The sequence below is a fragment of the Sanguibacter sp. Leaf3 genome (genome assembly GCF_001425965.1).
GTDB classification, from domain to species: Bacteria; Actinomycetota; Actinomycetes; order Actinomycetales; family Cellulomonadaceae; genus Sanguibacter; species Sanguibacter inulinus.
Genome location: NZ_LMRH01000003.1, coordinates 454,695 through 511,515, shown reverse-complemented (window position 1 = coordinate 511,515; position 56,821 = coordinate 454,695). Strand labels below are relative to the sequence as shown.

The following is a 56,821-nucleotide window of genomic DNA, read 5'->3' as shown; positions in this document are numbered from 1 at the left end:
GGTCCGCACCGCGGACGGCGGAGCGTGGGCCGAGGGTGACGGACCGGCGTGGGTGCACGCCGACCCTCCCGCAGACGGGCAACCCGCCGAACCTGCTGCGGGGAGCCATGTCAGACCGGCCGGCCTGGAGGCTGCGCAGGCCGACGTGCTCGTCGCACCGGGCCGGGTGCTGACTCCTCCGCAGGTGGGCCTGGCCGCGATGGCGGGCAACGACGGGCTGACGGTGCACCGCCCGGTGACCGCGGCCCTCCTGGTCATGGGGGACGAGGTGCGCCACGACGGCCTGCCCGGCGAGGGCGAGGTCCGCGACGCCTTCGCCCCTCAGCTGCCGCACCTCGCACGGATGCTCGGCCTGGTGACAGGTCCGGCGACCTTCGTCGCCGACACCCTCGACGCGGCTGTCGAGGCGATCCGCGCCTGCGAGGCCGACGTGGTGCTCACGACGGGTGGCACGGCGGCGGGCCCGGCGGACTACCTGCACAGGGCGCTGACGGTCCTCGGTGCCGAGCTGGTGGTCGACACCGTCGCCATGCGTCCGGGGCACCCCGTGCTGCTGGCGCGGCTGCAGGACGGGCGGTCCCTGGTCGGCCTCCCCGGCAACCCGCTCTCGGCCATGGCCGGTGTGCTCACGATCGTCCGGCCGCTCGCCCTCGGTCTGCGCGGTCTGCCGCCCGTGGTCCTCGGCCGCGCGGTCACCGCCGGGGCTGTGGGGGCTCCAGCCCACGACAGCCGGCTGGTGCCGTACGTGCGGGTCCCGGACGTCGACGGTCTCGGCGGGCTCCTCGAGCGCGACGTGGCCGCAGGGACCACCCGCGGTGTCTTGGCCCGGCCGACGGCGTGGCTCGGCTCGGGCATGCTCCGCGGGCTGGCGGGGGCGGACGGCGTCCTGGTCGTCCCTCCGGGCGGCGTCCAGGCCGGGGCCGTGGTCCCGGACCTGCCCCTGCCCTGGTAGGTCGTCGGCAGTCATCGGCCGGCACTGCTCCGTGGCCGGGACGACCTGTCCCGGCTCTGCTCGCGCGGGGGGCGGGCGACCGCGGTGCGCCGCCTGTAGACGACATAGGGGCGCCCGAGGTACGCGATCGGCACGGACCACACGTGGACGAGCCGGGTGAAGGGCCAGACCGCGAGGATCAGGCAGGCGATCACCGCGTGCCACGCGTAGACGGCCGGCGCCGAGGTGATGAGCGCCGGGTCGGGCTGCAGCACGAAGAGCTGGCGGAACCACACCGAGACGGTCCCCCGGTACTCGTAGCCCTCACCGAAGACGTTGATCGCGACGGTCTGCCACATGCCCACCGCGATCTCGACTGTCAGCAGCGCGTAGAGCACCCGGTCCATCCCTGTGGTCACCACCCGCACGCGCACGGAGAAGACGAACCTGCGGAGCAGCAGGATGACCAGCCCCGTGCACAGGACGACGCCGGCGACCGTCCCGGCGACCACGGCCACGAGGTGGTACGCGTGGTCCGAGATGCCCAGAGCCTGCGTCCACGAGGTCGGGACGAGCAGGCCTGCAGCGTGGCCGAGGATGGCCATGAGCGCCCCGACGTGGAAGAGCGGGGAGCCCCAGGCCAACCATCTCTTCTCGAAGAGCTGGCTGGTCCGGGAGGTCCAGCCGAACTGGTCGGCACGGTAGCGCCACACGTGCCCGACGACGAAGACCGCCAGGCAGACGTAGGGCAGGACGATGAACAGGGCGACGTCCACGGGTCAGACCTCTCTCGGGTCGCAGGGGTTCTCGGGCGGTCCCACGACCGCTGTCACGGCTGCCGCCCTGCCGGGGCGCAGGTGTACTCGGGCGGGCCGAAGGGTGTCCCCGGGCTGCCTGTCCAGCCGGAGCCGTAGGGCATGGCCGCGATCTCGAGCCCGGCGTCGTCGCTCGGTGGTCCTGAGGACGCCAGCTGGTCGGCCTCGGTCCGGTGCCTGTCGGAGACGGGTCCGAGCAGGACCGAGACGGCCTCGAGGATCTCCTGGTACCAGGAGCCACGGTCGGCGAGGGAGCGCCGGATGAGCTCGATGCCGGGGCGGTGCGCACGCAGCACGCCTTCTCCGGCACCGGTCCCGGCCCGCGACGCGAACTCGAGGACCATGGGCAGGTAGTCGGGCAGCTCGCCCTCCTCGGGGGTGAAGCCGCAAGCCCTGTAGCGCTGCTTGAGCGAGAGCAGCGCCATGCCGCGCTGGCGGGTGTCCCCGTGCAGGTAGTAGCTGAGGAACAACGACGACCTGCGGCGCAGGTCGAAGGTCTCGACGTAGTGTGCGCGTGCCTGCGCCGGGGTCTGGTCCGTGAAGGCACGCCAGAACACCGCCAGGTGCGCTGCCGGGACTGATGCCGGCAGCGCGGCCACAGCCTCTCCCAGCAGGTCGAGGTCGGCGTAGAGCGCCTCGTCGGGGTACCCGAGGAGGACGCTGCACAGGGCCAGGACGTCCGCCCGGGCAGGGACCTCGACGAGGTCCCTGCGGCGCGAGCGCCGCAGCAGCGGGATCGAGATCTTCCTGCGGGGAGCACGGCCCTGCCCGGTGGCCGAGGTGCCGCCAGGTGCCGGCGCAGCGCGCCCCGGTGCCGAGAGCGCAGGTGAGGTGGCCGGCGACAGCGCTGCCGAGGCGGAGGTCGGCGTCGTCATGACGGCCGCCGCACCTGGAGCGATACGGCCACGGGTCCTCCGCGGGTCGACGCTGCGCTCATCCCTGGCCCGCCCGGGGAGTCGAGGGAGCAGCCGGAGGCCCACGACGCCATCTCGGCGGCGTCTTCACGGTGGGCAGACGGGATGACGTAGCGGTCTTCCATCTTGGCGATCGCCAGCAGCCTGTAGAGCTCTTCGACCTCCTCGGCCGTCAGCCCGACCCTCTCGAGCAGAGCCGTGTCGACCTCGCCGTCGAGGGTCCGCTGGCGCATGTGGGTGCGCATCGCGGCCAGCCGCATGAGCACCCCGGCCACGACGTCGACGTCCCCCGCGGAGAACAGGCTCGCGAGGTACTCGAGCGGGATGCGCAGCGACGCGATCGTGTGGAACACGTCGTCGGCGTCGCCGTCGTCCTTGCCGAGCTCGGTCGTCACGTCGAGCACGGGCGAGAGCGGCGGGACGTACCAGACCATCGGCATGGTCCTGTACTCGGGGTGCAGCGGGAGGGCGACCTTGAACTTCTGGATGAGCTTCCAGATGGGTGAGTCCTGCGCAGCCTTGATCCAGTCCTCGGCGATCCCCTCGGCCCGCGCCGCCGCGATCACCTCGGGGTCGGTCGGGTCGAGGAAGACGTCGCGCTGGGCGTCCAGCAGGTCCTTGGGGTCCTCGACCGAGGCTGCGGCCTCGACGGCGTCGGCGTCGTACAGGACCAGCCCGATGTACCGCAGCCGGCCCACGCAGGTCTCGGCGCACACCGTCGGCTGGCCGACCTCGATCCGCGGGAAGCAGAAGGTGCACTTCTCGGCCTTGCCGGTCTGGTGGTTGATGTAGACCTTCTTGTACGGGCACGCCGAGACGCACATGCGCCAGCCGCGGCACGCGTCCTGGTCGACCAGCACGATCCCGTCCTCGACGCGCTTGTACATCGCCGACGACGGGCACGCCGAGACGCACGCGGGGTTGAGGCAGTGCTCGCAGATGCGCGGCAGGTGGAACATGAAGGTCTGCTCGAAGGACAGCTGGACCTTGTCGACCATCGAGGCGAGGTTCGGGTCCTTGGAGGCGATCTCGGGCGAGCCGGCGAGGTCGTCGTCCCAGTTGGAGCCCCAGGTGATCTTCATGTCCTTGCCCGTAATCGCGCTCTTGGGGCGGGCGACCGGGACGTGCTGGCCGGCAGGCGCCGAGACCAGCTGGTCGAAGTCGTAGGTGGCGGGCTCGTAGTAGTCGTCGAGACCGGGCATGTCCGGGTTGGAGAAGATGTGCGCCAGACGGCGCAGCCGTCCGCCCGAGCGCAGCCGCAGCCGGCCCTTGCGGTCGAGCTCCCAGCCCCCGCGCCAGCGGTCCTGGTCTTCGTACCCACGCGGGTACCCCGTGCCGGGCTTCGTCTCGACGTTGTTGAACCAGACGTACTCGACCCCGTCGCGGTTGGTCCACGTCTGCTTGCAGGTCACCGAGCAGGTGTGGCACCCGATGCACTTGTCGAGGTTCATGACCATCGCGACCTGTGACATGACACGCATCAGTACTCGACCTCCTGGTTGCGGCGGCGGATGACCGTGAGCTCGTCGCGCTGGTTCCCGGTCGGTCCGTAGTAGTTGAAGGCATAGGTGAGCTGGCCGTATCCACCGAGGAGGTGGGTCGGCTTCATCATGATCATCGTGAGCGCGTTGTGGATGCCCCCGCGCTTCCCCGAGGCCTCTGCCTTGGGGACGTCGATGTTGCGGTCCTTGGAGTGGTACATGAAGACGGTCCCCGTCGGCATGCGGTGCGAGACCACGGCGCGGGCCACGACCACACCGTTGCGGTTGACCGCCTCGATCCAGTCGTTGTCCGCGATCCCCGCCGTCGCGGCGTCGGCCTCGGAGACCCAGATGGTGGGGCCCCCGCGGGAGAGCGCGAGCATGTAGGGGTTGTCCTGGAACTGCGAGTGGATCGACCACTTGGAGTGCGGGGTGAGGTACCGCACGGTGACCTCGGTCGACCCCGGCTCGGAGAAGCCCTGGTGCCCGAAGTGCCGGGCCATGTCGAGCGGCGGCCTGTACACGGGGAGCTGCTCCCCGAGCTCGGTCATCCAGTCGTGGTCGACGAAGAAGTGCTGGCGCCCGGTGAGGGTGTGCCAGGGCTTGTGCCGCTCGACGTTGATGACGAAGGGCGAGTAGCGCCGACCGCCCTTCTCCGAGCCGGACCACTCGTAGCTCGTGAAGACGGGTTGTGGGCCGGTGAGCGTCTGGGCGAAGGTCACCTGCCGCTCGTGGTTCTCCTCGGCGAGGTCGGCGAGAGGCTTGCCGACCCGCTTCTCCAGGGCGGTGAACCCGGCGAGCGAGACTCCCCCGTGGGTCGTGCCGGACAGCGCGAGGATGGCCTCGCACATGTGCGCCGCGGTCTCGAGCGACGGTCGGCCCTTCGCGACCCCGTCCGGGCGCACGCCGTTGGCCTGGGCGAGGAAGGCGACCGAGGACTCGGGGACGACGGTCACGCCCTTGGTCGTCGTGCCGAGGGTCGAGACGAGCGGGCCGACGGCCCGCATCTTCTCGCCGATCTGCGTGTAGTCACGCTCCACGACGACGAACCGCGGCATCGTCACGCCGGGGACAGCCTCGCACTCGCCCTTCGACCAGTCACGGACGACGCCCCCGGGCTGGGCCATCTCGTCGGGGGTGTCGTGCGTCAGGGGTGCGGCGATGACGTCGGTGCGTGTCCCGAGGTGGACGGCTGAGAGCTCAGAGACCTTGTCGGCCAGGCCGAGGAACGCGTCGTAGTCGGTCCGCGCCTGCCACGGCGGCGCGATGGCCGCGTCGAGCGCGTGCACGAAGGGGTGCATGTCGGTCGTCGAGATGTCCTGCTTCTCGTACCAGGTCGCGGCTGGCAGGACGATGTCGGCGAACAGCGAGGTCGACGTCATGCGGAAGTCGATGTTGGTCAGCAGGTCGAGCTTGCCCTCGGGCGCGTGCTCCCGCCAGACGACGTCGCGGGGGCGGCGGTCGGGTGGTGTCTCGGTCGCGCGCAGCGAGGAGTCTGCGCCGAGCAGGTGCTTGAGGAAGTACTCGTTGCCCTTGGCCGAGTTGCCGATGAGGTTGGCCCGCCACACCGTGAGGACCCGGGGGAAGTTCTGCGGGTCGTCAGGGTCCTCGACGGCGAACTTGAGGGTGCCGTTCTTCAGCTCGGAGACGATGTGCTCGGCGACGGGGACCCCTACCTCGGCGGCCTCGTCGCACAGGTCGAGCGGGTTCTTGTCGAATCCTGGGTGGGAGGGCGACCAGCCGAGGCGGGCGGCCTGCGTGAGGCAGTCCATCATCGACCGCTGCGTGAGCCTGCCGGGTCCGGCCGGCGAGACCAGCTCGTCGGCGCCGAAGCCCTCGTAGCGCCACTGGTCTGTCGCGGCGTACCAGAACGAGGTGCTCGTCATGTGGCGGGTCGGTCGCTGCCAGTCGAGCGCGAAGGACATGTGCTGCTGGCCGGTGAGCGGGCGGGCCTTCTCCTGCCCGACGTAGTGCGCCCATCCGCCTCCGTTGACTCCCTGGCAGCCTGTGAGGGTGAGCAGGGCGATGAAGGTCCTGTAGATCGTGTCGGAGTGGAACCAGTGGTTGGTCCCCGCGCCCATGATGATCATGGACCTCCCCTCGCTCACCTCGGCGTTGCGCGTGAACTCGCGGGCGATGCGCACGCACTGCTCGGCGGGCACACCGGTGAGGTCGGCCTGCCAGGCCGGGGTCCCGGGCGACTCGACGTCGTCGTAGCCCGTGGGCCACGTCCCCGGCAGACCGTCGCGACCCACGCCGTACTGCGCCATGAGCAGGTCGAAGACCGTCGTGACGAGGACCGTGCCCACCCGGAGCGCCGGGACCCCGCGCACGATCGTCCCTCCGCCCTCGGTCACGCCGACGTCGAAGCGCGGCAGGGTCACCTCGACGCCCTGGGCGGTCTGGCCCTGGTGGGTCAGGCCGAGCAGGCTCAGTGCCGGGTCGTTCTCCTCGAGGTCGAGGTTCCACCGGCCGACGCCGTCGTCGGTCCACCTGTCGGCGAGCGTCCCGTTCGGGACCGTGAGGGCGTCGGCTGCGGTGTCGAGGAAGACCGGGCGGAACTCAGGCCGTGCCCCGGTGGCCCCGGCGACCGGCACGCCGGCTGCGGTCGCGGCGGCCGAGGTGAGGAACTTCGACGGGTGGAACGTCGCCTCCGGTCCGTCGCCGTGCTGCTCGAGCGTGACGAGGAAGGGCGCGTCGGTGAAGGTCCGCGAGTAGGCCTCGAAGTACGGGACCTGCCTGTCCCTGTAGAACTCCGTGAGCAGGACGTGGCCCATCGCCTGGGCGAGCGCACCGTCGGTCCCCGGCGCCGGCGCCATCCAGTCGTCGGCGAACTTCACGCTGTCCGCGTAGTCAGGGCTCACCGCCACGACCTTGGTGCCCTTGTAGCGCGCCTCGGTGAGGAAGTGCGCGTCGGGGGTCCGGGTCACGGGGACGTTCGAGCCCCACATGATGATGTAGCTCGAGTTCCACCAGTCCCCGGACTCGGGGACGTCGGTCTGGTCGCCCCAGACCTGCGGGCTCGCCGGCGGGAGGTCGGCGTACCAGTCGTAGAAGGACAGGAGCGTCCCGCCGATCATCGACAGGAAGCGCGTGCCGACACCGAAGCTCGCCATCGACATGGCCGGGATCGGTGTGAAGCCGACGCAGCGGTCGGGGCCGTAGGTCTTGATCGTGTAGACGTGGGCGGCGGCCATGATCTCGGTCGCGAGCTCCCAGTCGGCGCGGACCAGGCCGCCCTTGCCACGGGCACGCTTGTAGAGCGTCGCCTTGAGCGGGCTCTCGACGACCTCGGCCCAGGCCGCGACGGGGTCTCCGAGCCTGCACCGGGCGTCCAGGTACATCTCGAGCAGGACCCCACGGACGTAGGGGTAGCGCACCCGCGAGGGTGAGTAGGTGTACCAGGAGAAGGAGGCACCGCGCGGGCAGCCGCGCGGCTCGTACTCCGGGCTGTCGGGTCCTGTGGTCGGGTAGTCGGTCCCCTGGTGCTCCCAGGTGATGAGGCCGTCCTTGACGTAGACGTCCCACGCGCACGACCCCGTGCAGTTGACGCCGTGGGTCGAGCGGACCACCTTGTCGTGCGCCCACCGGTCACGGTAGAAGGAGTCCCACTCCGAGGGGTCGGTCTCGATAATCGCGTGGGCGGAGTCGAGCACCTCGGTCCCCGGGAAGTGGCTACGGGTCGTCAACAGCTTCTTGAGCAGGGGCGACATCGGGGCGAGATCAGGCTGAGGCACTGGAGAGCTCCTTCGGGCACGAGGACGCTGGGGCTTGAGGACGCTGGGCTTGAGTGTGCGGTCGCCAGGGCCCACTCCGGCCGGGGACCTTTGTGCTTGAATCGGGGGAAGCGGGTGTTTCGCGGCACCTGCGCACGTTGTCCGTGCAGGGCTCCCTGCAGGAGCACGAGGAGGAACGGTGACCAGACGTCAGGGCCAGGTCGGCTACGACGGGACGACCGGACGCACCGACCACGGGGGTCGGCGGACGCACATCATCCAGATCCTGCGTGACTCCAGAGAGCCCCTGTCGGTCTCTGACGTCGCCCGGGAGGTCGGCGTCCGCGCCGCGGCAGCGCGTTCCCACCTCGAGTCGCTCGTGGACGCCGGGCTCGCCGAGCGCACCCACCAGACCCGGTCGACACCAGGCCGGCCGCGGGTCCTGTACGTGGGCACCCTGCCCAACCAGACGCACGAGCGGGCTCAGGGCTACAGGGTGCTCGCCGAGGCCCTGACCTCGACTGTCGCCGCACACGTCCCGGACGCGCACGGCGTCGTCTACGGCGTCGGGCGCGCATGGGGCCGCCAGCTCACCGACCCACCGAGCCTGCTCGGCACCGTCGACGAAGCCTCCGTCACCGAGCACCTCGTGGCGAAGATGGACGCCCTGTGGTTCGCACCGTCGCTCGACGGTGCCGAGCCCGTCGTCCCCTCGACGAGCGCGGGGCTCCTCGTGCTGCACAACTGCCCCTTCACCGTGACGTCGCGGTGCGACCCGCAGGTCGTGTGCTCGCTGCACGCCGGGCTCGTCAACGGGACGCTCTCCGAGCTCGGGTCGAACCGGCGGGTCGTCGCGCTGCACCCGTTGGTCGGCCCGCACCGCTGCGAGGCCCACCTCGAGGAGGTCGACCGGACCACCCACGACGAGGCCGCGCCGGTACCGATCGTGCTGACGGGTCGGCCGTCGCCGACGGTCGCAGGCGCTGTCGTCGTCGACCGAGGGGCGGGTGCTGCGGCAGTCTCGGGGGCGCATCAGCTCTTCGCCTCGGCGCCGGGGCGGGCGTAGTAGTACCAGGCGATCGCGGCGCACACGAGGGCGTAGACGATGATCCCGGAGAACACGACGGTCCGGGACAGGTAGTTGAAGAGCATGGAGAACACGAAGGGGCCGAAGGCGGCGATCGCCGCGGTCCACCCGATGACCCCGCCCGCCTGGCGGGCCGGGAAGATCATCGGCATCTGCTTGAAGGTCGCGGCGTTGCCGATCCCCGAGAAGAAGAAGACGCAGATCATGCCCGTCATGAACATCGTCAGCGACGGCGCACCGTCCGCCGGGACGGCGAGCTGGCCGTAGAGCACCAGGCCTGACGACAGCGCGACGCCGACTCCTGAGACGACGGTCCAGACCCCACCGCCGAAGCGGTCGCACAGCGGGCCCCAGCAGATGCGCGCCAGCGAGCCGACGAGGGCCCCGAGGAACACGAGCCTGAGGTGGCCGGGGCCGAACTGCGCCTTGAGCAGCATGCCGAAGGTACCCGCCAGCCCGGAGAAGATGCCGAAGGTCAGGGCGTACTCGGCGGTCATGAGCCATGTGTGCTTGGTCGAGAAGATGTCGAACTGCTGGCGGACGTTCGCCTTCACGGGGATCGACCTGAGCGTCGTCCACGAGAGGACCACCGCGACGACAGCGAAGGGCAGGAAGATCAGACCCGGGTTCTGCAGCCACACCTGCGTGGGTTCCTCGCCCTCGGGCCGGGCCAGCTGGCCCGCCATGCCGAGCATGCCGAAGCCGATCGCCCACGGCACCACGAGCTGCACCACGGAGACGCCGAAGTTGCCGATGCCGGCCTGGAGACCGAGCGCCGTGCCCTGCTTGCTCTTGGGGAAGAAGTACGACGTCGAGGGCATGTAGCCCGAGAACGCCCCGCCGCCGATACCGGCCGCGAGCGCGAGCGCGACGAGCAGCGCGTAGGACGGCTGGCTGGGGAGCATGACGACCCAGGTCCACCCGACGAGCGGGATGATCATGAGCAGAGCCGAGAGCGTCATCATCCTGCGGGTGCCCAGGAGCGGCGGCAGCGTCATCCAGACGATGCGCAGGAGTCCCCCGCTCAGGCCCGGCATGGCGAGGAGCCAGTACGACTGGCCCTCGGTGAGGTCCCAGCCCGTGACGGTGCCGAGCGTGGGGACGAGCGCCCCGGGCAGGTACCAGACGACGAAGGCCAGCACGAGGTTGAAGGTGGTGACCCACAGGGTGGACCAGGCGACCCGCGGGTCCCACCTCTCGGGGTCGTTCGGGTCCCAGTCGAGGAGGTCCCGCCGGGCGTCGTCGGTCACGGCGTGGGTGGGGTGCGCATCGGCGTCGGCTGCGGCCACGGGGCTCCGTCCTGAGGTGGGGCGAGGTGTTGATGGCCGACCGTACGGATCCAGGCGCCGGGGCAGGTGAGACCTTCGTCCTGTTGTGCTCTGTTTGAGTAGACATGTCTATGGGCTCGAGGTAGCGCCCTCCTCGGGAGGTCCTGTATTGCTGCGCATCAACGGGGAGGCGTGACGCCTGCGGGCCGGGTGGAGAGTCGGCGCAGGGGTTGGCTCGATCTCAGGAGGCGACAGCCCCTCGCAGACCTGGGGGGCGACGGGCCCTCGCAGGCCTCCTGGCGACGGGCCCTCGCAGACCGGCCGCACGGGGAGCGCCGCGAGACCCTCACCACCACCTCGGCACCGGCATTGCGTCGGAACAAAGAGACGACCCCCAGGTGCCGCTGAGTCCCCGTCCTCGAAGGTCACGATCGTGTGAAGATCGCCCGTCTCCGGAAGGGCACCTAGACCTAGGTGCCGGCCACCCCCGGGACGACGCGGACCGCGCGCCCGAGCATCCAGCGGGCGTCCGTGCGCACAGCGGACGCCCGTCGGGACGCCCAGCGCCCCCGCCGGTCGGCACGAGTAGATAAGGTTCGAGCATGACGCCCGACCCGGTCTCCTTCGACGTGCTCGACCGCGCCTCCGGAGTCCTGCTCGGGCAGGCGTGCGGAGACGCGCTCGGCGTCCCCTACGAGTTCGACTACCCGCCCGAGGGCGAGGCGGAGATGCGTGGCGGCGGCCTCGGCCCCTACGCGCCGGGTGAGTGGAGCGACGACACCCAGATGGCGATCTGCGTGGCGCGCGTGAGCGAGCGCGGCGGCGCCCTCGACACCGAGGCGGAGCTCGACGAGATCGCCGCGGCCTTCGAAGAGTGGTTCGCGCGTGGCGCGACAGACGTCGGCGCCCAGACCCGCACGGTCCTCGGCGACGCCGCGCGGATGCAGGGGTCGCCGTCGGCGCGGCTCGTGGCCGCCTCGGAGCAGCTGCACACCCGGACGGGCAAGACCGCCGGCAACGGTGCGCTCATGCGCACGGGCGTCGTCGGGCTCGTCGCGCTGACCGACCGCGAGGCCACGGCCCGGGCGGCAACCGCCGTCGCGCGCCTCACGCACGCAGACCCGCTCGCGGCCGAGTCGTGCGTCCTGTGGTCCGAGGCGATCCGGGTCGCCGTCACCGAGGAGCGCCTCGACCTGCGGTCCGGGCTCGACCTGCTGCCCGAGGACAGGCGCGACCGCTGGGCCGCGTGGATCACGGACGCCGAGTCCGAGCGTCCCGTCGCCGACCTGCAGAACAACGGGTTCACGGTCACGGCCTTCCAGGCGGCGTGGCACGCGATCTTCCGCTCGCCGTTCTTCTCGGCAGGCCAGATCACCGAGTACGACCACATGGTGTCCCACCTGCCCGACGCCCTGCACCGTGCCGTGCGCATCGGCGGGGACACGGACACCGTCGCGGCGATCGCCGGGGCGCTGCTCGGCGCGCGGCACGGCACGCGGTACATCCCGCGCGAGTGGGCCTTCGCCGTGCACGGCTGGCCCGGGGTCCGCGGCATCGACGTGTCTCGCATGGGCCGCCGCACGGCCCAGCACGGGCTGTTCGAGGCGGCGTCGACGGAGACCGAGACCGCCGAGGTGGCCCTCACGACCCCGGAGACCGGCCAGACGTGCCCGGTGTGCGGGACGGTCAACCGGCAGCTCGAGCGCTACCCCGACCAGGTGTGCCTGTGGTGCGTGGCGTGGGCGACCGACGAGACCGGGCGCGGCGTGCTGCTGTTCAACGCGAGCTTCTCGGGCGGCCTCGACGCCCAGTACGACGACGGCACCCCCGCGACCCCCGCGGCACGGTCGGGCCGCATCCTCATCGGCGGGCGTCGCTACTACGCCCAGGAGGCCCGCTTCGGCGGGATCGTGGTGCTGCCGGCGGACTGAGCAGGGCTCTGCGCAGACGAGTCTTCCGTCCACGCTCGGACGAGCGGGGCCCGTCGAGTGCGGGCCCCGTCGAGCGGGGGCCCCTCGAGTGCGCTCCCCTGCAGCCCGCCCAGCGGGCATCCATGCCCCACGCGCCTGCGCCCTCTCGACCGCACCCCGGGTCGAGGGACGCTTATCGGCAGGTCAGGGCACCCCCATGAGGGTTCCATCAGAGTTTCACCCGGGTTAACCCTGGGTCCACAGCCAACGCACAGGGTTGTCGGTGTCCGCTCCTGATGAGTACCTCACCAAGGAAGAGTCCATGACTTCACGCGTTCCCTCCGCCTGGCTGAAGGTCGCCGGCACCGGCGCCCTCGCCGGATCCCTCGCGCTCGGGGCATCGACGCCCGCGCTCGCCACCGACAGTGCCCCCACAGGCCCGAAGAACATCATCGTCCTGATCGGCGACGGGATGGGCTACAACCACATCGACGCCACGAGCCTGTACCAGCACGGCACCACCAACCACCAGGTCGCTGTCGACCCCGCCGCCGGGACCGTCGAGCACGTCCCGGGCACGCCGTCGCAGGTGTTCCAGTCCTTCCCCGTGCAGGTCGCCATGTCGACGCACTCCGCCAACGGCCGCGCCGAGTACGACCCGACCAAGGCGTGGGCCGACTTCACGTGGATCGCCGAGGGCGCGACCGACTCGGCCGCCGCCGGGACCGCGCTGGCGACAGGCGTCAAGACCAACAACGGGATCCTCGGCGTCGACCCCGCGGGCAACGTCGTCAAGAACGTCGCCGAGCGCGCCGCGGAGCTCGACAAGGCGACGGGCGTGGTCACCTCGGTCCCCTTCAACCACGCGACCCCGGCCGCCTGGGGCGCGCACAACGCGAGCCGCAACGACTCGACGGGCATCTCGACCGAGATGATCGACGGCCCCCTCGACGTCATCATGGGCGCCGGGCACCCGGGCTACGACGACGACCACCAGCCCCGCGACTCCGACTACTCGCTCATCAGCGAGAGCGACTTCCAGCGCCTGCAGGACGGCCAGACCGCCCGCACCTTCATCGAGGACCGCGCAGACTTCGAGGCCCTCGCGACGACCGAGGGCGGACCGACCCAGGTGTTCGGCCTCGCGCAGGTCGCCAACACCCTCCAGCAGGGCCGCTCGGGCGACTCCGAGGGCCAGCTGCCCTTCGCCGTCGCGCAGAACGACGTCCCCTCGCTCGAGACGATGACCAAGGGTGCGCTCAACGCCCTCGAGCAGGACGAGGACGGCCTGTTCCTCATGGTCGAGGGCGGCGCGATCGACTGGACCGGCCACGCCAACGAGACCACCCGCAACATCGAGGAGACCGTCGACTTCAACGCCTCCGTCGAGGCCGTCGTCGAGTGGGTCGAGACCGAGTCCAGCTGGGACGAGACCCTCGTGATCGTCACGGCCGACCACGAGACCGGATACCTCGACGGGTCGTCCTCGGACCCGACGTGGACGCCGATCACCGGTGATAAGGGCCAGCTGCCCGACCAGAAGTGGTTCTCCGGCAACCACACCAACCAGCTCGTGCCGCTCTTCGCCAAGGGCGTCGGCTCCGACCTCCTCGGCTCCTACGCGGTCGGCTCGGACCCGGTCCGCGGTGCGTACCTCGACAACGTCGACGTCGCCCGGGTGGCCTTCGAGTCCTGGGGCCGGGAGGACGCCCCCGAGCAGGAGGGCATCGAGATCCAGGCGAACGTCCCCGAGATCGGCGAGGCCGAGGGCAACCTCACCCTCACGGTCGCGGACGGTGTCGTCGCGCTCGACGGCGGCAAGAACATCGGTGACAGGCTCCGGTTCCTCGGTCAGCTGCCGACGGTCTCGGTGACCGACTCCCGCTCGAACGCCGTCGCGGGGACGGGTGGCTGGACGGTCTCCGGGCAGGCCACCGACCTGAGCTCGCAGGGCCAGACCATCCGCGCCCAGCACCTCGGCTGGACCCCGAGCACCGCCGCCGCGAAGCCCGGCGTCACGCTCGGCTCCCCGGTGCGCACGGTCATGGGCGAGGGCACCGGCCTCGGCGCCCCCGCGACGCTCGCGACAGCGAGCACGGAGGGACGCCTCGGCACGACGGACCTGGGGGCCGAGATCGGCCTCGAGGTCCCCGTCGACACCCGCGCCGGCGAGTACACGGGCGCGCTGAGCGTCTCGCTCTTCCCGGTCGACTGACCCAGGCGAGGTGCCGGTCGGTCCGCGCGACCGGCCGGCACCTCGCGTCGTCGGGGCGCTGCCCTGACCCCTCGATCCCCTCGCCCGTGGCGCGTCGGACGACGCAGCCCGGCCCTCACCCTCGGACATGCCCATGACCTCTCGGCTCTCCCGCGCCACCCACCTGCTGGTCTCGACCGCTGTCGCGGCAGTCGTCGTCACCGGAGCCGTCGCGCTGCCCGCGGCGGGCGCGACACCCGCCGGACCGGCGCTCTCGACTCTCCCCGCGACGGCGCTCCCCGCGGTACCCGCCGGGTCTACGCTCTCGGCTCTCGCAGCCGCGTCGCTCCCCTCGACGACCGACGACGCTGCCGGCTCGACCACCTGGACAGTCGAACCCGCGACGGCCGACGGCCCGGACGGGCGCGTCTCGCACCGCATCGACGCGGAGCCTGGACAGACCGTCGCCGACCACGTCGCCGTCACCAACTTCTCGGCGCACCCCGCGACCTTCGAGCTGTACGCGAGCGACGGGCTGGTCACCGCTGACGGCCAGTTCGACCTGCTGCCCGCCGGGACCACCCCGACAGACTCGGGCGCCTGGGTCGCGATCGGCGAGGGCGGGGTCCCCGCCGCCGAGGGCTCGACGCCTCTGCGCGTCGAGGTCGGTCCCGAGGCGACGGTGACCGTCCCCTTCACGCTCACGGTCCCCGCCGACGCGTCACCCGGCGACCACCCCGCCGGGATCGTCGCAGCGCTCGTGCCGGCCGCGGGCGAGCAGCAGGTCAGCTTCGACGCGCGCGTCGGCGTGCGCCTGCACCTGCGGGTCGCGGGGGACGTCGTGCCAACGCTCTCGGTGACCGACGTCCAGGCGACGTACGCGTCCTCGTGGAACCCCTTCGCCGCCGGTGCGGTCGAGGTCGACTACACGGTGACGAACGAGGGCAACGTGCGGCTCGGCGCCGGGACAGCCGTCGAGGCATCGGGCCCCTTCGGCTGGGGTGAGGCCTCAGCCGAGGGCACCCCGCAGCGCGAGCTGCTGCCCGGCCAGAGCGCCACGTCGACCGTGGTGCTCGACGGGACGTGGCCGCTCGGCCGGATGTCTGGTGACGTCACGGTGATCCCGGTGGTCGTCGGGGACGACGTGGTCGAGGTCGAGGTGCAGCAGGTCTCCGCGGGCTGGTCCACCTGGGCGGTGCCGTGGGCGCAGCTCGCGCTGCTGGCCCTCGCGATCACCCTGGTGCTGCTCGCCCGACGGTCCCGCCGCCGCCGCGAGGCCGCGACCCAGCGCCGCATCGACGCAGCCGTCGCCGCCCGCGAGCGCGAGACGGTCGACGCCTGACGGTCTTCAGAAATTCAGCGCGTAGACCTTTCCATCTTTCCTGCTCACACGAATAGAGTGACGTCCGGCAGCTGCCACACACTTTCCTGCAGGGGGAATAATGATTGAAGACGAAACGACATCGGCCAGCTTTTCTGACGGTCTTGTCAGCCGACGTTCCGCGCTCCGTGGCGCTGGCGTGATCGCTGCCGCGCTCGCGCTCGGGACAGCATCGACGCAGGCCGCGGTGGCCGCGGTGCCCGCCCGTGCGGAGCAGTTCGTCGCGCTCTGCGAGTCGCAGAAGGGGAAGGAGTACGTCTGGGGCGCGGCAGGACCGAATTCCTTCGACTGCTCTGGCCTCATCTACTGGGCGCTCGCCCAGATGGGGATTCCGTCCGTCCACCAGTCCGCGTCACTCATCAACGCGACCTCGAGGATCACGACAGCGCAGGGCGCCACCACCCGAGGTGCGCTCCTCTACCGTCCGGGCCACATCGCCGTCTCGCTCGGTGACGGGCGGACCATCGAAGCCATGAACCCCGCCAACGGCGTGAGGTATGGCTCCGCGACCCCCTCGTCGTGGACAGCAGCCGGCATCATCCCGCAGCTCGCGGCCGCTCCCGCCCCGAACCCGCCCGCCGTCCCTCCCCGGATCGCCGTGCTGGGCGGGGACGGGCAGGCTGTGGTCAAGGAGGGCAACCTCTGGGAGTCCTGGCAGAACATGGGCATCGCGGGCAAGCAGGTGGTCGTCGAGGGCTGGCGGACCGGTGTCCTGACTACCGACGGCGTCCTCTACGTCAAGGAGGGTGCTCTCAACGCGCAGTGGTCTGTCCTCTTCCGCGGCGCCACCTCCTTCACGATGTCCGGCCAGCGGGTCGGCGTGATCGATACCGCCGGGACCGCCTGGGTCAAAGAGGGTGCTCTCAACGCAGGGTGGACCAACATGTCCGGGGCGGTCACCCAGATCGCTCTCGACGGCGACAGGGTCGCGATCCTCGGCTCGAACGGCGTCGCCTCCATCAAGGAGGGGAACCTGCTCGCCGACTGGGTCGCGCAGTACAACGCCGCGAAGAGCATCGCCCTGGGCGGGACTCGCATCGGCGTCATCACGAGCACCAACGCCGCTCTCGTCAAGGAGGGCAACCTCTGGGAGTCGTGGACCGAGGTGGCAGGCGATGTCGCCGTGCTGACTCTCACGCCGGACCGGGTCGGGATCGTCGGACGGAACGGCGTCGCCTCGATCAAGGAGGGTGGCCTGAGCACGGGCTGGCTGGGGCAGACCCCCGGCAACACCACCGACATCAGGCTCGTCCGGAACCGGATCGGCGTACGGCTGACCGACGGGAGCATCTTCGTCAAGGAGGGCACTCCCTACGAGGCGTGGGTGGGACAGCTCGCAGGCAAGTCCGTCAGCCTGAGCTGAGGCCCGGACGTCCGAGACGACGATGCCCTACCCCTCAGGTCGAGGGGCAGGACGTCGTCGTCCGGCGCGGAGTCACCGATCACCCGGTGCACGAACCGAGGTCGTACGTCGACCGCCGAGGTCGTACGGACACGCCAGAAGAGCCCCGCGTTCGAGGTCATCTGGCGTGTTCGTGCGACCTCGTGGCAAGGGGTGCGACCTCGGGCCAGGACGTGCGACCTCGTTCCCCGGGGTGCGACCTCGTCGTCGGGCGCGCAGCGCGGGACGGGGTCGGTCAGGCCCTGTAGCGGCCGGGGCGGTGGTTCATGGCGAGGATGACGTTGAGGACCACCACGCCGAGCACAGAGGCGAGGACCGTCGGGACGTCGGCGACGAAGAGCGCGCAGAGGACGATCACGGCGTCGAAGCACAGCTGGACGACGCCGGCGCTGACCCCGAAGCGGTCTTGCAGGTAGAACACGAAGATGCCGAGCCCGCCCGCGCTCGCCCCGTGGCGGAAGAGTGCGAGGAAGGCGAGCCCCATGAACATGCCGCCGAGCGCGCAGGCGTAGAACGGCGTGATGTGCTCGATGGTGATGTTCGCGGCGTGGAAGCTGGTGAGCACGGAGATGAGCCCGACGACGGCGAAGGTCTTGATGGTGAAGGGCCAGCCCATCCTGACGATCGCGAGGGCGTAGAACGGCAGGTTGATGAGGAAGAACACGAGGCCGAAGGGCCAGCCCGTCGAGTAGTTGACGAGGAAGGCGATCCCCGCGATCCCGCCCGACACCCCGCCGACGTCCTTGAGCAGCATGAGCCCGAAGGACAGCGCCAGGGAGCCGATGAGCAGGGCGACGACGTCTTCGACCAGGCGGTGCGGCCGGGTGACGAGGTCCGCGACGGGGTCGGGGACGGGTGCGCCGTCGTGGACGGGGGCGGCGGCCCCGTCGAGAACGGCAGGCCCGTCGGGAACGGCGGGTGCTCCGGGACCGGGGGCTGAGGCTGCGGAGAGCGGCGTGTCTCCCGTCGTCGGTCTCGGTGTGGGCGCGGCGGCGGAGGGCGTGCTCTCGTCTGTCACGGGTGCAGCGTGCGCGCCCCCGGCCGCGCGCGCCACCCCGTGCACGCCTGCTGGTCGATCTGTGCTCGCGATGCGGACAGACCGTCACCTCCCGTGGGCGGCAGCGGCTCGGAGCATCGCACTCCGTCTCGCCCACGAGGCTGACGGCGGTGCAGGGCCTGGACGGCTGCCTTCCGTGGTCCGTACCGACGTTTCACCCGCGCAGACCTCTCACGTGATGCCGGTGACACTCTGTCATGTCGAGTTCGCAGGGTGTCCGGAGGCGTCGTAGCGTAAGAGACGACGCCCGCCGCAGCGGGACGCCTCGACCCCCCGGAGGAGAGCTCGTGCCGCAGACCACCCAGGCCCCGCACGTCGTCGTGGTCGGAGGTGGCTTCGCCGGCATCGCCGCCGTCAGGGCGTTCGCCGGCGCGAACGTCCGAGTCACCCTGCTCGACCGTCGCGTCTACAACACCTTCCAGCCGCTGCTCTACCAGGTGGCCACCGGCGGCCTGAACCCCGGGGACGTCACCTACTTCCTCCGCGGTCTGCGCCTGGGTCAGAAGAACGTCCGGGTGGTCCACGAGCACCTGGCGAGCATCGACCACGCGAACAAGCGGATCCGTCTGCTCAACGACGAGTACATGGACTTCGACTACCTGGTGCTCGCCAACGGCGTGACGACCAACTTCTTCGGCACCCCCGGTGCGAAGGAGAACGCCTTCCCCATGTACTCGCGCAGCCAGGCCGTCAAGATCCGCGACGCGCTGTTCGTCCGCCTCGAAGAGGCCGCGCACACCCCGGGCACGGACGACGGGCTCCGCGTGGTCGTCGTCGGCGGCGGTGCGACGGGGGTCGAGGTCGCCGGGGCCTTCGCCGAGCTGCGCAACGCAGGTCTGCGGCCTGCCTACCCGGAGATCCGCGGCGACGCCTTCGAGGTGACGATCGTCCAGCGCGGCACCGAGGTGCTCAAGTCGTTCCCGAAGCGTCTGCGGGAGTACACGGTCTCCGAGCTCGAGCGTCGCAACGTCAAGCTCCACCTGGGCGCAGGGGTCGCCGAGGTCCACCCCGACGGGGTCGTGCTCACCGACGGCACCAAGCTCCACTCGGACCTGACCATCTGGTCGACGGGCGTGCGCCCGCACGAGGAGGTCGACGCCTGGGACCTCCCGCGCGGCGCTGGTGACCGCGTGGTCGTGGGCCGCGATCTCCAGGTGGACGGACGCCCCGGGGTCTTCGCCGTGGGCGACATCGCGATCACGCCCGACGACCTGCCGCAGCTCGCGCAGCCCGCCATCCAGTCCGGGACGCAGGCCGCCAAGAACATCCTCGCGCTCATCGACGGCAGGCCGATGAAGCACCTGAGGTACTTCGACAAGGGCACGATGGCCGTGATCGGGCGCCGCGCCGCGATCGCCGACATCCTCGGCAAGGTGCAGCTGACCCGCGGGACCGCATGGCTCGCGTGGCTGTTCGTGCACATCATGGGCCTCATCGGGCCGCGCAACCGCCTCACGACCCTCGCCGGGATCGTCACGCGGTACGGGTTCCCCTTCCACCGCAAGCAGATCCCGATCGTCGGCGACGTGCCGACCATCCGCCCCTCGCGCGAGGACCGCGAGAGCACGGGCCGAGGCGAGCCCTCCGAGGAGCGCGAGACGCCGCCGGCCGAGCCGTCGCGAGACTGAGGCACCGGGAGAGCTGAGCGGTCGGGAGACCTGAGCCGCTCGACTCCCTGTGGAGAAGGGGACTCGTCCACAGGTTGACGCGCCACCACCTGTGGAGGGAGCCGCCCGTCCCCAGACGGAGGCGTCGCCAGACCGTGGCGACGTTCCTGTGGAGAAGGCCACCTGTGCTCAGGCCGAGGCGTCGCCAGACCGTCGTCAGGTCGCCGTGGCATACTCGGCAGCCGGACGAGGCTGCCACGCGGAGGAGCACCCCAGGTGAGACACCAGAAGACCCGTGAGCGCACAGCGCCCGGCGAGCGCAGCCGCGGTGGCGTCGGTTCCGCGATCCTCGGCGGCGTCGGCGAGCTCCTCATCACCGCTGGCCTGGTCATCGGGCTCTTCGTCGTGTGGCAGCTGTGGTGGACGAGCGTCGAGGCGAACAACGAGGCCGCCCAGCTGGTCGAAGAGTTCCAGGACACGCTGCCGCCCGCTCCCGAGGTCGTCGCCGAGCTACGGACCGACGACCCTCCGGTGCCCGCCAAGGCGGCCTACGGGGAGACGACAGGGGTGCTGATCGTCCCCAGCTGGTACGGCAAGACGAACAACACCATGCCGATCGTCGAGGGGACCTCGCTCGACCTCCTCGACCGTGCGACGGCTGGTCACTACGAGCACACGCAGCAGGTCGGCGAGGTGGGCAACTTCGCGCTCGCCGGGCACCGCCGGACCTATGGCAACTCCTTCAGGTACGTCAACGAGCTGGTCGAGGGTGACCAGGTGATCGTCGAGACCGCCGAGGCCTGGTACGTCTACGAGGTGACGTCCCACGAGATCGTGCTGCCGAGCGCCATCGAGGTCACCGCGCCTGTGCCGAACCAGCCGGGCGTTGCGCCGACCGAGCGGATGCTCACGCTGACCACCTGCCACTCACTCTCGCTCGGCGAGTACGGGAACGACCACCGCTGGATCACCTACGCAAAGTTCGTCGGCTGGATGCCTCGCGCCGACGGCATGCCCGAGCAGGTCCTCGAGAACCCAGGAGTCGTCTGATGTACCCGTGGATCTTCCGGCACCTGCCCGGACCGCTGCCCGTACGGATCCTGCTCGCGCTCGTGCTCGTCACGGCCGTCGTCACCGCGCTGTTCGTCTGGGTCTTCCCCTGGGCCGCCGAGAACATCGACTTCCTGTCCCGCGACCCCGGCATCAGCTGACCCCGAGGTCGCCCCGAACCCTCCGCGCTCCGAGGTCGCACCCGCTGCGCCGAAGTCGCACCCCTTGCGCCGAGGTCGCACGGACACGCCAGAATCACCCGCCAGACGCCCGTCGCTGGCGTGTCTGTACGACCTCGCGGCAGCGGGTACGACCTCGTTTGGGCAGGGGCGACCTCGTCGGACCGGGGGGTGGGTCAGAGGCCGTGGCGGCGGTCTCCGGCTACAGCCAGGGCCACCTCGGACTCCATCGCTGCGGAGAACGGGGCGCGGCGCTCGGCGACAGCGCGGGCGAGGTCGGCTACGGCGAGGTCGCCGTTGACGGCAGCCCCCGCCATCACGCCCGAGGCTGCGGCGGCCGCGACCATCGCCATGAGGTCGCCCGAGTTGCCGGCGACCCACACACCGGGGACAGCCGTCGCGCCGCGCGGGTCGGCGACGATCTGCTCGCCGAAGGGTGAGAGCGTCTTCTCCCCGCCGAGCGCCTCGTAGAGCTCGGTCCGGGCGACGAACCTCGGTCCGACCGCCACGGCGTCGACAGGGAAAGACCGTCCGCCCTCGACCTCGACGGCGCGCACCTGCGTCCCGTCGACCACGAGCCGCTCGACTCGCGGCGTCACGACCCGCACCCCGAGGGCCGCGAGCTGCTCCCACTGCTCCTCGGTCGGCTCAAGAGCATCGTGCAAGAACAGCGTGACGTCGTCGCTCAGCTGACGGAACAGCATCACCTGGTGCAAGGCGTTCTCCGAGGTCGCGAGCACGGCGATGCGCTGGTCCCGGACCTCCCAGCCGTGGCAGTACGGGCAGTGGAGCACGGTGTGCCCCCAGGCCTGCGCGACACCGGGGACGTCGGGCAGCTCGTCGACGAGGCCGGTCGCGAGGATCACGCGGCGCGCGGTCACCTGCTGGGTGGTGCTGGCGACCGGCGCACCGTCGATCTCGAGCGTGAAGCTGTCGACCACTCCCGACGCGCCTGTCACGCGGCCACTGACGAGGCGGACACCGTAGGCCTCAGCCTCAGCACGGCCGCGAGCCAGCAGCTCGAGGGGAGAGATGCCCTCCTGGCCGAGCACGTTGTGCGCGCCCTCGGCCGGGGCGTTGCGGGGTTCGCCCGCGTCGACGAGGACGACGCTGCGGCGTGAGCGGCCGAGCGCGATCGCTGCGGCCAGTCCCGCGGCGCCACCCCCGACCACGACGACGTCTGCGGTCAGGGTGGTGCTCGGGTCGGCTGTCGAGGATGCGGCAGTCAGGTCTAGGGTCATCGGTCTGCTCCTTCGTGGGTCGTGGTGTCGAGCGGTCGCACGGCGACCCAGACGACGCGGCCCGAGACTGTCCGCACCTCTGAGCTCCCGGCGCCCAGCGCGAGGATCACGGCGTCGAGCGCGGCGAGATCGTCTGCCGAGAGGTCGTCGGCGATCCTGTCGCGGTTCCTCGACAGCTGGATCGCGAGGTACCGCGCGCCCTCTGCCGTGGTTGCGGACGCGTCGAAGGACATCTCGTGGCGCTCGACGGGGGCGAAGCACGCCTCGCCGAGCGCGGTGGTCCACTCGGCGGTCACGGGGTAGCCGTGCCCGGCGAGCGCGGCCGTCACGCGGTCACCGAGGCCGTCGCGTCCCGAGCCGAGGTCGCTCGGCTCGAAGCGGGCGCCACTCATCTCCGTCACGACCAGCACTCCCCCAGGACGCAGCGCGCCATAGGCCTGGCGCAGCACGCGCGCGGGGTCGCTCACGTGGTGCAGCGAGAGCGCGGCCCACGCGAGGTCGACCTGCTCGGGCAGCACGGCGGTCCAGTCACCGTCGAGGTCGGTGAGGTGGGTGGTCACGCTGTCGCCGACTCCGGCGGTCTGGGCGCTCGCCGTGAGGTGGTCGAGCATCGAGGCCGTCGCGTCGAGGCTGTGGACGTGGGCTCCCGGGAAGCGGCTCGCGAGCGCGAGGGTGCCTGTGCCGGTCCCTGCGCCGAGGTCGGCGATGCTGCGAGGCTCGGTGCCGAGGACGGCCGCGGCGGCGTCGAGCGTGTCGGCGAGGACCGTCGCTCCGAGGGCCGCGTCGAGGTCGAGGAGCTCAGCCATGTCCGAGTCGCCTTCAGGTGCGGGGCCGTGGCCGGGGCGGTCGGCGTGGATGTGAGCGGCGTGGGCGCCGTGGCTGTGGGCCCCGTGGGCCGAGTGAGCGCTGGCGTCGTGCGCGCTGCCAGTGCTGCCGTGGTCGTCCGCGCTGCCGCCGGCGAGTCCGGCGGGGCCCGAGCCGTGCGAGGTGTGATCGGTGTGCGTCATGCCCTCCACGCTAGACGAGAGATGCGCGAGAGACATAGGCTCTTGCGCATGACGCAAGAACTGCTCGACGACATCGTCCGCCAGCGCATCCGCGGTCTCCGCCTCGCGAGGGGCTGGACCCTCGACGCGCTCGCCTCGCGCTGCTTCCTCTCCGCGTCGACGCTGAGCCGCATCGAGACCGGTCACCGACGCATCGCCCTCGACCAGCTCGTCCCGATCGCACAGGCGCTCGGGACCACCCTCGACCAGCTGGTCGAGCCCGAGGGCGACGAAGACGTCGTCATCCGTCCCGAGCCCGAGACGATGACGGGGTCGACCGTGTGGTTGCTGTCCCGCGAGCGCGACCGCCGCGGCGTGACCATCGCGAAGATGCGCATCACCCCCGAGCGCGAGTGGCGCGAGGGCCAGGTGCACCCGGGCTACGAGTGGTTCACGGTCCTCAGCGGGGTCGTCCGGCTGACCCTCGGCGAGCGCACGATCTTGGTGCGCGAGGGGCAGGCCGCAGAGTTCTCGACCATGACCCCGCACGTCATCCAGGCCCACGAGGGGCCCGTCGAGATCCTCACGATCTTCGACCACGACGGCGAGCGCGCCCACCTGCCGGGGCACCGTCACGAGAAGTGAGGCGTCGCGCCGCGAGCCTCGCTAGGCTGCTCGAGACGAAGGTCCGGCGCGAGACCTGCACCTCGCCCCGGAGCCACCTGAGCCCCCGAGGAGACGCATGAGCATCGAGATCGGCCCGACCGACTGGCAGATGACCGCCACCATCGGCGTCGACGTCAAGGGTGACGTCTGGCCCTGCGTCGAGATCCCTGGGTCCGCCGAGGCCTTCGGCACCGGGAAGTCCGTCAAGGTCGTCGCGACGGTCGACGACCAGCCCTGGAGCGGCGGCCTGCTGCCGACCGGCACGGGCGGGCACATGCTCTCGCTCAACGCTAAGGTTCGCAAGAAGCTGGGTAAAGACGTGGGCGACGAGGTGACGGTGCGGATCACCGAGCGACTCACCTGAGGCACGCCAGCCGCCAACGCACGCTCTCGAGACTACGGGCGGGCGTCCCGCAGCGACGTGATGCTCCGCGCCAGCAGGTCGGCGAAGGCCGCCTGCTCGGTCTCGTCCATCCCGGACTTCATGCGGTCTTCGACCCCGCGCACGGCGGCGCTGGCCGTCGCGAGCTGGCGTCGACCGGCGTCGGTCAGCTCGGTCGGCAGCACACGGCCCGTCGTGGCCTGCTCGGCCCGGGTGACGAGGCCGTCGCGCTCGAGCGCCTGCAGCAGCACGTTCATCGACTGACGCGTCACGAAGGCCCCCCGGGCCAGGTCGGAGCTGGACAACCCCGGCCGCTGCGCGAGGAGCTCGAGGCAGGAGTAGTGGGTGATCGTCATGCCCAGAGGCCGGAGCACAGCCTCCATCGCGCTACGGAGGGCGCTCGACGCCTCTTTGAGCAGATAGCCGACAGAGGTCTCGAGGTGGATGCCGGGCCCGTCTTGACTCATGTCAGTAGTCTGACATAGGTTCGCGAGTGTCAGACAACTGACACTCAGCAGCTCGTCCGACGGAGGCGCACCATGACCGCAGCAGCATCAGGCCCAGGATTCATCTCTCTCCAGGTCCGGGACTACGACGCCTCTGCGGCGTTCTACGAGTCCTACCTCGGTCTCACCCGCCAGCCCGGACCGCCCCACGCTGTCGTCTTCGACACGAAGCCCGCGTCCTTCGCCGTGCGCTCACCCCTGCCGGGGGTCGACCTCGACGCCGTCGCCCAGCCCGGCGTCGGTGTGGGGATCTGGCTGCACGCCGCCGACGCGCAGGGCATCCACGACCGCCTGGTCGCCGACGGCATCACCATCACGTCGTCCCCCGTCGACGGGCCCTTCGGCCGCACCTTCACCTTCGCCGACCCCGACGGCTACCAGATCACCCTGCACAGCCGCGCCTGACCCCGCGGCACCAGCGGTCGCGGCGCGGGCGCGTCTCGCTCAGACTCGACGAGGAACGCACCGCACGTGACCTCGAGAGGCGAGCACCATGACCCGCATCGGCATCATCCTGGGCAGCACCCGACCCAACCGCAACGGCGAGCAGGTGGCCCGGTGGGTCCTCGACATCGCCTCGCAGCGCGAGGGCGTCGACTACGAGCTCGTCGACCTCCGCGACTTCCCGCTCCCCCACCTCGACGAGCCCGTCCCGCCGTCCATGGGTGAGCACACCCAGGAGCACACCAAGCAGTGGGCCGCGAAGATCGCGTCCTTCGACGGGTACGTGATCGTCACCCCCGAGTACAACCACTCCACCTCCGGGGTGCTCAAGAACGCGATCGACTACCTGTTCCACGAGTGGCACGACAAGGCCGTCGGCTTCGTGTCCTACGGCTCGGTGGGCGGCGCCCGGGCCGTCGAGCACCTGCGGCTGATCGCCGGAGAGCTGAAGATGGCCGACGTCCGCCAGCAGGTCACCCTGCCGCTCGCGTCGGAGTTCAAGGACTACTCGGAGCTCACACCGAGCGACGCGTCGGTCGACGCCCTCGGCACGCTCCTCGACCAGGTGACCGCCTGGAGCGAGGCGCTCGCACCGCTGCGCGCCCAGGCCTGACGGACGACCCCGACGCCCGGCTCCGGGCTACGGACTCCGGGTCCTGACTCCCATCGACCGGGAGCCGGGCTCCGGCCTCCGGGCTCCGGGAAGCCCGGCTCCCACCAGCACGCATCACGACCACGACGAGGCCGGGCACCACCCTGGGGACAACTCCCCAGCGTGGCACCCGGCCTCGGCCCGTAGGCTCGTGACGTGCTCAGACTGATCGCCTTCGCTGCCCTCGGTGCTCTCCTCGGAGGGGTGGTCGTCGCGATCGTCGGCCCGCCCGGGGCGGGGATCGCGATCGCCGGCGTCGCCTTCACGGTGCTGGTCTTCGCGACGGTCATGACCCGGGTCGCCGGGTCGCTCGGCGGCAGCGTCGCGGCCTCGCCGAAGGCCGTGCAGCAGGCGCGCGACGCCCGACGTCTCGGCCTCGCCCGCGTCGACGCGCTGCGCCAGACCGGGACGCAGATCAACGACCAGCCGCTCTGCGACATCGACGTCACCGTGCAACCGCTCAGCGGCGCGGCCTTCGCGACGACAGTCCGGACCGTCGTGCCGCTCACCGCCGTCCCGAGGTTCCAGCCCGGCGCAGAGCTCGAGGTCGCGATCCTCCTCGACGGCGGTCCAGAGGTCGCCTTCGTGGACGGTGAGCTCTCGCCGCGGGACCGCGAACGGCTCACCGTCCCCTCGCGCAGGTCCGTCCCGGTCCTCAAGGTCGAGCCGCACACCCGCGTCGTCGACGGCCGCCGCAAGGGGCCGATCCTCGGCGTCGGGCCGAAGGGCCGTCCGGTGCGCCTGGTCCTCTTCGCCCTCGTCGCTGTCGCCGCCGCAGCTGTTGTCGTGGCCCCGTACCGCGTCGCCGTCGCGCAGACCGTCGAGGCGATCCAGGACGGGCACCTGCGGCCGGACATGCGTCAGCCTGACCTCCTCGCCCAGGCCCAGGAGGCCCTCGTCGAGGAGATCGGCCACGACCAGGTGACGTCGATCGTCGTGACCAAGGACTTCGTGACCGTCGACGCACCGCTGCGCGCCGGAGAGACCGCCACAGACCGGTGGATGTACCGGGGTGGCCGGGTCAGCAACGAGGGTGCGGCGACCATCCAGCCTGGTCTCGCGGAAGAGCAGTACGCCTGGTCCGACGTCGCGCTCGACCAGCTGTGGGGCCTCATGGAGACCTCCGCCGCGGAGGTCGGCCTGCCCGTCGGCGACGCGAGCGCCTCCGTCCGCCGCTCCGCCGACGGTGACATCGACAGCGAGACCTTCGCCGAGGCTGTCGGCCCGCCGGTCATCACCTTCAGCATCGGCGACGACTACGGCAGCACGTCGTTCAGGTTCGCCGCAGACGGCACGAGGATCGAGGACTAGGTCAGGACCACGGCCCGGCCGACAGGTCCCCGCGGCCCGAGAGCTGCTCACCGAGCTCGCTCGTGCGGTAGAGGACCGACCGCCCGTGGCGGGCCCGCGTGAGCAGACCCGCGTCGTGCATCACCCGCAGGTGCTGGTTCACGGCGCTCGGGCTCACGCCGTAGCGCGTGGCGAGCTCCGAGGACGACGCGGGCTCGTGCAGGGCGTCGAGCAGACCCGCGCGGGTCGCGCCGAGCAGGTCCGCGAGCGCTCCGCTGCCGCGCACGGGGGCCGGGTCCCAGAGCGTGGCCGCGCCGCGGACCGGGTAGATGACCGACGGACGGTCGTCGTCGGTCACCGGTGAGGACACGCGGTGCGTGAAGAGGCTGGGGATGAGTGTGAGACCCGCTCCGTCGACGTCGACGGTCCGGGTCCGCGGGTCGCGCAGCGCGAGGGACACCGTGCGCCCGTCGAAGCTCACGGACGGCGCGAGCCCTGCGAACATCCCGGCCAGGCCGGACCGTCCGATCTCGCGTCCACGGAACACGACGTCGGCCTCGAGGAGGGTCCGCATCCGTGTCCACGTGGACCTGAACGACACGCCCCAGTAGACCCCGACGGCGTCGACCACGCGTTGCCGCACGTCCGCAGCCGGGCCTGTGAGCACAGCCGGGCGCACGCTGTGCACGGCGTCGAGGTCGTGGTCGAGACGGCCGAGGTCGATCTGGGCGAGCGCCGCGAGCTCGTCGTCGAAGCGGGTCAGCGGCGTGGTGGGGACGGGGTTGAGGAAATCGGGTACCCAGCTCCTGTCGTCCACGAGAGCCCTGAGCACCTCGAGCTCCGGGCCGGGGAGGTCGTCGACCACACGCTGGACCCAGCGCAGGTGCGCGGGGTAGAGCGCCGGGTCGCGCACGGCCCGCAGCGACAGACCGGCCTCGTTGAGCGGAGAGAGCCCGAAGCGGATCTCGGAGAGGTCGGAGTCGGACAGCCTGTACTGGAGCATGAAGCCATAGTCTTCATCATTACGCGGACGTCGTCGACCACGATGAGATGTCTCCCATGCCCACCACCGATGCCCCGCGGGTCGAGCGCGCGCGGACCCGCCGACTCGTCTCAGAGGTCTCCAGCACCTTCCGCCCCGCAGACCCCGTCGCCCGGGCGCTCACCGCCGCATCGCTCTCGCTGACGGTTGCCAACGGGATGTTCTACGCCGTGTCTGCGCTGCTGTTCACGCGGGCCATGGGCATCCCCGCCGTGACTGTCGGCATCGGGCTCACGGTGTCCGGGGCGGTCGGTGTGCTCACGTCGCTCGGTGCCGGGTACCTCGCGGACCGGGTCGGGGCGCTGCGGCTGCTCACTCTCTGCGTCGTGGCCCAGGGCCTCTCGCTCGCCTCCTTCTCGGTCGTCGACGGCGTCCCCGCCTTCGTGGCCGTCGCCTGCCTCGCGACGGGCGCCCGCCAGGCCGGTGCGTCGGCCCGGTCGGCGCTCGTCGCACGCTCGTTCACAGGCCCGTCCAGGGTCGAGATGCGAGCCCGGCTGCACGTGGTGGTCAACGTCGGCATCGGGCTCGGCACCTGCGTCGCCGCCGCGGCGCTGCTCGTCGACACCGCGGCCGCGTACAGGATCGCGGTCTTCGCGGTCGGGTGCGTGACCACGACAGGGGCGCTGCCGCTCGTCAGGCTCGCGCGCAGCACCGAGGCCGCGCGGCGCCTCGCCGAGCCGGCGGCGTCAGGCCCCGAGCCGGACGAGGCCGCACCGGCGGCCGGTCCCGGCCGGTCGCCGTTCCGCGACCCGCAGTACCTCGTCGTCGTCGGCCTGACGAGCGTGTTCGCCGTGCACTTCGGCCTGCAGACCGTCGGCCTGCCGCTGTGGATCGCCAGCCACACCGAGGTGCCCTCCGTGATGATCTCCGTGCTGCTCGTGCTCAACACCGTGCTGGTCGCGCTCTTCCAGGTGCGGTTCGCCCGGGGCGCGACCACGGTCCCGTCGGCCGCGCGCACCATGACGCGGGCCTGCGTGGTGCTCGCGGTCGCCTGCGGTCTCTACGCGGCGGCAGCGGTCGGCAACGTCGCCCTCGCGGTCACGGTGCTCGTCGTGGCGGCCCTCGTCCACGCCTCGGCAGAGCTGTGGGGTGAGGCCGGGTCGTGGACGCTGTCCTTCGACCTCGCCGACGAGCGCACCGCAGGCGCCTATCAGGGCCTGAGCACCATGGGCTACGCGGTCGCCACGATGATCGCGCCGCTGCTCGTCACCACGACGGTCATCAGCCACGGACCTGCCGGCTGGGCGATGCTCGCCGGGCTGTTCGTGCTCGTCGGTCTCGCCTTCGCCGTGGGCGCGCGGCGGTGGGCACCGCACCCGATCTCCGGCTCGTAGGACCTCCCCCGGACCCTCGACCAGGAGCGCGGAGACCGTAACCTGAAGGCATGAAGCGCATCGGATTCTTGTCCTTCGGCCACTGGACCGACTCGCCGCACTCCCAGACCCGCTCGGCCTCCGACGTGCTGCTCCAGTCGATCGACCTGGCCGTCGCCGCCGAAGAGCTCGGCGCCGACGGCGCGTACTACCGCGTGCACCACTTCGCGCGGCAGCTCGGCTCGCCCTTCCCGCTGCTCGCCGCCGTCGGCGCCCGCACCAGCCGGATCGAGATCGGCACGGGCGTGATCGACATGCGGTACGAGAACCCGCTGTACATGGCGGAGGACGCCGGGGCGGCCGACCTCATCTCCGGGGGCAGGCTGCAGCTCGGCATCAGCCGGGGATCACCCGAGCAGGTCCGCGAGGGCTACAGGTACTTCGGTCACGAGCCTGCGCCGCACGACCGCGACGGCGCCGACATGGCCCGCGAGCACACGGCAGCCTTCCTCCACGCGATCGGCGGCGAGGGCTTCGCCGAGCCGAGCCCCAACCCCATGTTCCCCAACGAGCCCGGGCTGCTGCGCATCGAGCCGCACTCCCCCGGCCTGCGGGACCGCATCTGGTGGGGCGCCGGGTCGATGGCGACGGCCGAGTGGACCGCCGAGCAGGGCATGCACCTCATGAGCTCGACGCTGCTCTCCGAGCACACGGGCAAGCCCTTCCACGAGCTCCAGGCCGAGCAGATCGCCCGGTTCCGCGCGCGCTGGGCCGAGGTCGGGCACCCGGGCGAGCCGCGCGTGTCGGTCAGCCGGAGCATCTTCCCGCTCATGGACGACCGCGACCGCGCCTACTTCGGGCGCGACGCCGGCTCCAAGGACCAGGTCGGGTCGCTCGGTGGGACGCTCGCGACCTTCGGCAAGTCCTATGCCGCCGAGCCCGACAGGCTCATCGAGCAGCTCGCTGCTGACGACGCGATCACCGCCGCGGACACGCTGCTGCTGACCATCCCCAACCAGCTCGGCGTGGACTACTGCGCACACGTGCTCGAGGGGCTGCTCAAGCACGTGGCTCCGGGGTTGGGGTGGCGCTGACCTGACCGAGTAAGGCTCGTGCGTCGTGCTGTCACTGACAGCGCGACGCGCGATCCCGGTCGAGCGGCACCTAACTTGACAAAATGGGACAGGCGGGGCAGTCTTGATCTCGTTGTTCCCCGCCGTCTCCGGATTGGCGGGGATTTTTTTATCCCAAGGGAGGGTCCGTGCTGCGCGCCTCTGTGGTCATCGAGCGCGAGCGCCGGGCACGGTTGCAGCTCGCCCGACGACGGGCGTTGCTCATGATCGTCGCCATCGCCGTCATCGTGACAGCGGGGTGGTTGATCGTCAGCCACCAGCACTCGACGGCGGTCGCCGAGGCGCGCGAGCTGCGCGACCTGCGGGCCGCCGAGCTGACCACCACCCACGACCAGCTCTCAGAGGACCTCGACACCGCCAGGAGCGTCCTGGCCAGCTCGGTCGGCATCGCCGAGGTGGGTCGCCTGAGCGACGGCCTCTCCGTCCAGGTCGACTCGATGTCGACCTACGAGATCCTCTACGCCGAGCCCTTCAAGAACCCCTCCGACAGCGACGTCGACGCTCTGCGGCGCCAGGCAGAGCTGCTCACCAGGTACGTCAACAACATCGAGGAGGGTCGACCCGGGCTCGTCGAGGCGACGACCGCGCTCGAGGAAGCACTCGGTGCACCCGGGGTGTCCTGAAGACACCTTCACCTGCACCTTCACCTCACGAGAGCCTCCAGGCTGCCGATATGACATCCAGTCTTGATCCACCCCCCTGGAGGTCGTCATGAGTACGTCGCACGGTGCACGTCGGTGGTTCAACGACCGGAGCGTGATGACCCGCGTCTCCGCGATCGTGCTGGTCCTCGTCCTGGGGCTGGTCGTCGTCGCCGCGACGGCCCTCCAGGGCGCTGCGAAGATCTCGTCCCTGCGGGCCGAGGCCGACGCCGCCGTCGAGATCCAGGCCGAGGTCGAGGCCGGGCGCTACGGCATGCTCTGGGCCGCCGACTACCTGGCGATCATGGCGTGGTCCGCGCGCGTCGACGGCGGCGACGTGAGCGCCGCGGAAGACGGCGACAACATGACCGGCTACCAGCAGGGCATCACCGACTTCGAGGAGTCTGTGCTCACCCTCGACCCGTCGACCCTCACCTCCGACGGGAGCGCCGCGGTCGCGGCGATCAACGACGGCTGGTCCACCTACGTCGACGCCGACCAGAAGATCTTCGAGGCGTGGCGCGCGGGCGACCTCGACGCCGGTGACGCGATCTGGGTCGGCGAGCGCTGGGACGCCTACTTCGTGGTCTCCGGTGCGCTCGACGAGCTCCGCACAGCCGTCCAGACGCAGGTCGACGACCTCCGCGCCCAGGTCGCCGACCGCGAGTCCACCAACCGCTGGGTCACCCTCGCAGCGGTGACCCTCGCGATCATCATCGGTGCGGCCCTCGCCTGGGTCGTGGCCCGCGGCATCGTCCGACGACTGCACGCCGTGCGCGACGCCCTGCGAGGCCTCGCCGACGGTGACCTCACCGTCCGCGTCGACGTCGACTCGGCCGACGAGACCGGGCAGATGGGCGAGGCGCTCAACGAGGCCGCCGGCAACGTCGCGGCCCTCGTGCGGGACATCAGCGCCACCACGACGGCCCTGACCAGCGCCAGCCAAGAGCTCGAGACAGTCTCCGCGGCCGTCGCGACAGCCTCCGACAGGGCGTCCCGCCAGGCCGACGAGGTGACCCGCGCCGCCGCTGGCGTCTCGGAGAACGTCTCGACCGTCGCCGCCGGCTCCTACGAGATGGAGACCTCGATCCGCGAGATCTCCCGCAACGCCAACCAGGCCGCCGAGGTCGCCGCGACAGCCGTGGGCGCCGCGCAGAAGACCGACACGGCCGTGGTGAGCCTCGCGGACTCGAGCACCGAGATCAGCAACGTGGTCCGGCTCATCACCGCGATCGCCGACCAGACGAACCTCCTGGCGCTCAACGCGACCATCGAGGCCGCCCGTGCCGGAGAGGCCGGCAAGGGCTTCGCCGTGGTCGCCGGCGAGGTCAAGGAGCTCGCGCAGGAGACCGCCCGGGCCACGGACGAGATCTCCCGGCGCGTCGACGCCATCCGCACCGACTCGCAGGGCGCAGCCGACGCCATCCGCGAGATCGGGCAGATCGTCGCGTCGATCAACGACTACCAGATGTCGATCGCGTCGGCCGTCGAGGAGCAGACCGCGACCACCAACGAGTCCGGCCGCAACATCACCGAGGCCGCGAGCGGGTCGGAGCAGATCGCCGGGCACATCTCCGGCGTCGCTCAGTCGACAGGCGAGGTCGCCCGCGGGATCGCCCAGGCGCGGGAGAGCATCGAAGGCCTCGCGGCGCTCGCGCAGGAGCTCAGCTCGCAGGTGGCGCGGTTCAGGCACTGAGCGCAGCCCGGCTCGCCTGACGAGCCGGGCACGGCACCTCCCCTCCGGACCGGAGGTCGCCACCGCGGGTTGCAACGTTGTAACCTCCGGGGATGGCCACAGGACCAGAGGGGAGGGCAGCCCCGACGCTGCGCGACGTCGCGCGGGTCGCCGGCGTGTCCTTCAAGACCGTCTCCAACGTCCTCAACGACCACCCGCAGGTGCGGGAGTCGACCCGGGCGAAGGTCCTCGCAGCGGTCGACTCGGTCGGCTACAGGCCGAACCTGGCCGCGCGCAACCTCCGGCTCGGGCGCAGCGGCGTCATCGGGCTGGCCGTGCCCGAGCTGAGCCAGGCGTTCTTCGCCCAGCTGGCCGACGAGGTGATCCGCGTCGCCGCCGAGCAAGACCTCGTGGTCCTCGTCGAGCAGACCGGAGGCCTGCGCGAGCGTGAGCTCGAGGCGCTGCGCAACCCGCGCCTGTCGTTGACCGACGGCCTGCTGCTCGCCCCGCTCGGCCTCACCCACGACGACGTCCTGCCCGACCCCGCCGGAAGACCTCTCGTGGTCCTCGGCGAGCCGCTGTTCCCCGGACCCGTCGACCACGTGACGATGCAGCACGAGGCGGCCGCCCGCGCCGCGACCGAGCACCTGCTCGGCCTCGGACGTCGCCGCGTCATGCTCCTCGGGGCGCACGCGACCGAGCGCACCGGTGTCGCAGCGCTGCGGTACGCGGGGTACCGCGAGGCCCTCGAGGCCGCGGGCCTGCCCGTCGACGACGACCTCGTCGTGCCCGTCGAGACCTGGGACCGGAGCAACGGCGCCGAGGCCATGGCCCGGGTGCTCGGCTCCGGCGTGCAGATGGACGCCGTCTTCGCGATGAACGACGACCTCGCCCTCGGGGCCCTGCGGTCCCTCCAGGAGCGCGGCGTCACGGTGCCGGGCGACGTCGCCCTCATGGGCTTCGACGACGTGGCCGACGGGCGGTACACCTACCCGAGCCTGACCACCGTCGAGCCTGGACGGCACGACATCGCCCGTGCCGCGGTGACGATGCTGACCGAGCGGATCGCCGACGGGGCGACCGGCGCGCTCGCGCCCCGGGTGACGGCCCCGGAGTTCCGGCTGGTCGTCCGGGAGTCGACAGGCGGCTGACCGGCAGCTGCGCCGCCCGGTCGACAAGCGCGCGACCCGCGGCGTCGTCCACGGGTCGACACGCGGCTGACCCGTGGTGACGTCCGGGAGCCGACAGGGCACCGACCCGCGGTGACGTCCGGGAGCCGACAGGGCACCGACCCGCAGCGTCGCCCCCGGCGACCTGCACGAGCGCAGGTCTCACCCGAGACAGGGTTGACAAGGCCGTGCCGCGCGCCGCAAGATCTCACTTACAACGTTGTCTTACAACGTTGTAAGTGGGTTCCCTGAAAGGACAACGCAATGAAGCGCATCCCCGCCCTCGTCGCCGCGCCGGTCGCCCTGGCGCTCTTCTCCCTCTCCGCCTGCTCTGGTGACAGCGCCTCCGACACCGACGGCCCCGTCGAGCTCACCTTCTGGCACGGCTACACCGAGGCCGACGGTGACGTCCTCGAGCAGATCGTCGACGACTTCAACGCCGCGCACGACGGCGAGATCACCATCACCACCCAGGTCAACCCCTGGGACGTCATCGACGACACCTTCCTGCCCGCCCTCTCGGCGGACAACGGCCCCGAGATCGTCGCCATGCCGGCCGAGCGCCTGCCGGTCTACGCCGACCGCGGCGCCTTCGTCGACCTCGACGACTTCTACGACGCCGACGCCTCGACCCCCGACCTCAACACCGGGGCCCTCGACATGGTCACCGTCGACGGCACCCGGTACGGCGTCCCGACGGGCTTCGTGCCGCTGACGATGTTCTACAACAAGGCCCTCTTCGACGCCGCGGGCGTCGAGGTCCCCACCACCTGGGACGAGTGGGTCACCGCCGCCGAGGCCCTCACCGTCGACCAGGACGGCGACGGCACCCCCGAGCAGTACGGGCTTGCCCTCGCCGACCACGCGACCGTCGGCAACGGCGTCTGGCCGTCGCTGTTCTACGGCAACGGCGGCGCCGTCGTCGAGGACGGCAAGGCCGTGATCGACTCCCCCGAGAACGCCGAGACCCTCGAGTTCTGGCACGACGCGATCACCGCCGGGAAGATCAGCCCCACGGGCGTCGACGGGGTCAGCGGCGACGGGCTCTTCAGCAGCGGTCGAGTCGCGATGTACATCGGCGGGCCGTGGATGGCCTCGGTCTCCGAGGAGAACGGCGTCGACTACGGCATCGCGCCGATCCCCGCCGGACCCCAGGAGCAGGCCGCGTCGGCGATCGGCGTCTCGATGGCCCTCACCGAGCAGGCCGACCAGGCCCAGCAGGAGGCCGCGCAGGAGTTCTTCAGCTATTTCCTCTCGCAGGAGCAGGCGACCACCTGGGCCCTCGGCTCCGGCTGGCCCCCGCTGCGGACCGACATCGCGTCTGCGGACGTCGCTGAGAACCCCGTCGTCGCGGCACTCACCGAGCAGGCTGAGCTCGGCCGCCCGCTGCTGCCGGGCGTCGTCAACAGCACAGACGTGCTCACCGCCGTCGACAACCTCACGCAGCGCGCGATGGCGGGCGAGCCCGTCAACGCGCTGCTCGCCGAGGCCCAGACCGCGATCCAGTCCGCGCTCGACGACTGACCGGGCCGCAGCCCGCCCTACCCCGGACCGGCCGCCCCTGGGACCCCCACCCCGGGGCGGCCCCCACCCCGAGAGGCACCCTCATGACCACCGCGCACGTGGACAGGCCCCGCAAGCGGGCCTATCGCGCACCAGCCCCGCTCGGCGGCCGCGGAGGCTCCGGCGCGCAGCGCACCCGCTCCGGCGGCCGTCGCTCCCGCGCCGCCCTCGCCTTCCTCGCCCCAGCCCTAATCGTCCTGGCGGTCTTCGTCGTCTGGCCGATGATCTCTGCGCTGCAGATGTCCTTCACGGATGCCAGCGGCTTCGGCGAGGCCGAGTGGGTCGGGCTGGACAACTACGCCCGGATCTTCACCGACCCCGACATCCGCGACGCCGTGCTCAACACCGTCGTCTACGCGGTCCTGTTCACCCCGACCGCCGTGGTCGTCGCGCTCGGCCTGGCCCTGCTGCTCACGAGCGACAGGCTGCCGTTCCGCGGCATGTTCCGCACGGCGCTGTTCCTGCCCTTCATCATCTCGCTGGCCGTGGCGGCCCTCGCGTGGTCGTACCTCATCGACCCGCAGGTCGGGCTGCTGCACTACTGGTTGCGCGGCATCGGCATCGACCTGGGCAACGTGCTGCAGGACCCGACGCTCGCCATGCCCGCTGTCGCGCTGGTCGCGGTGTGGAAGAACTTCGGCTTCTACATGGTGATCTTCATGGCCGGCCTCCAGGAGATCCCCGGGTCGCTCTACGAGGCCGCGAAGATGGACGGCGCCAACGCCTGGACCCGCTTCTGGCGCATCACGCTGCCGATGCTGTCGAGCACCACGGCCTTCGTGCTGATCTTCGCGACCATCGCCGCGCTGCAGGCCTTCGACCAGATCTACGTCATGACCGGCGGCGGGCCCTACGGCAACACCCAGACGGTCGTCATGGAGATCTACGAGTCCGGCTTCCGCAAGCTCGACCTCGGCTTCGCGTCCGCGCTGTCCTACGTGCTGCTGCTCGCCACGCTCGTCCTGAGCATCGTCCAGTTCGTGTTCTTCGGACGCCGCGAGGAGGAGTCCTGATGTCCGTCACCACCCCAGCCCCTGTCCGCGCCCCGGCCCACGCACCTGCTGCGTCGCCGCGCCGCCGCCGGCGCATCCGTGCCTCGACCGTCGTCATGACGGTCGGTGTCACGGTCGCGACCCTGGTCGCCCTGCTCCCGCTGTTCATCGTGCTCTTCACGGCCTTCAAGCCGACGTCGGAGGTCAACGCCTTCCCGCCGACGCTGCTGCCCGACGCCTGGACCACGGCGAACTTCGAGCGGATCTTCTCCGACCTGCCCTTCACCCGGCTCATCGGCAACAGCTTCGTGTTCGCCGGCGGGGTCACCCTGTTCGCGGTGAGCTTCGACGCCCTCGCGGCCTACGCGCTGGCCCGCATCGACTTCCGCGGTCGCAAGCTGCTGCTCGTCGCGATCGTGGCCACCCTGATGATCCCGTTCCAGGCGACGCTCGTCCCCGTCTACCAGATCGTCAGCGACCTCGGCTGGGTCAACTCCTTCGCCGGGCTCATCGCTCCGCGCGCCGCCGACGCCTTCGGCATCTTCTTCCTCCGGCAGTTCTTCGTCGCGCTGCCTCGCGACCTCGACAACGCCGCCCGGATCGACGGGGCCTCAGAGTTCCGGGTGTTCTGGCAGATCATCCTGCCGAACGCCCGCCCCGCGGTCCTCACCCTCGCGATCTTCGTCTTCGTCAACAACTGGAACGACCTGCTCTGGCCGCTGGTCTTCACCACAGACAGGGAGATGGGCACCATCACCTCAGGACTCACCCAGCTGACAGGCCCCGGCGGGATCGTGCCGTACGGCGTCATGATGGCGGGCTCGCTCGTCGCCGTCGTCCCGCTGGTCTTCGCCTTCATGCTCGTGCAGCGCAAGTTCATCGAGTCCATCGCCACGACGGGGCTCAAGTGAGCGCCGCCGGCCGCGCAGCGGGCCGGGCACCGGACCGTGATTCAGGCCGTGACCCAGGCCGCGCGCCGCGGTGGTACGAGGACGGCGCACTGCACTTCGGACTCGGGATCGAAGACACCTTCGTCCCGCAGGGCGGCCCGGGCGAGCGCCCGATCGACGAGTACGAGCTCACCGACCACTACGCCCGCTACTCCGAGGACCTCGGGCTGGCCTCCGCCGCCGGCGCGACCTTCATGCGGTGGGGCGTCCCGTGGCACAGGGTCAACCCCGAGCGCGGGGTGTGGGACTGGTCCTGGGTGGACCGTGTGGTCGACAGGTTCGGCGAGCTCGGTCTGCGCCCCGTCATCGACCTGCTGCACTACGGCACCCCGCTGTGGCTCGACGGGCAGTTCTCGAACCCCGACTACCCCCAGGTCGTCGCCGAGTACGGCGTGGCCTTCGCCGAGCGCTACGGCGATCGCGTCACCGACTACACCCCGGTCAACGAGCCGATGATCCACGCGCTGTTCTGCGGTGTCTACGGCTACTGGCCGCCCTACCTCACCGGTGACTCCGGGCTCACGACGATGGTCCGAGCCCTCGGCGAGGGCTTCGTCCGCACCCAGCGCGGGATCGCCGAGGTGCTTGGCGACCGCGCGACCTTCATGCACGTCGACGCCTCCATGCGGTACGCGGGCGACGTGCAGGGCGAGCACCGCGCGACGGCCGAGAGGCTGCGGCACCAGGCGCACCTGGTCGAGGACCTCGTCACCGGGCGGGTCGACGACCAGCACCCGCTCGCCGGCGTGCTGCTCGGCCACGGGATGGACGACACGTCCCTCGCGTGGTTCGCCGACCACGCCGTCCGGCCAGACATCGTGGGGGTCAACTACTACCCGCGGATCTCGACCGAGCTGTTCGAGGAGGGGGTGCACCACGCGGGCGGTTTTGCCGACCCGCGCCCGGCCCAGAACGCCGGCGTCGCCGGGCTGGTGGAGGTGCTGCTCGAGGCCGAGCGCCGGCACGGTGCCCCGGTCATGCTCACCGAGACGGCCGTCACCGCCCCGGTGGCCGACAGGGTCGCGTGGCTGCACGAGTCCGTCGCGGCGATCCGCACCCTGCGCTCGCTCGGCCACGACATCGCCGGGTACACGTGGTGGCCGGTCTTCGACATGTACGAGTGGACGTACCGCCACGGCACAGCGCCGCGCGAGGAGTACCTGCTGACGATGGGCCTGTGGGACCTGGTGGAAGACGGGTGCGGTGGCCTGGACCGTCGGCGGACACCTGTGGCCGACACCTTCCGGACGCTCGCGACCGACGTGCGCGCCAATGGTGCTGTCGGTGCTGATGGCGCTGATGGCGCTGATGGTCCGGACGATGCCGATGACAGCACCGGTGCCGACAGCGCTGCCGGTGCCGCGGAAGAGACGAGGGTGGCATGAGCGAGGTCGTCGAGAGCGAGAAGACGGCCGGGCTGATCCCCAACCCGATCGTCCTCCAGCGGGCCGACCCCTGCGTGCTGCGCCACGACGGTCAGTACTACTTCACGGGGTCGCACCCGCTCTACGACAGGGTGGTGCTGCGGCGCGCGGAGCGGTTGGACGATCTCCAGGCGGCCGAGGAGGTGACGATCTGGGAGCGGCACGCCGACGGCCCCATGTCGCAGCTGATCTGGGCACCCGAGATCCACCGCGTGGACGGTGCCTGGTACATCTACCTCGCGGCTGCGCCCGACGCGCAGGGAACTGTCGACGTGCCGGGCTCGGCCGAGACCTTCAACCACCGGGTCTTCGTGCTCGAGAACACCGCCGACGACCCCTTCACCGGGGAGTGGGTCGAGCGCGGTCAGGTGGACACCGGGTGGGAGTCCTTCGCCCTCGACGCCACGAGCGTCGTGATCGACGGCGAGCAGTACCTCGTGTGGGCGCAGCAGGCCTTCGACGTGCGGGGGCACTCCAACATCTACATCGCCCGGATGGCGGACCCGTGGACCCTCGCGACGCCGGCCGTGCTGCTCACGAAGCCTGAGCACGACTGGGAGACCGTCGGGTTCTGGGTGAACGAGGGCCCGTCGGTGCTGGTGCGCGAGGGACGGGTGTTCCTCACGTACTCGGCCTCGGCGACAGGTGTCGAGTACGCGATGGGTCTGCTCACCGCCGACCTCGGTGACGACCTGCTGGACCCGGCGTCGTGGACCAAGAGCCCCGACCCCGTGCTCGTGTCCGACCCGTCGGTCGGCCAGTACGGACCCGGCCACAACTCGTTCACCGAGCTGCCCGACGGGACCCCCGTGCTCGTCTACCACGCACGCAGCTACACCGAGATCGCCGGAGACCCGCTCTGGGACCCCAACCGCCACGCCCGGGCTCAGGTGCTGCCCTTCGACGAGGACGGCAACCCCGTGTGGGGGACGCCGGTGCCGGATGTGCGGCCGGTGCCGACGAGTCAGGAGGTGCTGCCGCCGGGTGGGGTGTGAGCGCGGGTCCGCACGCGCGCGCCCCCGACAGTCGGTGCACCACAGCCCTAGGAAGGCCTACAGGGGCACCGGGAGGAGATCGCGCAGAGGATCGGCCACCGTCCGGACGACTGCCATGTAGGACGCCGAGGCCAACCACAGCACCGGGAAGCCGCACCACGCGAAGGTCCGGATCGAGGTCCGCACCTCGCGGGCCGGCGGAGGTCCGGCGTCTGGTCCCCCACCATGGCGAGACGCCCACTGCTCCACCCGGCCGACGTGGCGGACCGGACGCAGCCGCGGGAAGAGGTCTTTGAGTGTCGAGTGCCCGTGGGCCACGCAGTCGATCCGGCGCTCGTCGTCCAGGACGATCGCCAACCCGCTCTGAGCTTCAGCACCGCGCACCCTGGCCGCGGGGACGGTGACCGTCGTAGCGACGTTGACGACCCTCAGCTGGTCGCCGACGCCATCGACCCGCGTCGAGGCGATGAGGATCAGCACCCAGGAGAGCAACGCGAGACCTGTGGCGTTCGCCAGGTACTCAGACCACGGATCGGCCGCAGACACCGAGACCGTGACGATCGCGAGCACCCCCGCCGCACCCGTCAGGAAGACCCCCACCATGACACCCATAGCCCGGTTCCACGGGACAACGGTCTCGGTGTCCCGACGGCGCCCACCTGACGTCCCCCACCACTTCTCAGGTGGGCCGACATCAGGCACCGTGCACCTCCAGCCACAGGTTGAGCTGGTCAGCCTTTCTCTGCACGCCACCTCGGCGTCTCTCGACGAAGGAGTACTGGGCGAGCTGCACGAGGCTGTGCTCGCCCCCGTCAGGCACCACGACAGTGACGTAGCTGTACGCCAGAGGGAGCATGTCCATCTCCCGCTGGTCGACCCGTGCGAAGGAGCCCCGAGGGAAGGTCTGCCGGGTGACCACACCTCGGACCTCGACACCCTCCGACGAGCGGCGCGCCCCCATCGTCAGGCCTCTCAGCACCAGGCCCAGCCCGACCAGCAGCGCTGGAGCCAGCAGCAGCACATCGAGGACTCCGACAGGTCCGTCCGTGAGACCGGCGACACCGAGTGTCAGCCACACGAGTCCTCCAGCGAGGCAGGCGCCGTTCTTCCAAGAACGCATCGTGCGATCCACCTGTGGGTGCCTCTCTCGTCTCGGGCGCACTGCTCGCGGCGGCAACGCACGAGAAGACTACGGCGCACTCGCCGGCCGCGAGGCACCACATCCGAGGGTTCACCCTCGGACGTCGGGCGGGCAGACCCGTCATAGGGTGGCGTGATGGATCCTCTGGTCGCTCTGGCGTGGCGCGGCGAAGAAGCACTGCTCTCCCCTCGCGTGCGGAGCAGCTCGCGACTGCTGGACGAGCATCTCGCCCCAGACTTCTCTGAGATCGGGCAGTCCGGGAGACTGTGGAGCCGGGCGGAGATCATCCCAGCCCTGCTGGACGAGACCGCCGCGGCCTCTGAGGCGACGATGAGCGACCGCGAGGCACGGAGCACCGGTCCAGAGACGGTCCTGCTCACCTACCGGCTCCAGCTCGACGGCAGACAGAGCTGGCGATCATCGCTGTGGCGGAGAGAGGGCGACACCGCTCAGTGCTTCTTCCACCAGGGGACGACAATCCAGCTGGCGTCGGTCGACGACGAGCCGGCGTCCTGACAGTCAGGGCTGAGGTTCGCCTCGCCGTAAAGATCCACCGAACAGGAGAGCACCCGTGGTCGACGTCGCTGGAGTCATCAAGGAGGACGCGTTCAGCTGGTGGTGGGAGCGCAGGACATGGGACTCGCACCTCCCCTCGATGCGCCGCGAGTCCGCGATGCGCATCGTCGAAGCCGTGTACTCGTCCTCGGGAAGCTCGCTGCCAGCCTTCCGAGCGCTCGTCGAGGAGGCCGCGTCCGAGGGAGAGCGGATGGATGTCGTCGAGGCCTTCTTCGAGTTCCTGCCCTGGGAACGTGACACCGACGGAAAGGTGCGGGCATGGCTGGACGGTGTCGCACGTGACGAGCCAGAGCTCAGGCACATGGTCGCCACCTTGGCTTCCCGCATCTGACCTCGCCAGGGACAGGCTCATCGGGTCAGGAGACGCTCTCCCACCCTTCCTCGGCCAGGGCCCGGCAGGCGAGCTCGTCGCCTGAGGCACACGACAGGGTCAGCAGCCGACGAGCCTCGTCCAGCTCGCCGACGTCGATCAGCAAGATCCCCAGGTTGGTCTGGGCGTTCTCGTCACCGCGTCGCGTCGCGTCTTCGAGAACTGCGCGGGCGCGCGCGACGTCACCACGCTGTTCGTAGAGCCCAGCCAGTGTCACGAGCACGGGCAGAGGATCGGTCTCGAGGAACGACTCCAAGAGCTCGACAGCCTCCTGCCCCGACACGCTGCCGCCGATCACGCACTCGACGGCAGACTCAGGGCTGACGAACCGCGTCTCGTAGACGAGCGCGGCGGCCTCGTCGCTCCTGCCGAGCGCACGGAGCACCGCGCCGAGCCGCACCGCGGTCTCCGGCAGGGCCGCAGCGCGCCTGTAGAAGTGCTCAGCACGGTCGAGGTCACCCCGGTCGGCCGCGTGCTGGGCCACCATGAAGGCGCCTTTGACGTCGCCTGACTCTGCCGACCGCTCGAACCACGAAGCGGCCTCGTCGTCGTCGCCGGAATCGAGCTTCGCGTTGCCGAGGTTCAGCAGGGAGTCGGAGACCCCACGCTTCTGCGCCTCGAAGAAGAACAGTGCTGCGACCGACGGATGTCCCGCCTTGAGCAGGGCGTTCCCGAGGTCGTGCAGGGCGTCGACGTCTCCCTCGAGCAGACCGTCGACCGCGAAGGCCACGTCACCTTCGAGGTCGTCGTACGGTTCGTCGTCCATGAGGTCCCCCACCGCTCTGCAAGCCCGGTCGGACTGGCTGCAGCAGCCTACGGGGTGGTCGGCGGGACGTCGGCAAGCGGCCCGGGTGTCTGGCCTCAGCGCTCGGCTTGCATCCGCCCGACCCACGCCTCGAAGGGGTCCGGGTCTGCGGCCGGCCAGAGCGACGGGACGTCGGTGTCGAGCTCGGCCTCGACCCATGCCCGGAACGCGGTGTGCGCCTCGACGGCGTCCTCGTCCTCAGGTTCCTCCCCGAGGTCCCACGAGCCGAGCTCGTGATAGCCGACAGCGATCAGCCGGAGGAAGTCGACGGGCGAGTCCGCGAGCAGGTAGGTGTCACCGTCGGAGCCGAGCGCGACGAACCGCACCTGGTCCCCGTCGATCCACACCGCCCCGGTGCCGCCGTCTCCGGAGATCTGCGCGATCGGCACCAGCTGGTCGAAGCCCGGGTCGCCCGGCTGGAACCAGCCGTCGAGCGACTCCTGCGCGGAGAACACAGCCCCGAGCTGACGAGCCCCGGGGTACGGCGTGACGAAATAGCCGTTCGGCCCGTCGACCACCCACCCCTGCTGCTCCATCCACGACCAGGCACGGTCGAGAGGCTCGGGGACCGTGAAGCCCTCGGGCAGACGCGGGGTCAGGAGATCGGTGAGCCTGGACATCGGCGGTTCCTCTCGGTGGCTGACCTTCATGGTCGCGGACCTGGGCCCAGGAGTCTCGGGCAGGAGTCCCCATCGGTCCGCTCGCCTCGCGCGTCAGTCGATGAACCCGCGCGGTGGCCCGTCGGTGATGGTGATGCTCTTGACCGCGGTTCCGTCGGAGGTCAGCGCGTGGATCCAGCCGCGGTCGAAGTCCCACACGTAGCCGCGGTCGCCGAAGGTCCCGGGGCGGCTGAAGGCGATGTCGTCGATCACCGGGGCGCCGGGCATCCCGTCGACGAAGGCACCGAAACGCTCGCTCTGGTGACCGCTGGTCCCGATCTCGACCGACGCGACGACACCCTTGCTCAGCCGCACGCGCACACCGGGCAGGCCGCTCACCCGCGCGGCGAGGGCGTTCGACGACGGTCGTCCCAGGACGTCGAGGAACACCGTGAACTCGCCCGAGCGCCAGCGGTAGAACCGGTCTGACGGCGTCACGCCGCGCAAGACCGCCGTCATCGACGTCGGGACTTCGCCGCTGCCCGCGCTGAGCACGCCGTGCTTGCCGACGACGCCGTGCTCGACGACGAGGTCGCGGCGCCCGAACCTGTAGAGGTCGGTCCGGCCGCTCGACGCGACGGGACCACCGAGGGCCGCGCGGAGGCTTTCGCGGGTGAGCGGCTCGTCCGCCCCGGGGACCAGGTCTGCGGCGCTCCGGTAGCTCGAGTCACCAACCTCAGAGCTCAGGCTGACCTGCACGCTGATCACGCGGTCGTCCTGCACCTGCATCTCGACACCACCGTCGAAGGTGAGGAGTCGACGACCGACCCCGGACGAGGCCGCCCACCGGCGGTGCGTGGTGCCCGCGAGGGCCGCGGCGGCCTGAAAGGCCGGGCCGGCCTCGGGCTCACCGACGGCCGCGATGAAGACGCCGATCTGCCCGGCCGGTGGCGGCACGGACGGGGTGCGCTCCAGCGCGACCTCGACGAGGCCGTCGTCGACGAAGGTCAGGTGGACGGGATGGCCCTCGATCTGAAAGGTGTCGGTCTCCGGGTGGACGGGGGCGCCGAGGATGGCGCGGGCCCGGTCGCGGGTGCTGCCGGCGGTCAGACCGCCGATCAGGGCGGCCGGGCGCGGGTAGGCGAGGTCGCCGACGAGGGCGAAGGTCATCCGGAGGACGCCCTCGGCGTCGGTCACGACTTCGGCCGTTCCGGCCGCGAGCTGGCGGGAGATCTCGGCGTTCTCGCTGTCTGCAGGCTCCCCCAGCGCGTCGACGTGCCACCAGATCTCACCGCGGCACGGGTCCGGGAGCCGGCGCGTGCGCGAGGCGGACCAGCGCTCCGGCCGCCACGTCCTCCCGCTGGGATAGTAGAGAAGCTTGTCGTTGTGCTCCCCACGCCAGCACTCCATGACAAAGCTGCCCTCGACGGGCTCGCCGGCCATCTCCGAGGCGTAGTGCTCGTCCGTCAGCTCGAACAGCGCGTCGGCCGAGCCGTGCCCGACCTGCTGGTCGACGCCGACCCAGGGAAGGCCCGAGTGGAGCTCGATGCCAAGGCTCGGGCGCTGGTTGACCTGGACGAAGTGCTTCGGGTTGGGGTCAGTCAGGACCTTCTTACGCATTGCTAGCCTCCTGGCTCTCTTCGTTCGCTCCACACGCGAAGCCCAGCGACAGAGCAATTCACTCGATCATCATGGTCATGGTGGTACGCACCGGCGCGTACTCCCAGGGCAGCCGCCGCACTGTGGTCACGGCGCCCGACGCCTGTCGACTACGGAGTCTTCCACTGCCCGCCGAGGCGTGGCGCTTCGCACACTCCGAGTCGCGTGCGTTGCTCCAGCGACTCGCCCGTCCTACGCGACCTCAGATTTCGCCCGTTCACCCCGATGCCATGGGCGGTCTTAAGCAGTAACGTCAACCAGGGTAGACGACACGAGGGGGCAGTCGCAGTGGACGAGCACATCGAAAAGCACCTTAATAGGGTCATCGCCTCAGGGGATGCGATCCTCTTCGTCGGCGCCGGATTCTCTCGCGAAGCTCGCGACACTAGCGGGCGAGAACTTCCCGCAGGCGTTGCTTTGGGGAAAGAAATTTGGAAGATTGCGTTCCCCGTGGAGCCATACGATAGACAAGCCTCGCTCCAAGACATCTTCTCAGCCGCGAAGCGCACTAATATCCAAGAGCTGAAGCGACTGCTCGAACAAAGGCTCCGCACAGCCCCCCGGACCCTACCCGAATTCTACAAGCGCTACTTCCACGTCGCATGGTCCGGCGTATACACAATTAATATTGACAACGTGCTCGAGCTGAGCAGCTCGGCTGCCGGCAGGCCCTATACGCCTGTTTCCGGATTGTCGAACAGGACCCCAATCGCCCAAGTCCACACCATTACGCACCTCAACGGAATGCTCAGCGATTTCCCCAATGTCACGTTCACCGCCGATGATTTCGGAGCGCGCACAGCACGCACAGATGGTCATTATGCGGCACTGGCGAGCCGCCTCCCCCAAAGCCCTGTCATTTACATCGGCACAGAACTTGACGAATCCCCCCTCTGGCACCACATCGCGGCGCGAGGTAGAAAGGCTGAAGGCCGAGAGCTTAGGCCAAGGTCGTATCTCGTCTCCCCTTCCCTGGGGCTTGCCAAAAAAGCAGCCCTGAAGGAGCATAATGTTTATCATATACCGATGACCGCCAGAGACTTCTCCGAGAAGTACCTGCCGCAATTACCGTCTCAAAATTTGGTTGACCTGCGATCAGACGCCCCGTCGCCGTGGACGCACGTTAGCGAAGCGCGCCTAGTGCCAGTCGAGGACCCGGCTAACTTTCTGTTGGGCCGTGAACCTCAGTGGGGCGATATCGTGGATGGCTACGCTATCGAACGCTCTTTCGAGCACGAACTCGCAACGTCCCTCTCCGCGCCGGAACTACGGGTTGCCGTAGTTACCGGAACAGTCGGTTCGGGGAAAAGCACAACGCTCCGCCGACTCGCCTTATTCCTTGACGGCGAGGGCCAGAAGGTCTTGTGGCTCGAGCGATCTGGCCAAGACAGCCTGAACGATATGGCAAGAAAAGCCCTTGCCGCCAAGGCCGATTATGTCTTCATCGACGAAGCGGAAAGATTTGCAGGGCGGATCAACACTCTCATCCTCGCCATATTAGGCAAATCCATAGATTCACCCCGGATCGTTGTTGCCACACCGTCGACCCACCGAAGCGACTTGGACCTGGCCGAGATCGGGGTCGCACCTGAAGAGCAACGAGACTTTGTCATGCCTCATCTCGCGAACGAAGATATAGACAATCTTCTAGATGCTCTGCATCGAGCCCGGCGTCTAGGCGTATTGGTCGGAAGGCCCCTCGAGGAACAGCGTAGAGCGTTCCGAAATAAGTCTCAGAGGCAACTTCTGGTTGCCCTCCTTGAGGCTACGAGCGGACAGCGGTTTGAGGAAATGATCAAAATCGAGTGTGAGGCATTGACGGGCCCCGCCGCCTACGCCTATGCCTCCTGCGCGATTGCAACAACCTACGGCTACCCGCTTTCACGAAGCGACTTCTTGTCCGCGATTGGTGGTGGCCAAGGAGCGCTCCAGCAGCTGGACGCTCTCGAGCGCCAGCGCCTCATATTCAGAGACACAAAAGGAAGATACGCGACTCGCCATTCGTTGATCGCCGCGCGCGTAGTGAGTCACTATCGAACGACCGGCCAACTATCCGAACCATTTGCTGGAATCACCTTTACCATGGCCGCGAAACAGGCCCCGGGAAACAAGGCCACGCCCGAGAGACGCCTTCTCACTGACCTCATAAACCACGACAAACTTCGAAAAACCCTTGAGGATCGTTCTGATATTCGAAAAGTCTTTTCGGAAATCGAGGACCTCCTAGAGCAAGATGCTCACTACTGGCTCCAGCGTGGCAGCTTTGAACTCGAAAGTGGCGATATCCGCCTGGCTGAGAATTTCCTGGGGCAGGCCCGCGCCTTGAGCGAAGGCGACTTCATGATTGACACCGAATGGTCTTACCTCCGTCTTCGTCAGGCCATAAACGATGATGATCCGATTCGAGCGGGCGAACACGGAGGAGAAGCGCTCAATATCCTCTTTGAGATCATAGACAAGAGCGGCCACAGAACGCCAAACACTTATGCAGTCCTTCTCCAGGAAGGAGCTGAGTGGCTGCTGCAGTCTGCGTTAAGCGAAACAGAACGCCGAACGCTTATGAGCAGAATTCGAGACAGCATGCTGGATGGCCGGGCAAAGCACCCGGGCAATATGCGATTGAAGAGCGCCGCACAGTCCTTCGAGCGCCTGTATCTTCTGCAAGCAGTAAATCGATCAGACTCCGCACCTAGTGTTTGATGCGACAACCTCATGGGACGGGCGGTCAGTCGGGCCGGGGAAATCTCACCTTTCGATAGATCCGAGTTCGGCCGCGCCGTCCTTGCGACCACAGCCGAGCACCAGCGCATCAGCCCCCGTACCCCCAAGCACAACGGGAAGGTCGAGCGCTACAACCGCACTTTGACCGAGGAACTCATCTACGCACGCGAGTGGACCTCCTAAACCCAACGCGCCGCCGCCCTCGACTTCTGGAACCCCCCAGCCTCACGCCTGCGGGCGATCGTCACCAACGTCATGACACAGAACAACTAGTCGGCGGAATTTGGTGTGCCCATGCCTCGATGAATCCGCCGACGAAAGTGTCGCCCAGACCGATCGTCGTCGGGGCGGCGGTGTCAAGGACGAAGGCGGGGACCGCAGCGGTCGACCCGCTGCCGCGAGACTCCAGCGCCTCACCGAGGTCAGCCCCACCCTGATGGACCGCCAGCCGCCCCACAGCCTCGTAGTCCCCCACCGTGAACCCGTCCCCGTAGCAGTACCGCGTGCTAGCCATCGTGATCCCGCCTTGCAGAGCCGCCCGCAGCTCCCCCGCCCGCTCCCCCCGAGCGAGCGACCAGTACTTCGTGTGCACCACCAACGTCCGCGCCGGGATCACCGCGTGCAGCTCCCCCAACGCCTCCTCCACGTCGTCAACATCCAGCAGATCCACCCCCCGCCCGAGGTACGCCTGCATCTCGTCCTCGTTCATCGAGTACACGTCGATCCGATCAAGGATCCGGTCCCGCACCCGAGTCGCGAACTCCGGGATGTGGTACCCAGCGTCCTCGTAGAACACCAGGGACCCGGCGGGCATCCGGTCGATGTCCGCGGCGATCCGCGCCAGGCGCTCTTCGAGCAGCACCTCGTCCTGGATGACGTTGAACCCGGCCACCATGAACACGTCAGCCGTGCTCAGCACGTCCCCGAACTCCTCCGCGATCACCAGGTCGCGGTTGGGCGGGTCGTTCGCATAGATGATCCGGTTCGGGTGCGGCGCCGTGAAGTCGATGTCCCCGGCAGCCACGTGCACCCCAGCCCCGAACTGCACGATGAGGTGCGGATCCGTCGAGTCTTCCTCTGCCGAGCAGATGTACGCGCACCCCTCCGGCAGCAGCCGGCGCACGTGGTCGTCGATGCTCACCAGGTGCAGCGTGCACGTCACGCCGAGGGTCCGCATCGCGATCGCCGCGCGCACGCACGTTCCGCCGAGCGTGATCTCCCGCTCGAACCGCGCGGAGAAGGTCTCGATGATCTCGGAGGACGCGACGAACCGCTCCCCGCCAACCCCGTCCCGCACGAAGGCCAGCAGCGTCACCACCAGAGCCCGCTCGCTCGTCACGGGCACGGCGGTCGTGAGCTCGTCGGCGCGGATGTCGTACTCGCGGATCAGCCCCTCGAGCACACCCGAGTCCCACACGATCTCGTAGTCGACGGTCCCGCCGAGGCCGAGCACCAGCCGCTTGTTGTCCATGGTCGTCCTGTCCTCCGTGCGCCCGCGCTCCGTCGCGCGTCGCCTCATCATGTGCGAGTACGCCGCTGACCGCCCTCCTTGTGCAGGTGGGCGGCCAGGGCCATCTAGGGTTGCCGGTCAGTACAGCGAGGCCTTGCCTGCCGCGTTGAACAGGTCGATCTTCTGCGCGGCGACGACCTTCATCGCGGCGACCGACGGCGGCTGGATGCTGTTGGGCTCGCGCTCTCCGGCGTCCAGCAGGACCTCACGCATCTTGCGGTGGTAGGCCGCCTTGATGTCGCTCGAGATGTTGATCTTGTTGACGCCGAGCTTCACGGCCTGGCCGATCTCGTCGTCAGGGTTGTTCGAGCCGCCGTGCAGCACGAGCGGGATCGGCAGCAGGTCCTTGATCTTCTCGAGCAGGTCGAGGCGCAGCTCGGGCTTGAGCGTCGAGGGGTAGAGCCCGTGGCTGGTGCCGATCGCGATGGCGAGCGAGTCGACGCCGGTCTCCTTGACGAACTGCACGGCCTCTTCCGGCACCGTGTAGATGATCTCGCCGCCGGCCTCAGCCTGCTCGTCGAGCTTGCCGATGGTGCCGAGCTCGCCCTCGACCGAGAGGCCCACGGCGTGCGCGGTCTCGACGACGCGCTTGGTGATCGCGACGTTCTCGTCGAAGGGCAGCATCGACCCGTCGATCATCACGGAGGTGAAGCCGGCCTGGATGGCGGTGAGCACCTGCTCGTAGCTGGCGCCGTGGTCGAGGTGGATCGTCACCGGGACGGTCGAGCGGTGCGCCCGGGCGATGATCGAGTGCAGCATGTCCGTGCCGATGTGGCTGAGCTCGTCGGGGTGGATCGCGATGATGACGGGCGAGTTCTTCTCCTCGCTGATCTCGAAGATGCCGTTCATCATCGCGTAGTCGCTGACGTTGAACGCGGGGACCGCGAAGTCGTTGTCGTTGGCGACAGCGAGCAGGTCCTTGCCGTTGAGCAGCATGTGAGAATTCTCCTTCTGAGGGTGTGGAGCGGTGGATTGAGGGGGGTCAGCTCTTGACCGACCCGGCGGTGAGCCCGCCGATGAAGTACCGCTGGAAGAAGAGGAAGAGGATGAGCACGGGGATGCACCCCAAGATGCTCATCGCCATCATCTCGTTCCACTCGTACGAGTGCTGGCCCATGAGGAGCTGGATCCCGATGGGCACGGTGCGCATGTCGTCCGTGCGGGTGAGGGTGAGCGCGAAGAGGTATTCGTTCCACGCGATCATGAAGGTGTAGATGCCGACCGAGACGATCCCGGGGATCGCGATCGGCACGAGGATCCGCCACAGGGCTGTGAGCGCCCCGGCGCCGTCGACCTTGACTGCTTCGTCGAGCTCTTTGGGCAGGGTGTTGAAGTACCCGGTGAGCATGATGATCGCGTAGGGCAACGTGAACACCATGTAGGTGAGGATCAGTCCCTGGTAGGTGTTGTAGAGCTTGAGCGTCACCATCAGCCCGAAGAACGGGATGAGGAGCGTGATCGGCGGGACGGCCTGGACCGTCACGATGATCATGCTGAGCGCTCGCTTGCCGCGGAACTCGTACCGGCTGAACCCGTACGCCGCGAAGATCGCGACGATGAGGGTCAGCGCCGTGACGGACAACGACACGACATAGCTGTTGACGAAGAACCGCACCTTGACGGGGTCGCCGAGGATGGTCGTGTACGCGTCGAAGGAGAAGTTCTCCGTGATGATGCGGGGTGGGAACTGGAAGATCTCGGAGTTCGCCTTGAAGGAGCTCGAGAGCATCCAGAAGACGGGGAACCCTGCGAAGAGCGAACCGATCACGAGGGCGACCGAGACGCCGATCTTCTGGAGCCGCTGCTCCTTGGCGCGCTTCTCGCCGGCGGGCCTGGTCTTGATGGTCTGCGGCGCCGAGGTGGGCGCCGGGGTCACAGTGGTGGTCATGTCAGTCCCGCGCATTCTGGTGACGGGCGTAGAAGAACGCCAGGACCAGGGTGGCGAGCAGCACGATCACTGCGGCCGCCGAGGCCATCGAGAATTCGTACTGGGAGAACGCCAGCTTGTAGGTGAAGGTGCTGACCATCTCGGTGACGTTGAGGGGGCCACCCCCCGTGGTCATCCAGATGAGCGCGAACTGCTGCGACGTCCAGATGAAGTCGAGCATCGCCATCGAGATGATGATCGGCTTGAGCTGCGGGAGCGTGACGTTGAAGAACTGCTGCCGGGCGCTGGCCCCGTCGACCGTCGCCGCCTCGTAGAGGTCTTTGGGGATCCCCTGGAGCCCTGCGAGCAGGCTGATCATGTAGAAGGGGTAGCCGGCCCAGATGTTGATGAAGGTCACGGCGAACAGCGCTGTCGACGGCGAGGACAGCCACTCGACGTTGTGGTCGATGATCCCGGCGATGTTCAGCAGGTAGTTGACCACGCCGTTGGGGTTGAGCATGAGGCGCCACAGCACCGCGATGATCGCGACGGTGAACAGCCACGGCAGCACGTAGATGACGCGGAACAGGGCCTTGACCTTGTTGCCGAGCAGCTTGGTGTTGAGCAGCATCGCGAAGCCGAGCCCGAGCAGCAGGTGGGCGACGACGCTCGAGCCCGTGAACACCAGGGTGTTGCGGACCGCGACGAGGAACGTCGGGTCGGTGAGGATGTCGACGTAGTTGCCGATCCCGACGAACACCGGGTTCTTGTTGGTGATGACGTTGTCCATCAGCGAATAGCTGATGACCATGATGATCGGCACCAGCAGGAGCACGATCATCAAGATGCCTGTGGGCGACAAGAACGCGTAGGGGACGAGGGCCCTCTTGAGGGACTTCCTCCGTCGCGGGGTCGGTGCGACCTCCGTCGACCGGTCGAGACCGGTCTTCGCGTCACGGTCTGCGAGTGCAGGCCTCATGGCGCTTCCTCCTCAGGTTTGCGGTCGCGCCGCCGGGTTCAGGGGGGATTCCCCGACGGCGCGACCTGCTAGATACCAGGAACGGTCTAGAACTCAGCCGTCCAGGCGTCTTGCGACGCCTGCAGCATGTCGTCGACCGACTGGTCACCGGTGAGTGTCTTCTGCAGCTGCTCGTCGAAGAGGCGCATGAGCTGCTCTGCGACGGGGAGCCCGACGAACTCGTTCGCGGGGTACCCGGACTTGTAGATCTCGAAGGCGGCCGCGAAGGTCTCGTCGTCTTCCACGAAGTCGGGTACGGAGGTGGTGTTGCCGGGGAAGGCGTTGGCCATGGACGAGAGGTCCGAGTTGGTCTTCTCGCTCATGAGGAAGTCCACGAGCTTCCAGGCCTCTTCTTTGTGCTCGGAGTTCTCCGAGACGCCGATGCCCCACGACGCGTACGGGATGCCCCGCTCGCCTGTGAAGTCGTCCTCGGCCGGGACGGCCGAGACGGAGAAGTTGAGGTCCGGGTTCGACTCGCGGATGAGGTTGATGTGCGCGAGGGAGTCGATCATCATGCCGACGCGACCGTTGGTGAACTCTTCGACCTTGTCCTGCTCCTTCATGGTGAGGGAGCCCGGTGCGACGACGCCGGCGTCCCAGAGGGACTTGACGTAGTCGACCGCGGAGGTGACGTCGGGGTTGGTGAGGTCCGGCTTGCCGTCGGCGAGCATCGTGCCGCCCGAGGCCCAGGCCCACGACATGACGTCGTTCTGGATCCCGTTCGGGGCCTCGAGGGACAGCGGGACGATCCAGCCGTAGGTGTTGTCACCGAGCGCGGTGACGGCTTCGGCCGCCTCCGTGAACTCGGTGCGGGTCGACGGCGGGGCGTCGACGCCGGCCTGGGCCAGGAGGTCGTCGTTGGTGAACATCGGGTAGACGAAGTTCACGACCGGGATCATGTACGTCGAGCCCTCGATCTGCACCTGGCTCGCGAGCTGGCTGTCGTCGTACTTGGCGTCCGTCATGAGCTGGGACATGTCGGCGAGCGCGCCCTGCTTGGCGAAGTCGCTCACCCACGCACCGTCGAGACCGACGACGTCGGACATGGTGCCTGTCGCGGCTCCGGCGACGACCTGCTCCTTGGTGGAGGCGTAGGGGCCGCTGAGGAGCTCGACCTTGATGCCGGGGTTCTCGGACTCGAAGGTGTCCATGAGGGCCCGGAGCTCACCCTCGGGGAGCTCGGGCTCCCACCACTGCGCGAACTCGATGGTGACGCTGCCGTCCGCCGAGGCGTCGTCTCCGCCTCCCGAACAGCCCGCCGCGAGCAGTACTGCCATCGTCGCGGCGACAGCGCCGACGACCTTTGTCGAACGAGCGTCGTTGCTCATCTCTCTCCCATCAGACACGTGCTGGATTGCGCCGACTTCTGCGTCTTAGTGCACGATTAGCAGCACTGTAGGCGCGTCTCTGACCAGCCGTCAAGCAGTAGATGCCTGGGAAGTTGCTGAGATCGTGACGCAGGTCACCCAGTTTGGGCCGACTTGAGAGGCTCTGAACCGCAGATTCGTGCATGTGAGTGCGGTTTTCTTCGGCTCTTCGCGGCCGGGGACTCCCCAGAAGACGCATGGACGTGCTAGAAACGGGGGATGGTAGCCATCACAACGACGGGCAGCGATCGTGCCGGCACACCCCGCCGCTTCCCCGCTGGCCGCAAGGCAGAGCTCGCGGCGTACGTCTCCGAGGCAGGTCAGGTGACCGTCGCGGAGATCGCCGAACGCTTCGACGTCTCCACGGACACGATCCGCCGAGACCTCGACCGCCTGGCCGAGGACGGACTCCTCGTGCGCACCCACGGGGGCGCGATGAGCAAGACCGCACTCCCCCAGATCAACACAGGCTTCGACACCCGGCTCGGGTACCAGTCGGAGGCCAAGGAGAAGATCGGGGCGCTCGCCGCGACGCTGGTCGACGACAACTCTGTCGTCATGATCAACGCGGGGACCACGACCGTGGCGCTGGCGCGCGAGCTCAAGGACCACCGCGGGCTGACGATCGCGACCAACAGCCTGCGGCTGCCGCCCGAGCTGTCGACAGACTGCTTCCGCGGGCTGTATGTGTTCGGCGGGGCCGTGCACATCGCCGACCAGAAGACCATCGGGCCGGTGAGCTTCCACTCCTCGACCGGCAACCACGACCTCGACGTGCAGTGCGACCTTGCTCTGCTGGGGGTGGGAGCGGTCTCAGCAGAGACGGGGTACTCCACGAGCAACCTCGAGGAGGCGACCATGATGAGCGAGATGATGGCGCGGGCGTCGCGGGTCGCGATTCTGGCGGACTCGTCGAAGTTCGGAAGGCGGTTGTTCGCGCAGATTGCGAGTCTGGGGCGGGCGGACTACTTCGTTACCGATGCGGAGCCGCCTGAGGAGCTGGCGGGGGCTTTGCGGGACAGTGGGGTTGAGGTGCTGGTGCCCTAGGTCCAGGCTTGCGGCCCTGCCCTGCGAACCCCTCATGTTGGTCGTCGGTACATCGCCACCGCGGCCAAATCGCAAAGAGGCCCAGTGTCGTCTAGTCGGCACTAAGCAGTGCCAATAGCCGTGAGGTTGACGAGATGGCAATGTCGCTCTCTCACGTGACCCGCACCCGGGGTTGCCTTCCTGTACTACATGCCAGGAGCGTCACTCTGACCGCCGCGCTTATCATCGCCGTGGGAGTCTGCGGTGAGGGCCGCGTCATCTGCAGAACCGTACTACTCCCGAGCGTCGTGACGGTGGACCGGTCCCCAGCATGGACTAAATTGCCGCACCTTGGCTTGACCGCGTCTTGCCGCAACGACGCGTGAAGCCGCTTCTCTGACCGGGAAACGGGCACCAGACGGCTGGGCTCTCGCTTCATCTGCCCCGGACAGCTTCTCTAGCCGACGACGATCCCTGTTCGAGCTATGTCCTTAAGCCGACGGCCGCACTCTGATCTGTCGAGCGCGCAAACGCTCACCCCCGATGCAAGCAAGGGCTATTCCAAGCCCCACCAGGCGCTCAATCATTTAATAGCCAGACGACATTTAGGCGAGTCGCCAGACGCCGTCGCCGCGACCATCAATCTTCTCCAGTGATCCAGAGTGGCGAAGCTTCTGAGCCGCCCAGCGGAGGTCGTACTGCCATGTATAGAATAGATCGCCAGAGCGCCGAAGCTCGTCCTCGTGAGACTTCCAGACCGCCTTCGCGACGTCGATATGGTGGAGCTCCCCGCCCGACGCGCGGAGCGCCTCGATGGTCCAGTCCTTCAGATCTTCTTTCGTCGCCATGATCCAAGCATGCCATCCCAGGTTCACCGACTGCCGCGCACCGCGGGATGAAAAGAACAAGGGATCTGAGCCTCGTAGCGTGAGCCTCGGCGTTTGCTCCGTGACCCGCCAGTGGGCGATGGTACCTTCCGCGGGTTGAGGTCCACGCGCCGAGCCGCTCTCTCGCCGCGGCTCCGCCCGATCGCGTCGACTCCGAACCACGTGCATGAAATAGCCTTGGGACGCTGATGTGCAGGGTCGATCTCGAAGGGGAACGAATTCTGGGCCGGACCTCGGGTGACCATGTCAGAACCGACGGCGAGCTCTTGCGCAGCCCCGAACCGCACCTGTCCAGCCGGTTGAGGGAGCAGATCCTACTCACCGACCGAAGGATCGAGGCGATGGAAGCCATCCGCGAGATGTGCGACACGACTGGGCCAGACCGTCTCCGTAGTGCGTGGACGCGCCTCGACCTCGAGTGCCGGCCCGACCGCTTCTTGCGTGAGCTTGGCGTCGTGCCCTCGTCGAGTTCCAGCTGCTGAAGACCAAGACGCGGCTTGACTACGGCCCCATCTTAGAAGATCCGCAGTCGCCACTCGCTACGGCGCACTCATTTCGTCCGATGCGAGATCGAAGGTTGCCGACCGGAACGAGATGGCAGAGCCCCGGCGATACGTCGAGCAGTTTCGGCCATTCTAGTGCGTCATCTACGAGCTCGAGAGCCAGCGGTCACGGTACGACGGTGACGCAACAGTCATCGTCTAGAACGAGACGACGCGTTCCGTGGGCTACAACAACGGCTAGCCGTACGTCCCGCGGTGATACGCGCGATGCTCAATGGCGAAGCTTGGAGATCCCGGCCTGAGGGGGACGGCCAACTTCAAACTGTCGCTTCGCGACTTCAGCCAGGGCCGCCAGCCCGACGCCGCGGCAAGGGCGGGGCAAGTCATGATCAACGAGAAGAGCATCGACAGCTTCCTCGACTTCTATGACTCCCATGTGTGACAGGGCGGGACCGCCTGCCCTCACTCCTCAGTCGGTCCCATCACACCCCGGCGCGACCTCCGGAGAGGTCACGAGGCGCATGCGGGCGGCGAAGCGGCGAGAAACCGCGCCCGAGCTGGCACTCCGTGCTGAGCTCCACGGCCGAGGACTCAGGTACCGGGTCGCGTACGCCGTCCCCGGTGATATAAACCGCCGCTCTCAACCCAACCGATACATGCTGCAAGATAGTCGACCTGTGACTGTGCCAAACGTCGACGTACGAGTTAGCGCCACA

General features: G+C 69.3%; 50 protein-coding genes and 1 pseudogene (1 of these 51 running past the window's edge). 30 read left to right on the top strand and 21 right to left on the bottom strand.

All coding sequences use genetic code 11. The features are described from left to right. Positions 1–952, top strand: the 3' portion of a protein-coding gene (locus tag ASG53_RS15675) for a molybdopterin molybdotransferase MoeA (RefSeq protein WP_056135505.1). The gene continues 341 nt to the left of window position 1, outside the view; only the last 952 of its 1,293 coding nucleotides appear in the window; its start codon lies off the left edge, out of view; it ends in the stop codon at positions 950–952. 11 nt (positions 953–963) lie between these two features. Here ASG53_RS15675 and narI read toward each other — a convergent pair whose 3' ends face one another. From narI to ASG53_RS15655, 4 genes are read right to left on the bottom strand one after another with little or no spacing between them, the layout of a single operon-like run. Next, positions 964–1,707 (bottom strand): respiratory nitrate reductase subunit gamma, encoded by a 744-nt coding sequence (narI, locus tag ASG53_RS15670; protein ID WP_056135502.1) that lies wholly within the window; start codon positions 1,705–1,707, stop codon positions 964–966. Positions 1,708–1,760: 53 nt separating this feature from the next. Next, entirely contained in the window at positions 1,761–2,621 is an 861-nt protein-coding gene (gene narJ, locus ASG53_RS15665) for a nitrate reductase molybdenum cofactor assembly chaperone (protein WP_082544116.1), read from the bottom strand. Beyond that, positions 2,618–4,141, bottom strand: a complete 1,524-nt coding sequence (narH, locus tag ASG53_RS15660) for a nitrate reductase subunit beta (protein ID WP_056135500.1) — start codon at positions 4,139–4,141, stop codon at positions 2,618–2,620. Before narH ends, narJ begins: the two co-directional genes overlap by 4 nt. Further along, a complete protein-coding gene (locus tag ASG53_RS15655; RefSeq protein WP_082544115.1) occupies positions 4,141–7,854 on the bottom strand; it encodes a nitrate reductase subunit alpha in 3,714 nt (1,237 codons plus the stop codon). Before ASG53_RS15655 ends, narH begins: the two co-directional genes overlap by 1 nt. A 202-nt stretch (positions 7,855–8,056) precedes the next feature. Here ASG53_RS15655 and ASG53_RS15650 point away from each other — a divergent pair, with 202 nt between their 5' ends. Next, positions 8,057–8,923: a helix-turn-helix transcriptional regulator gene (locus ASG53_RS15650; protein ID WP_056135493.1), complete on the top strand. Its 867-nt coding sequence runs from the start codon at positions 8,057–8,059 to the stop codon at positions 8,921–8,923. Here the strand turns inward: ASG53_RS15650 and ASG53_RS15645 are convergent. Then, positions 8,890–10,233: an MFS transporter gene (locus tag ASG53_RS15645; RefSeq protein ID WP_235533968.1), complete on the bottom strand. Its 1,344-nt coding sequence runs from the start codon at positions 10,231–10,233 to the stop codon at positions 8,890–8,892. The two genes, ASG53_RS15650 and ASG53_RS15645, sit on opposite strands and share 34 nt — an antisense overlap. 581 nt (positions 10,234–10,814) lie before the next feature. On the opposite strand from ASG53_RS15645, the gene ASG53_RS15640 reads away from it, so the two are divergent. The 4 genes from ASG53_RS15640 (at position 10,815) to ASG53_RS15625 (ending at position 17,060) form a co-directional block, all read left to right on the top strand. Next, positions 10,815–12,143: an ADP-ribosylglycohydrolase family protein gene (locus ASG53_RS15640; protein ID WP_082544114.1), complete on the top strand. Its 1,329-nt coding sequence runs from the start codon at positions 10,815–10,817 to the stop codon at positions 12,141–12,143. Positions 12,144–12,444: 301 nt separating this feature from the next. Continuing rightward, positions 12,445–14,337 (top strand): alkaline phosphatase, encoded by a 1,893-nt coding sequence (locus ASG53_RS15635; RefSeq protein ID WP_056135491.1) that lies wholly within the window; start codon positions 12,445–12,447, stop codon positions 14,335–14,337. 133 nt (positions 14,338–14,470) lie between these two features. Continuing rightward, a complete protein-coding gene (locus ASG53_RS15630) occupies positions 14,471–15,658 on the top strand; it encodes a hypothetical protein (RefSeq protein ID WP_082544113.1) in 1,188 nt (395 codons plus the stop codon). A gap of 100 nt (positions 15,659–15,758) precedes the next feature. Next, complete coding sequence (locus ASG53_RS15625) at positions 15,759–17,060, top strand: C40 family peptidase (protein ID WP_082544112.1); 1,302 nt, start codon at positions 15,759–15,761, stop codon at positions 17,058–17,060. 274 nt (positions 17,061–17,334) lie between these two features. Here the strand turns inward: ASG53_RS15625 and ASG53_RS15620 are convergent, their stop codons facing one another. Beyond that, positions 17,335–18,117, bottom strand: coding sequence for a YitT family protein (locus tag ASG53_RS15620; RefSeq protein ID WP_235533967.1), 783 nt, complete (start codon positions 18,115–18,117; stop codon positions 17,335–17,337). A 326-nt stretch (positions 18,118–18,443) separates the two neighbouring features. Between ASG53_RS15620 and ASG53_RS15615 the strand changes: the two genes are divergently transcribed. The 3 genes from ASG53_RS15615 (at position 18,444) to ASG53_RS20170 (ending at position 20,974) form a co-directional block, all read left to right on the top strand. Then, positions 18,444–19,784: an NAD(P)/FAD-dependent oxidoreductase gene (locus ASG53_RS15615; protein WP_056135485.1), complete on the top strand. Its 1,341-nt coding sequence runs from the start codon at positions 18,444–18,446 to the stop codon at positions 19,782–19,784. A 255-nt stretch (positions 19,785–20,039) separates the two neighbouring features. Continuing rightward, complete coding sequence (locus tag ASG53_RS15610) at positions 20,040–20,813, top strand: class E sortase (RefSeq protein WP_200945519.1); 774 nt, start codon at positions 20,040–20,042, stop codon at positions 20,811–20,813. Beyond that, positions 20,813–20,974 (top strand): hypothetical protein, encoded by a 162-nt coding sequence (locus tag ASG53_RS20170; RefSeq protein ID WP_200945518.1) that lies wholly within the window; start codon positions 20,813–20,815, stop codon positions 20,972–20,974. Before ASG53_RS15610 ends, ASG53_RS20170 begins: the two co-directional genes overlap by 1 nt. A gap of 194 nt (positions 20,975–21,168) precedes the next feature. Here the strand turns inward: ASG53_RS20170 and ASG53_RS15605 are convergent, their stop codons facing one another. Further along, a complete protein-coding gene (locus ASG53_RS15605) occupies positions 21,169–22,233 on the bottom strand; it encodes an NAD(P)/FAD-dependent oxidoreductase (protein WP_056135482.1) in 1,065 nt (354 codons plus the stop codon). After that, a complete protein-coding gene (locus ASG53_RS15600) occupies positions 22,230–23,240 on the bottom strand; it encodes a class I SAM-dependent methyltransferase (RefSeq protein WP_056135472.1) in 1,011 nt (336 codons plus the stop codon). The genes ASG53_RS15605 and ASG53_RS15600 overlap by 4 nt, the downstream gene beginning before the upstream one ends. A gap of 48 nt (positions 23,241–23,288) precedes the next feature. On the opposite strand from ASG53_RS15600, the gene ASG53_RS15595 reads away from it, so the two are divergent. Then, positions 23,289–23,864 (top strand): helix-turn-helix domain-containing protein, encoded by a 576-nt coding sequence (locus ASG53_RS15595; RefSeq protein WP_056135469.1) that lies wholly within the window; start codon positions 23,289–23,291, stop codon positions 23,862–23,864. Between the two features lie 97 nt (positions 23,865–23,961). Next, positions 23,962–24,249 (top strand): DUF1905 domain-containing protein, encoded by a 288-nt coding sequence (locus ASG53_RS15590; protein ID WP_056135466.1) that lies wholly within the window; start codon positions 23,962–23,964, stop codon positions 24,247–24,249. 32 nt (positions 24,250–24,281) lie between these two features. On the opposite strand, the gene ASG53_RS15585 is transcribed toward ASG53_RS15590, so the two are convergent. Further along, complete coding sequence (locus ASG53_RS15585; RefSeq protein ID WP_056135462.1) at positions 24,282–24,734, bottom strand: MarR family winged helix-turn-helix transcriptional regulator; 453 nt, start codon at positions 24,732–24,734, stop codon at positions 24,282–24,284. 72 nt (positions 24,735–24,806) lie between these two features. On the opposite strand from ASG53_RS15585, the gene ASG53_RS15580 reads away from it, so the two are divergent. The 3 genes from ASG53_RS15580 to ASG53_RS15570 all read left to right on the top strand — a co-directional run bounded on the left by ASG53_RS15580 (position 24,807) and on the right by ASG53_RS15570 (position 27,180). After that, entirely contained in the window at positions 24,807–25,178 is a 372-nt protein-coding gene (locus tag ASG53_RS15580) for a VOC family protein (protein ID WP_056135460.1), read from the top strand. 88 nt (positions 25,179–25,266) lie between these two features. Next, positions 25,267–25,830: an NADPH-dependent FMN reductase gene (locus ASG53_RS15575; RefSeq protein WP_056135457.1), complete on the top strand. Its 564-nt coding sequence runs from the start codon at positions 25,267–25,269 to the stop codon at positions 25,828–25,830. Positions 25,831–26,025: 195 nt separating this feature from the next. Beyond that, entirely contained in the window at positions 26,026–27,180 is a 1,155-nt protein-coding gene (locus ASG53_RS15570) for a hypothetical protein (RefSeq protein WP_056135455.1), read from the top strand. Between the two features lies 1 nt (position 27,181). On the opposite strand, the gene ASG53_RS15565 is transcribed toward ASG53_RS15570, so the two are convergent. Continuing rightward, positions 27,182–28,162, bottom strand: a complete 981-nt coding sequence (locus ASG53_RS15565; RefSeq protein WP_056135452.1) for an ArsR/SmtB family transcription factor — start codon at positions 28,160–28,162, stop codon at positions 27,182–27,184. Positions 28,163–28,218: 56 nt separating this feature from the next. Here ASG53_RS15565 and ASG53_RS15560 point away from each other — a divergent pair, with 56 nt between their 5' ends. The 10 genes from ASG53_RS15560 to ASG53_RS15515 all read left to right on the top strand — a co-directional run bounded on the left by ASG53_RS15560 (position 28,219) and on the right by ASG53_RS15515 (position 40,056). Next, the gene (locus ASG53_RS15560) at positions 28,219–29,535 is read left to right on the top strand and encodes an MFS transporter (RefSeq protein WP_056135449.1); all 1,317 of its coding nucleotides are present in this window, start codon (positions 28,219–28,221) and stop codon (positions 29,533–29,535) included. Between the two features lie 50 nt (positions 29,536–29,585). Beyond that, positions 29,586–30,608 carry an LLM class flavin-dependent oxidoreductase gene (locus tag ASG53_RS15555; RefSeq protein WP_056135445.1) on the top strand — a complete coding sequence of 341 codons (1,023 nt, stop codon included), beginning with the start codon at positions 29,586–29,588 and terminating at the stop codon, positions 30,606–30,608. A 167-nt stretch (positions 30,609–30,775) separates the two neighbouring features. After that, positions 30,776–31,270 carry a hypothetical protein gene (locus tag ASG53_RS15550; protein WP_156382848.1) on the top strand — a complete coding sequence of 165 codons (495 nt, stop codon included), beginning with the start codon at positions 30,776–30,778 and terminating at the stop codon, positions 31,268–31,270. 88 nt (positions 31,271–31,358) lie between these two features. Further along, on the top strand, positions 31,359–32,984 hold the full coding sequence (locus ASG53_RS15545) for a methyl-accepting chemotaxis protein (RefSeq protein WP_156382847.1): 1,626 nt from the start codon (positions 31,359–31,361) through the stop codon (positions 32,982–32,984). Between the two features lie 92 nt (positions 32,985–33,076). Continuing rightward, positions 33,077–34,114 carry a LacI family DNA-binding transcriptional regulator gene (locus ASG53_RS15540; RefSeq protein ID WP_056135436.1) on the top strand — a complete coding sequence of 346 codons (1,038 nt, stop codon included), beginning with the start codon at positions 33,077–33,079 and terminating at the stop codon, positions 34,112–34,114. Positions 34,115–34,396: 282 nt separating this feature from the next. Continuing rightward, positions 34,397–35,656, top strand: coding sequence for an ABC transporter substrate-binding protein (locus ASG53_RS15535; RefSeq protein WP_056135433.1), 1,260 nt, complete (start codon positions 34,397–34,399; stop codon positions 35,654–35,656). 83 nt (positions 35,657–35,739) lie between these two features. Then, positions 35,740–36,708: a carbohydrate ABC transporter permease gene (locus ASG53_RS15530; protein WP_056135430.1), complete on the top strand. Its 969-nt coding sequence runs from the start codon at positions 35,740–35,742 to the stop codon at positions 36,706–36,708. Next, entirely contained in the window at positions 36,708–37,598 is an 891-nt protein-coding gene (locus ASG53_RS15525) for a carbohydrate ABC transporter permease (RefSeq protein WP_056135427.1), read from the top strand. Before ASG53_RS15530 ends, ASG53_RS15525 begins: the two co-directional genes overlap by 1 nt. Continuing rightward, positions 37,595–39,022 (top strand): family 1 glycosylhydrolase, encoded by a 1,428-nt coding sequence (locus ASG53_RS15520; protein WP_235533966.1) that lies wholly within the window; start codon positions 37,595–37,597, stop codon positions 39,020–39,022. The genes ASG53_RS15525 and ASG53_RS15520 overlap by 4 nt, the downstream gene beginning before the upstream one ends. Continuing rightward, complete coding sequence (locus ASG53_RS15515; RefSeq protein ID WP_056135424.1) at positions 39,019–40,056, top strand: glycoside hydrolase family 43 protein; 1,038 nt, start codon at positions 39,019–39,021, stop codon at positions 40,054–40,056. Before ASG53_RS15520 ends, ASG53_RS15515 begins: the two co-directional genes overlap by 4 nt. 57 nt (positions 40,057–40,113) lie before the next feature. Here the strand turns inward: ASG53_RS15515 and ASG53_RS15510 are convergent, their stop codons facing one another. Together ASG53_RS15510 and ASG53_RS15505 are read right to left on the bottom strand one after the other, a co-directional pair. Further along, entirely contained in the window at positions 40,114–40,668 is a 555-nt protein-coding gene (locus ASG53_RS15510) for a hypothetical protein (protein WP_056135421.1), read from the bottom strand. Between the two features lie 82 nt (positions 40,669–40,750). After that, positions 40,751–41,176 carry a hypothetical protein gene (locus ASG53_RS15505; RefSeq protein WP_156382846.1) on the bottom strand — a complete coding sequence of 142 codons (426 nt, stop codon included), beginning with the start codon at positions 41,174–41,176 and terminating at the stop codon, positions 40,751–40,753. A 156-nt stretch (positions 41,177–41,332) separates the two neighbouring features. Between ASG53_RS15505 and ASG53_RS15500 the strand changes: the two genes are divergently transcribed. Both ASG53_RS15500 and ASG53_RS15495 read left to right on the top strand, forming a co-directional pair. Continuing rightward, on the top strand, positions 41,333–41,713 hold the full coding sequence (locus tag ASG53_RS15500) for a nuclear transport factor 2 family protein (RefSeq protein WP_056135414.1): 381 nt from the start codon (positions 41,333–41,335) through the stop codon (positions 41,711–41,713). Positions 41,714–41,768: 55 nt separating this feature from the next. Then, on the top strand, positions 41,769–42,104 hold the full coding sequence (locus tag ASG53_RS15495; RefSeq protein WP_056135412.1) for a hypothetical protein: 336 nt from the start codon (positions 41,769–41,771) through the stop codon (positions 42,102–42,104). 25 nt (positions 42,105–42,129) lie between these two features. On the opposite strand, the gene ASG53_RS15490 is transcribed toward ASG53_RS15495, so the two are convergent. The 3 genes from ASG53_RS15490 to ASG53_RS15480 all read right to left on the bottom strand — a co-directional run bounded on the left by ASG53_RS15490 (position 42,130) and on the right by ASG53_RS15480 (position 45,167). Next, positions 42,130–42,909: a tetratricopeptide repeat protein gene (locus ASG53_RS15490; RefSeq protein ID WP_156382845.1), complete on the bottom strand. Its 780-nt coding sequence runs from the start codon at positions 42,907–42,909 to the stop codon at positions 42,130–42,132. 95 nt (positions 42,910–43,004) lie between these two features. Then, the gene (locus tag ASG53_RS15485; protein WP_056136374.1) at positions 43,005–43,568 is read right to left on the bottom strand and encodes a hypothetical protein; all 564 of its coding nucleotides are present in this window, start codon (positions 43,566–43,568) and stop codon (positions 43,005–43,007) included. A 93-nt stretch (positions 43,569–43,661) separates the two neighbouring features. Further along, positions 43,662–45,167, bottom strand: coding sequence for a hypothetical protein (locus tag ASG53_RS15480; protein WP_056135407.1), 1,506 nt, complete (start codon positions 45,165–45,167; stop codon positions 43,662–43,664). 327 nt (positions 45,168–45,494) lie between these two features. Between ASG53_RS15480 and ASG53_RS19935 the strand changes: the two genes are divergently transcribed. Then, positions 45,495–47,906 carry a P-loop NTPase gene (locus ASG53_RS19935; RefSeq protein ID WP_162246160.1) on the top strand — a complete coding sequence of 804 codons (2,412 nt, stop codon included), beginning with the start codon at positions 45,495–45,497 and terminating at the stop codon, positions 47,904–47,906. Positions 47,907–47,966: 60 nt separating this feature from the next. Continuing rightward, a pseudogene (locus ASG53_RS19930) lies at positions 47,967–48,200 on the top strand (integrase core domain-containing protein); the annotation flags it as partial. Here the strand turns inward: ASG53_RS19930 and ASG53_RS15470 are convergent. The 5 genes from ASG53_RS15470 to ASG53_RS15450 form a co-directional block, all read right to left on the bottom strand. Then, the gene (locus ASG53_RS15470) at positions 48,181–49,398 is read right to left on the bottom strand and encodes an ADP-dependent glucokinase/phosphofructokinase (protein WP_056136372.1); all 1,218 of its coding nucleotides are present in this window, start codon (positions 49,396–49,398) and stop codon (positions 48,181–48,183) included. The pseudogene ASG53_RS19930 and the gene ASG53_RS15470 sit on opposite strands and share 20 nt — an antisense overlap. Positions 49,399–49,515: 117 nt before the next feature. Further along, positions 49,516–50,373 (bottom strand): ketose-bisphosphate aldolase, encoded by an 858-nt coding sequence (locus ASG53_RS15465; RefSeq protein WP_056135400.1) that lies wholly within the window; start codon positions 50,371–50,373, stop codon positions 49,516–49,518. A 46-nt stretch (positions 50,374–50,419) separates the two neighbouring features. Continuing rightward, the gene (locus ASG53_RS15460) at positions 50,420–51,325 is read right to left on the bottom strand and encodes a carbohydrate ABC transporter permease (RefSeq protein WP_235533965.1); all 906 of its coding nucleotides are present in this window, start codon (positions 51,323–51,325) and stop codon (positions 50,420–50,422) included. Position 51,326: 1 nt separating this feature from the next. Further along, positions 51,327–52,283, bottom strand: a complete 957-nt coding sequence (locus ASG53_RS15455) for a carbohydrate ABC transporter permease (RefSeq protein ID WP_056135397.1) — start codon at positions 52,281–52,283, stop codon at positions 51,327–51,329. An 86-nt stretch (positions 52,284–52,369) separates the two neighbouring features. Then, positions 52,370–53,650, bottom strand: coding sequence for an ABC transporter substrate-binding protein (locus ASG53_RS15450; protein ID WP_056135394.1), 1,281 nt, complete (start codon positions 53,648–53,650; stop codon positions 52,370–52,372). A gap of 258 nt (positions 53,651–53,908) precedes the next feature. Here ASG53_RS15450 and ASG53_RS15445 point away from each other — a divergent pair, with 258 nt between their 5' ends. Next, on the top strand, positions 53,909–54,736 hold the full coding sequence (locus ASG53_RS15445) for a DeoR/GlpR family DNA-binding transcription regulator (protein ID WP_056135391.1): 828 nt from the start codon (positions 53,909–53,911) through the stop codon (positions 54,734–54,736). A gap of 584 nt (positions 54,737–55,320) precedes the next feature. On the opposite strand, the gene ASG53_RS15440 is transcribed toward ASG53_RS15445, so the two are convergent. Next, positions 55,321–55,563 carry a hypothetical protein gene (locus ASG53_RS15440; protein WP_056135388.1) on the bottom strand — a complete coding sequence of 81 codons (243 nt, stop codon included), beginning with the start codon at positions 55,561–55,563 and terminating at the stop codon, positions 55,321–55,323. Between the two features lie 816 nt (positions 55,564–56,379). Between ASG53_RS15440 and ASG53_RS19925 the strand changes: the two genes are divergently transcribed. Next, on the top strand, positions 56,380–56,547 hold the full coding sequence (locus ASG53_RS19925) for a hypothetical protein (RefSeq protein WP_156382843.1): 168 nt from the start codon (positions 56,380–56,382) through the stop codon (positions 56,545–56,547). Positions 56,548–56,821: the final 274 nt, after the last annotated feature.

Coding starts and splice junctions, on each gene's coding strand:
- ASG53_RS15510 (WP_056135421.1), bottom strand. CDS start 40,668: ATGGGTGTCATGGTGGGGGTCTTCCTGACGGGTGCGGCGGGGGTGCTC.
- ASG53_RS15525 (WP_056135427.1), top strand. CDS start 36,708: ATGTCCGTCACCACCCCAGCCCCTGTCCGCGCCCCGGCCCACGCACCT.
- ASG53_RS15470 (WP_056136372.1), bottom strand. CDS start 49,398: ATGGACAACAAGCGGCTGGTGCTCGGCCTCGGCGGGACCGTCGACTAC.
- ASG53_RS15640 (WP_082544114.1), top strand. CDS start 10,815: ATGACGCCCGACCCGGTCTCCTTCGACGTGCTCGACCGCGCCTCCGGA.
- ASG53_RS15635 (WP_056135491.1), top strand. CDS start 12,445: ATGACTTCACGCGTTCCCTCCGCCTGGCTGAAGGTCGCCGGCACCGGC.
- ASG53_RS15450 (WP_056135394.1), bottom strand. CDS start 53,650: ATGAGCAACGACGCTCGTTCGACAAAGGTCGTCGGCGCTGTCGCCGCG.
- ASG53_RS15625 (WP_082544112.1), top strand. CDS start 15,759: ATGATTGAAGACGAAACGACATCGGCCAGCTTTTCTGACGGTCTTGTC.
- ASG53_RS19925 (WP_156382843.1), top strand. CDS start 56,380: ATGGCGAAGCTTGGAGATCCCGGCCTGAGGGGGACGGCCAACTTCAAA.
- ASG53_RS15465 (WP_056135400.1), bottom strand. CDS start 50,373: ATGCTGCTCAACGGCAAGGACCTGCTCGCTGTCGCCAACGACAACGAC.
- ASG53_RS15590 (WP_056135466.1), top strand. CDS start 23,962: ATGAGCATCGAGATCGGCCCGACCGACTGGCAGATGACCGCCACCATC.
- narJ (WP_082544116.1), bottom strand. CDS start 2,621: ATGACGACGCCGACCTCCGCCTCGGCAGCGCTGTCGCCGGCCACCTCA.
- ASG53_RS15630 (WP_082544113.1), top strand. CDS start 14,471: ATGACCTCTCGGCTCTCCCGCGCCACCCACCTGCTGGTCTCGACCGCT.
- ASG53_RS15540 (WP_056135436.1), top strand. CDS start 33,077: ATGGCCACAGGACCAGAGGGGAGGGCAGCCCCGACGCTGCGCGACGTC.
- narH (WP_056135500.1), bottom strand. CDS start 4,141: ATGCGTGTCATGTCACAGGTCGCGATGGTCATGAACCTCGACAAGTGC.
- ASG53_RS15480 (WP_056135407.1), bottom strand. CDS start 45,167: ATGCGTAAGAAGGTCCTGACTGACCCCAACCCGAAGCACTTCGTCCAG.
- ASG53_RS15585 (WP_056135462.1), bottom strand. CDS start 24,734: ATGAGTCAAGACGGGCCCGGCATCCACCTCGAGACCTCTGTCGGCTAT.
- ASG53_RS15515 (WP_056135424.1), top strand. CDS start 39,019: ATGAGCGAGGTCGTCGAGAGCGAGAAGACGGCCGGGCTGATCCCCAAC.
- ASG53_RS15560 (WP_056135449.1), top strand. CDS start 28,219: ATGCCCACCACCGATGCCCCGCGGGTCGAGCGCGCGCGGACCCGCCGA.
- ASG53_RS15445 (WP_056135391.1), top strand. CDS start 53,909: ATGGTAGCCATCACAACGACGGGCAGCGATCGTGCCGGCACACCCCGC.
- ASG53_RS15440 (WP_056135388.1), bottom strand. CDS start 55,563: ATGGCGACGAAAGAAGATCTGAAGGACTGGACCATCGAGGCGCTCCGC.
- ASG53_RS15455 (WP_056135397.1), bottom strand. CDS start 52,283: ATGAGGCCTGCACTCGCAGACCGTGACGCGAAGACCGGTCTCGACCGG.
- ASG53_RS15545 (WP_156382847.1), top strand. CDS start 31,359: ATGAGTACGTCGCACGGTGCACGTCGGTGGTTCAACGACCGGAGCGTG.
- ASG53_RS15600 (WP_056135472.1), bottom strand. CDS start 23,240: ATGACGCACACCGATCACACCTCGCACGGCTCGGGCCCCGCCGGACTC.
- ASG53_RS15575 (WP_056135457.1), top strand. CDS start 25,267: ATGACCCGCATCGGCATCATCCTGGGCAGCACCCGACCCAACCGCAAC.
- ASG53_RS15655 (WP_082544115.1), bottom strand. CDS start 7,854: ATGTCGCCCCTGCTCAAGAAGCTGTTGACGACCCGTAGCCACTTCCCG.
- ASG53_RS15490 (WP_156382845.1), bottom strand. CDS start 42,909: ATGGACGACGAACCGTACGACGACCTCGAAGGTGACGTGGCCTTCGCG.
- ASG53_RS15535 (WP_056135433.1), top strand. CDS start 34,397: ATGAAGCGCATCCCCGCCCTCGTCGCCGCGCCGGTCGCCCTGGCGCTC.
- ASG53_RS20170 (WP_200945518.1), top strand. CDS start 20,813: ATGTACCCGTGGATCTTCCGGCACCTGCCCGGACCGCTGCCCGTACGG.
- ASG53_RS15555 (WP_056135445.1), top strand. CDS start 29,586: ATGAAGCGCATCGGATTCTTGTCCTTCGGCCACTGGACCGACTCGCCG.
- ASG53_RS15485 (WP_056136374.1), bottom strand. CDS start 43,568: ATGTCCAGGCTCACCGATCTCCTGACCCCGCGTCTGCCCGAGGGCTTC.
- ASG53_RS15505 (WP_156382846.1), bottom strand. CDS start 41,176: ATGCGTTCTTGGAAGAACGGCGCCTGCCTCGCTGGAGGACTCGTGTGG.
- ASG53_RS15460 (WP_235533965.1), bottom strand. CDS start 51,325: ATGACCACCACTGTGACCCCGGCGCCCACCTCGGCGCCGCAGACCATC.
- ASG53_RS15580 (WP_056135460.1), top strand. CDS start 24,807: ATGACCGCAGCAGCATCAGGCCCAGGATTCATCTCTCTCCAGGTCCGG.
- ASG53_RS15565 (WP_056135452.1), bottom strand. CDS start 28,162: ATGCTCCAGTACAGGCTGTCCGACTCCGACCTCTCCGAGATCCGCTTC.
- ASG53_RS15500 (WP_056135414.1), top strand. CDS start 41,333: ATGGATCCTCTGGTCGCTCTGGCGTGGCGCGGCGAAGAAGCACTGCTC.
- ASG53_RS15595 (WP_056135469.1), top strand. CDS start 23,289: ATGACGCAAGAACTGCTCGACGACATCGTCCGCCAGCGCATCCGCGGT.
- ASG53_RS15530 (WP_056135430.1), top strand. CDS start 35,740: ATGACCACCGCGCACGTGGACAGGCCCCGCAAGCGGGCCTATCGCGCA.
- ASG53_RS15605 (WP_056135482.1), bottom strand. CDS start 22,233: ATGACCCTAGACCTGACTGCCGCATCCTCGACAGCCGACCCGAGCACC.